At 37.5% G+C, this 56,589-nt stretch carries 55 protein-coding genes (1 of these 55 cut by a window edge); 30 read left to right on the forward strand and 25 right to left on the reverse strand.

Annotated features, from left to right (window positions below; genetic code table 11):
• Positions 1-257 carry the final stretch of a YifB family Mg chelatase-like AAA ATPase gene (locus tag J4050_RS11765; RefSeq protein WP_208154782.1) on the forward strand. 1,282 nt of this gene lie to the left of the window's left edge, so the window shows 257 of its 1,539 coding nt (coding positions 1,283-1,539); its start codon lies beyond the left edge, outside the window; its stop codon occupies positions 255-257.
• Here the strand turns inward: J4050_RS11765 and J4050_RS11770 are convergent.
• A complete protein-coding gene (locus J4050_RS11770; protein WP_208154783.1) occupies positions 254-2,413 on the reverse strand; it encodes a tetratricopeptide repeat protein in 2,160 nt (719 codons plus the stop codon). The two genes, J4050_RS11765 and J4050_RS11770, sit on opposite strands and share 4 nt — an antisense overlap.
• Before the next feature lie 339 nt (positions 2,414-2,752).
• Here J4050_RS11770 and J4050_RS11775 point away from each other — a divergent pair, with 339 nt between their 5' ends.
• Entirely contained in the window at positions 2,753-3,676 is a 924-nt protein-coding gene (locus J4050_RS11775) for a hypothetical protein (RefSeq protein ID WP_208154784.1), read from the forward strand.
• Positions 3,677-3,679: 3 nt separating this feature from the next.
• Positions 3,680-4,585, forward strand: a complete 906-nt coding sequence (locus J4050_RS11780) for a transporter (RefSeq protein ID WP_208154785.1) — start codon at positions 3,680-3,682, stop codon at positions 4,583-4,585.
• A gap of 84 nt (positions 4,586-4,669) precedes the next feature.
• Here J4050_RS11780 and J4050_RS11785 read toward each other — a convergent pair whose 3' ends face one another.
• Entirely contained in the window at positions 4,670-5,464 is a 795-nt protein-coding gene (locus tag J4050_RS11785) for a hypothetical protein (protein WP_208154786.1), read from the reverse strand.
• 111 nt (positions 5,465-5,575) lie between these two features.
• Here J4050_RS11785 and J4050_RS11790 point away from each other — a divergent pair, with 111 nt between their 5' ends.
• The 9 genes from J4050_RS11790 to J4050_RS11830 all read left to right on the forward strand — a co-directional run bounded on the left by J4050_RS11790 (position 5,576) and on the right by J4050_RS11830 (position 16,346).
• The gene (locus J4050_RS11790; RefSeq protein ID WP_208154787.1) at positions 5,576-6,163 is read left to right on the forward strand and encodes a TetR/AcrR family transcriptional regulator; all 588 of its coding nucleotides are present in this window, start codon (positions 5,576-5,578) and stop codon (positions 6,161-6,163) included.
• 184 nt (positions 6,164-6,347) lie between these two features.
• Positions 6,348-8,726, forward strand: a complete 2,379-nt coding sequence (locus J4050_RS11795; RefSeq protein ID WP_208154788.1) for an arylsulfatase — start codon at positions 6,348-6,350, stop codon at positions 8,724-8,726.
• A gap of 177 nt (positions 8,727-8,903) precedes the next feature.
• Positions 8,904-9,356: a hypothetical protein gene (locus tag J4050_RS11800; protein WP_208154789.1), complete on the forward strand. Its 453-nt coding sequence runs from the start codon at positions 8,904-8,906 to the stop codon at positions 9,354-9,356.
• Between the two features lie 148 nt (positions 9,357-9,504).
• Positions 9,505-11,364, forward strand: coding sequence for an alkyl sulfatase dimerization domain-containing protein (locus J4050_RS11805; RefSeq protein WP_243878626.1), 1,860 nt, complete (start codon positions 9,505-9,507; stop codon positions 11,362-11,364).
• Between the two features lie 25 nt (positions 11,365-11,389).
• Positions 11,390-12,538, forward strand: a complete 1,149-nt coding sequence (locus J4050_RS11810) for a DUF1254 domain-containing protein (protein WP_208154790.1) — start codon at positions 11,390-11,392, stop codon at positions 12,536-12,538.
• Complete coding sequence (locus J4050_RS11815; RefSeq protein ID WP_208154791.1) at positions 12,519-12,815, forward strand: DUF1214 domain-containing protein; 297 nt, start codon at positions 12,519-12,521, stop codon at positions 12,813-12,815. The genes J4050_RS11810 and J4050_RS11815 overlap by 20 nt, the downstream gene beginning before the upstream one ends.
• Before the next feature lie 20 nt (positions 12,816-12,835).
• On the forward strand, positions 12,836-14,251 hold the full coding sequence (locus tag J4050_RS11820) for a DUF1254 domain-containing protein (protein ID WP_208154792.1): 1,416 nt from the start codon (positions 12,836-12,838) through the stop codon (positions 14,249-14,251).
• A gap of 32 nt (positions 14,252-14,283) precedes the next feature.
• Positions 14,284-15,324, forward strand: coding sequence for a DUF1214 domain-containing protein (locus J4050_RS11825; protein ID WP_208154793.1), 1,041 nt, complete (start codon positions 14,284-14,286; stop codon positions 15,322-15,324).
• Between the two features lie 179 nt (positions 15,325-15,503).
• The gene (locus J4050_RS11830) at positions 15,504-16,346 is read left to right on the forward strand and encodes a hypothetical protein (protein ID WP_208154794.1); all 843 of its coding nucleotides are present in this window, start codon (positions 15,504-15,506) and stop codon (positions 16,344-16,346) included.
• A 136-nt stretch (positions 16,347-16,482) separates the two neighbouring features.
• Here J4050_RS11830 and J4050_RS11835 read toward each other — a convergent pair whose 3' ends face one another.
• The 18 genes from J4050_RS11835 to J4050_RS11920 form a co-directional block, all read right to left on the reverse strand.
• Positions 16,483-17,157, reverse strand: coding sequence for an outer membrane beta-barrel protein (locus tag J4050_RS11835; protein ID WP_208154795.1), 675 nt, complete (start codon positions 17,155-17,157; stop codon positions 16,483-16,485).
• Positions 17,158-17,390: 233 nt separating this feature from the next.
• On the reverse strand, positions 17,391-18,401 hold the full coding sequence (locus tag J4050_RS11840; protein ID WP_208154796.1) for a DUF481 domain-containing protein: 1,011 nt from the start codon (positions 18,399-18,401) through the stop codon (positions 17,391-17,393).
• Between the two features lie 6 nt (positions 18,402-18,407).
• Positions 18,408-19,136, reverse strand: coding sequence for a DUF3575 domain-containing protein (locus J4050_RS11845; protein ID WP_208154797.1), 729 nt, complete (start codon positions 19,134-19,136; stop codon positions 18,408-18,410).
• A 56-nt stretch (positions 19,137-19,192) separates the two neighbouring features.
• The gene (locus tag J4050_RS11850) at positions 19,193-20,374 is read right to left on the reverse strand and encodes a formylglycine-generating enzyme family protein (protein WP_208154798.1); all 1,182 of its coding nucleotides are present in this window, start codon (positions 20,372-20,374) and stop codon (positions 19,193-19,195) included.
• Between the two features lie 21 nt (positions 20,375-20,395).
• Complete coding sequence (locus J4050_RS11855; RefSeq protein ID WP_208154799.1) at positions 20,396-20,938, reverse strand: hypothetical protein; 543 nt, start codon at positions 20,936-20,938, stop codon at positions 20,396-20,398.
• Positions 20,939-20,943: 5 nt separating this feature from the next.
• Positions 20,944-21,426, reverse strand: a complete 483-nt coding sequence (locus J4050_RS11860; RefSeq protein ID WP_208154800.1) for a DUF4381 family protein — start codon at positions 21,424-21,426, stop codon at positions 20,944-20,946.
• A 3-nt stretch (positions 21,427-21,429) separates the two neighbouring features.
• Positions 21,430-22,692 carry a hypothetical protein gene (locus tag J4050_RS11865; RefSeq protein ID WP_243878627.1) on the reverse strand — a complete coding sequence of 421 codons (1,263 nt, stop codon included), beginning with the start codon at positions 22,690-22,692 and terminating at the stop codon, positions 21,430-21,432.
• A gap of 119 nt (positions 22,693-22,811) precedes the next feature.
• Entirely contained in the window at positions 22,812-24,545 is a 1,734-nt protein-coding gene (locus J4050_RS11870) for a vWA domain-containing protein (protein ID WP_208154802.1), read from the reverse strand.
• The gene (locus tag J4050_RS11875; RefSeq protein WP_208154803.1) at positions 24,538-25,572 is read right to left on the reverse strand and encodes a VWA domain-containing protein; all 1,035 of its coding nucleotides are present in this window, start codon (positions 25,570-25,572) and stop codon (positions 24,538-24,540) included. Before J4050_RS11875 ends, J4050_RS11870 begins: the two co-directional genes overlap by 8 nt.
• Position 25,573: 1 nt before the next feature.
• A complete protein-coding gene (locus tag J4050_RS11880; protein WP_208154804.1) occupies positions 25,574-26,539 on the reverse strand; it encodes a DUF58 domain-containing protein in 966 nt (321 codons plus the stop codon).
• A gap of 3 nt (positions 26,540-26,542) precedes the next feature.
• A complete protein-coding gene (locus J4050_RS11885; protein WP_208154805.1) occupies positions 26,543-27,574 on the reverse strand; it encodes an HAD family hydrolase in 1,032 nt (343 codons plus the stop codon).
• Positions 27,575-27,599: 25 nt separating this feature from the next.
• A complete protein-coding gene (locus tag J4050_RS11890) occupies positions 27,600-28,571 on the reverse strand; it encodes an AAA family ATPase (RefSeq protein ID WP_208154806.1) in 972 nt (323 codons plus the stop codon).
• A gap of 88 nt (positions 28,572-28,659) precedes the next feature.
• Entirely contained in the window at positions 28,660-30,216 is a 1,557-nt protein-coding gene (locus J4050_RS11895) for an arylsulfatase (RefSeq protein ID WP_208154807.1), read from the reverse strand.
• Positions 30,217-30,229: 13 nt separating this feature from the next.
• Positions 30,230-31,735, reverse strand: coding sequence for an arylsulfatase (locus tag J4050_RS11900; protein WP_208154808.1), 1,506 nt, complete (start codon positions 31,733-31,735; stop codon positions 30,230-30,232).
• 131 nt (positions 31,736-31,866) lie between these two features.
• The gene (locus tag J4050_RS11905; RefSeq protein ID WP_208154809.1) at positions 31,867-32,526 is read right to left on the reverse strand and encodes a hypothetical protein; all 660 of its coding nucleotides are present in this window, start codon (positions 32,524-32,526) and stop codon (positions 31,867-31,869) included.
• 21 nt (positions 32,527-32,547) lie between these two features.
• Positions 32,548-33,462 carry a transporter gene (locus J4050_RS11910; protein WP_208154810.1) on the reverse strand — a complete coding sequence of 305 codons (915 nt, stop codon included), beginning with the start codon at positions 33,460-33,462 and terminating at the stop codon, positions 32,548-32,550.
• A gap of 12 nt (positions 33,463-33,474) precedes the next feature.
• Positions 33,475-34,527, reverse strand: a complete 1,053-nt coding sequence (locus J4050_RS11915; RefSeq protein ID WP_208154842.1) for an AI-2E family transporter — start codon at positions 34,525-34,527, stop codon at positions 33,475-33,477.
• Complete coding sequence (locus J4050_RS11920; RefSeq protein ID WP_208154811.1) at positions 34,523-35,185, reverse strand: hypothetical protein; 663 nt, start codon at positions 35,183-35,185, stop codon at positions 34,523-34,525. Before J4050_RS11920 ends, J4050_RS11915 begins: the two co-directional genes overlap by 5 nt.
• A gap of 94 nt (positions 35,186-35,279) precedes the next feature.
• On the opposite strand from J4050_RS11920, the gene J4050_RS11925 reads away from it, so the two are divergent.
• The 7 genes from J4050_RS11925 to J4050_RS11955 all read left to right on the forward strand — a co-directional run bounded on the left by J4050_RS11925 (position 35,280) and on the right by J4050_RS11955 (position 40,905).
• Positions 35,280-36,503, forward strand: a complete 1,224-nt coding sequence (locus J4050_RS11925) for an Nramp family divalent metal transporter (protein WP_208154812.1) — start codon at positions 35,280-35,282, stop codon at positions 36,501-36,503.
• A complete protein-coding gene (gene pxpA / locus J4050_RS11930) occupies positions 36,504-37,244 on the forward strand; it encodes a 5-oxoprolinase subunit PxpA (RefSeq protein ID WP_208154813.1) in 741 nt (246 codons plus the stop codon).
• Positions 37,245-37,249: 5 nt separating this feature from the next.
• Complete coding sequence (pxpB, locus tag J4050_RS11935; RefSeq protein WP_208154814.1) at positions 37,250-37,981, forward strand: 5-oxoprolinase subunit PxpB; 732 nt, start codon at positions 37,250-37,252, stop codon at positions 37,979-37,981.
• Entirely contained in the window at positions 37,974-38,822 is an 849-nt protein-coding gene (locus J4050_RS11940) for a 5-oxoprolinase subunit C family protein (RefSeq protein ID WP_208154815.1), read from the forward strand. The genes pxpB and J4050_RS11940 overlap by 8 nt, the downstream gene beginning before the upstream one ends.
• An 89-nt stretch (positions 38,823-38,911) precedes the next feature.
• On the forward strand, positions 38,912-39,424 hold the full coding sequence (locus J4050_RS11945; protein WP_208154816.1) for a hypothetical protein: 513 nt from the start codon (positions 38,912-38,914) through the stop codon (positions 39,422-39,424).
• A 24-nt stretch (positions 39,425-39,448) separates the two neighbouring features.
• Positions 39,449-40,144: a hypothetical protein gene (locus tag J4050_RS11950; protein ID WP_208154817.1), complete on the forward strand. Its 696-nt coding sequence runs from the start codon at positions 39,449-39,451 to the stop codon at positions 40,142-40,144.
• 5 nt (positions 40,145-40,149) lie between these two features.
• Entirely contained in the window at positions 40,150-40,905 is a 756-nt protein-coding gene (locus J4050_RS11955) for a sensor histidine kinase (protein WP_243878628.1), read from the forward strand.
• On the opposite strand, the gene J4050_RS11960 is transcribed toward J4050_RS11955, so the two are convergent.
• Positions 40,902-41,603, reverse strand: a complete 702-nt coding sequence (locus tag J4050_RS11960; RefSeq protein WP_208154819.1) for an RluA family pseudouridine synthase — start codon at positions 41,601-41,603, stop codon at positions 40,902-40,904. The genes J4050_RS11955 and J4050_RS11960 overlap by 4 nt on opposite strands.
• A gap of 8 nt (positions 41,604-41,611) precedes the next feature.
• Complete coding sequence (gene panB / locus J4050_RS11965; protein ID WP_208154820.1) at positions 41,612-42,430, reverse strand: 3-methyl-2-oxobutanoate hydroxymethyltransferase; 819 nt, start codon at positions 42,428-42,430, stop codon at positions 41,612-41,614.
• 103 nt (positions 42,431-42,533) lie between these two features.
• Between panB and J4050_RS11970 the strand changes: the two genes are divergently transcribed.
• Positions 42,534-42,995, forward strand: coding sequence for a nuclear transport factor 2 family protein (locus J4050_RS11970; protein ID WP_208154821.1), 462 nt, complete (start codon positions 42,534-42,536; stop codon positions 42,993-42,995).
• 54 nt (positions 42,996-43,049) lie between these two features.
• Here the strand turns inward: J4050_RS11970 and J4050_RS11975 are convergent, their stop codons facing one another.
• The gene (locus J4050_RS11975; RefSeq protein WP_208154822.1) at positions 43,050-43,583 is read right to left on the reverse strand and encodes a hypothetical protein; all 534 of its coding nucleotides are present in this window, start codon (positions 43,581-43,583) and stop codon (positions 43,050-43,052) included.
• 174 nt (positions 43,584-43,757) lie between these two features.
• On the opposite strand from J4050_RS11975, the gene dnaK reads away from it, so the two are divergent.
• The 7 genes from dnaK (at position 43,758) to J4050_RS12010 (ending at position 51,488) form a co-directional block, all read left to right on the forward strand.
• Positions 43,758-45,668 carry a molecular chaperone DnaK gene (gene dnaK, locus J4050_RS11980; RefSeq protein WP_208154823.1) on the forward strand — a complete coding sequence of 637 codons (1,911 nt, stop codon included), beginning with the start codon at positions 43,758-43,760 and terminating at the stop codon, positions 45,666-45,668.
• A 170-nt stretch (positions 45,669-45,838) separates the two neighbouring features.
• Positions 45,839-46,705: a beta-keto acid cleavage family enzyme gene (locus J4050_RS11985; protein ID WP_243878629.1), complete on the forward strand. Its 867-nt coding sequence runs from the start codon at positions 45,839-45,841 to the stop codon at positions 46,703-46,705.
• Between the two features lie 6 nt (positions 46,706-46,711).
• Positions 46,712-47,359, forward strand: coding sequence for a GNAT family N-acetyltransferase (locus J4050_RS11990; RefSeq protein ID WP_208154825.1), 648 nt, complete (start codon positions 46,712-46,714; stop codon positions 47,357-47,359).
• Positions 47,359-48,003 carry a hypothetical protein gene (locus J4050_RS11995; RefSeq protein WP_208154826.1) on the forward strand — a complete coding sequence of 215 codons (645 nt, stop codon included), beginning with the start codon at positions 47,359-47,361 and terminating at the stop codon, positions 48,001-48,003. The genes J4050_RS11990 and J4050_RS11995 overlap by 1 nt, the downstream gene beginning before the upstream one ends.
• Before the next feature lie 55 nt (positions 48,004-48,058).
• On the forward strand, positions 48,059-49,156 hold the full coding sequence (locus J4050_RS12000) for a sugar-transfer associated ATP-grasp domain-containing protein (protein ID WP_208154827.1): 1,098 nt from the start codon (positions 48,059-48,061) through the stop codon (positions 49,154-49,156).
• Between the two features lie 87 nt (positions 49,157-49,243).
• A complete protein-coding gene (locus J4050_RS12005) occupies positions 49,244-50,341 on the forward strand; it encodes a sugar-transfer associated ATP-grasp domain-containing protein (protein ID WP_208154828.1) in 1,098 nt (365 codons plus the stop codon).
• 157 nt (positions 50,342-50,498) lie between these two features.
• Positions 50,499-51,488, forward strand: a complete 990-nt coding sequence (locus tag J4050_RS12010; RefSeq protein ID WP_208154829.1) for a sugar-transfer associated ATP-grasp domain-containing protein — start codon at positions 50,499-50,501, stop codon at positions 51,486-51,488.
• On the opposite strand, the gene J4050_RS12015 is transcribed toward J4050_RS12010, so the two are convergent.
• Positions 51,485-52,891 carry a phenylacetate--CoA ligase family protein gene (locus J4050_RS12015; protein WP_208154830.1) on the reverse strand — a complete coding sequence of 469 codons (1,407 nt, stop codon included), beginning with the start codon at positions 52,889-52,891 and terminating at the stop codon, positions 51,485-51,487. The two genes, J4050_RS12010 and J4050_RS12015, sit on opposite strands and share 4 nt — an antisense overlap.
• 158 nt (positions 52,892-53,049) lie before the next feature.
• Between J4050_RS12015 and J4050_RS12020 the strand changes: the two genes are divergently transcribed.
• Together J4050_RS12020 and J4050_RS12025 are read left to right on the forward strand one after the other, a co-directional pair.
• Positions 53,050-54,246 carry a class I SAM-dependent rRNA methyltransferase gene (locus tag J4050_RS12020; RefSeq protein WP_208154831.1) on the forward strand — a complete coding sequence of 399 codons (1,197 nt, stop codon included), beginning with the start codon at positions 53,050-53,052 and terminating at the stop codon, positions 54,244-54,246.
• 82 nt (positions 54,247-54,328) lie between these two features.
• Complete coding sequence (locus tag J4050_RS12025) at positions 54,329-55,276, forward strand: NAD(P)H-dependent flavin oxidoreductase (protein WP_208154832.1); 948 nt, start codon at positions 54,329-54,331, stop codon at positions 55,274-55,276.
• Here the strand turns inward: J4050_RS12025 and J4050_RS12030 are convergent.
• Positions 55,238-55,624, reverse strand: a complete 387-nt coding sequence (locus J4050_RS12030) for a hypothetical protein (protein WP_208154833.1) — start codon at positions 55,622-55,624, stop codon at positions 55,238-55,240. The two genes, J4050_RS12025 and J4050_RS12030, sit on opposite strands and share 39 nt — an antisense overlap.
• A 171-nt stretch (positions 55,625-55,795) precedes the next feature.
• On the opposite strand from J4050_RS12030, the gene J4050_RS12035 reads away from it, so the two are divergent.
• Positions 55,796-56,589 (forward strand): phage tail-like protein (locus tag J4050_RS12035; RefSeq protein ID WP_498370602.1); only part of this gene is annotated, 794 nt, incomplete at its 3' end.

Raw genomic sequence — 56,589 nt, forward strand, 5'->3', positions numbered from 1 at the left:
AGGATTTAGAAAATGTGCATTACAACGCCCAAATGAATACCAAACAGATTAGGTCATACTGCAAATTGGATGACGCATCACTTCAACTTTTAAAATCGGCTATGGAACGCTTGAATTTATCAGCAAGAGCATACGATAGAATCTTAAAAGTTGCCAGAACTATAGCAGATTTAGAAGGTTCGGACTCTGTCAATGGCAATCATATCAGTGAAGCTATACAGTATCGTAGTTTGGATAGAGAAGGGTGGTTGGGTTAATAATCCTCATCTTTTAAGAGGTAATTTTCTTGCTCCAAAAGCTTGTCCCATCTGTTCAACTCATTATTATAAGCATACACCACAGAGGCTAATCTGCCCGACTCATCCTGTTCAAAAGCATACTGTGTACCATATCTTGGAAGGGCAATGTAGCGCTCTTTAGAAATAGGTAATAAATGTAACTTAGGATTCCCGCCTCTCTGATACATAAGCTTACCGTCTTTTACCCAAAATTTACGAGGTCCATATGTACCAGTGATGGTATTCAATTGATTTTTTAGTTCTTCAGTTGTTATGGAATTTAGGTATTCAATATGCTGCAGAGCCAATTTGAGGAAATAATGTTTAGGGTGTCTAGCAATGGCTTTTTTGTATAAAACTTCTGCTTCTTCAAGTTTTCCGTCCATAAGTGAGCGCTCAGCAGTCGTGATACTCTCATCATAAGTCCAGTAATAAAAAGAAGCAGGGTCGTTAAAATTATAGTTGGTGTTTTTTGTACCGTAGATCGTTCCTGTACTATCTTTTAAAAATCTTATATGGGTAAGGCTCCTGTTAATATAGCCGCCAATGACAAGAGCATCATCACCTGCGGGAATAGGCGCATACAATCGTTGGTTGGATACGTAAGTCACCAATCTATTATTCTCAATCCAATGCTCATAAGTTTGCTCTGTTGCTTGATGGCGATACTTACCAACGAATTGTTGATTTTTAATCTTAGAAATTTCAGTTTTGGACAAATAGTTAATAATAGTGTCAAATATTTTAGAGAAATTTTCCCATTCTGGATGCATTAGTTTTACACGTTCCTGAGTTTTTCGGGCAGCCTCAATATTTCCTTTTAACAATTGGGGACGAATCTTGTATGAAAATAAATCAGGATTATTAGGTTGTACCAACTCTAAAGCTCTTATGGCTCTAATGACATCATCGTAACGACCTGCTACTAGGCTTGCATGTAGGAGGTAAGTGCCATTGTCTATACTTTTGTTCTTTTCGTAGCGTTCCTCAGCGTGCTTGAGAAAAGCTTCTGTTTGTTTGGTTTCGCCATATACTGCATAAAGCAACCGATTATAAGTTTCGTTACTAGGGTCAATTTCCAGTTGGAGTTTTAATAGTTTTTCTGCTATATCCCATTCTTCATAAGCAATATGTCTTAGAATTCTAATTTGTAATTGCATCTGAAGAGGCAATTTATTACTGTAACGATAGGCCTTGTCAATAACATTTTTCTCGGACTCAGAACCAAAACTATAGCGTATAAACCTAAAGGCATTTTCAAAATAGGAAATGGAAAATGTAGAATCTAATTCTTGAGCCTTTTTGTAATTACCGTCTAAGTTATATTTAATAGCTTCTAAAGAATTGCTGTAAAACTCACTTAGGTTTAAATCAATATAAAAGTCACGCTGCGTTTCTAGAAGCCCAACATTGTTCTTTACAAAAACGGTAATATCATCTAGAAGGCTCAGTAAATTATCACCTTTAAACACTTGCTCTTTAATTACTTTTCCGTTTTTTGCATTTCGCAGGGTAGGCTTAATTGTATAGACACTGTCAACAACCTTGTAGGTGCCATCTAAATAAAATTCATTGAAAATTCTAGATTCAGCAACTTTGTTAACAGTCCCTTCAGAATCAGATTCATAAGGGGAAATGTGTTTGTCTTGAAGTAAATCTTGATACAATAATTCTTGAATACCGTCTTCAAGCCAAGTATAACTTGTGTCTTGTACTTCTTGCTCAAACTCAAAAATGGGGAGCCCAATTCTAAACTCTTCCTTGGTAATCACTTGGGTCTCCAGACCACCTTCATCGTTGGTATAACTGATTTCCTTAGTTGTTGCACCTAAATCACTATTGCCAAAACCAAAATATAGTACAACACCAAGTAATACGAAGTTTAATGGAATAATAATTTTTTCCCAAAGTTTTATGATGCCACTGTTAATGCGTTCTTGGTTATAGAGGTAAATAATAAGTGATGGGATAATTCCAATAAAAAACCACAGTAAAAAATCTACCCAATTTGGAGAGATCTCATATCGGTTTAAAATCCAATCCACGAATTGTAAAAAGGTCCATGCAGCAACAAGGTAGGCAGCAAAAAACTGCAAGGTTTTAGTCCATTTTCTTTTTTGGTCTAGTTTGGTCATGTCTTATAAATCCTACCGAAATATACTTAATAATTATCGAAGAATTAAATGACATAGATTACAATCCTTCAAGCTAGTGTATTTTTACTCAAACCGATTACAATTATACATGTGTGTCTAGAGCAGCGTCCTCAAAATAACTAACTTTAAGTCATACTTAAGTTTTACAATATGTTCTCTATTTTTCATCTATTTTCTAGGGTGTCAATCACATTTTTTACTTTTATTTTTTTTGTAGCTTTAGGTTGTGACAGTTTATCCGCACAAAATGTTCCTACGGCTCATAGCGAAAAAGATTCTATTTTTTTTAGTGAACCATACCCGTACATTTTACCAATTATGGGTAATAAAGTCCATAAGGCAAAAATTAGACTGCCATATCCAACCGGTGTTATGTTCAACACATTGGTCGGTACACAAGATTTATCCCTAAATGATTTACAATTAGGTTTTGGCCGGTTTTCCGATACTCAGGGGCCCAATATGATAAATTTGGACGAGGTGGTAAGGTTCGATGATATCAGTGCCCAAACCAGTACTTTTAATTTTAGGGTAGATACATGGGTATTACCATTTTTAAATGTCTATGGGATTGTTGGTCAAACCAAAAAGGCAGATATTAGTGTCAGACTTATTGATCCAATTCCATTAGACGTTACCACGGAGGTAAGTGGTACTTATCTCGGATTTGGTCTTATGGCTGCTGGAGCCGTTGGCCCACTTTTTTTCTCACTGGATGCCAATCGCACATGGAATTTTAATGAGCGTTTAGACGATCCCGCTACAGTATTTATTTCTGGTTTAAGGGCAGGACCAGTATTTAGATTTAAGAACAATCCAGATATGAATATTACACTATGGACAGGAGCCATGTATAGTCATTTAGACGGTGAAACGGTTGGTAGTATTTCTGTGCAAGAATTGGCACCAGATGCTCCAGGTGCCGTTGATAATCTTATAGTTGAACTCGATTCTTGGTACAACAATTTAGGCCCAATTGAACAAGTATTATATGAAGGTCTTTATAACAGGCTAAGTGATGGGCTAAACAATCTTTCAAATAGCGTAAACGATGGATATATTAGATATTCGTTTAATAAAGAAATAGGCAACCCTTGGAATATGTTAGTAGGTGCGCAGTGGCAAATTAATTATCGCTGGCAATTTAGGGCAGAAGCGCAATTTCTGGGTGATCGCACAGCAGGTCTTTTTTCCTTAAATTACCGGTTCGGAGTGCGTGGCAAAAATTGGTTATCTGATTAGAAAATGATGTATTCAGTTTTAAAAACAATATTATGCTATGTGATTATTCTACTAGGAGTCTCTAATCTTAGAGCTCAAGATATACAGCCAAGAGTATATGCTCCAGCGCCAGTAGGTACAAATGTAATTACGTTGGGTTACACCTACTCCTATGGTGCCCTGCTTTTTGATAAGACCATTCCAATTACGGATACTGATGCCTCTATTCACGGCATAAATGCTGCCTATTCAAGAGCTACAAAATTTCTTGGTGCAGCAGGGCGGTTTGATGTTGTTTTACCACTTGTTAGAGGCTTCTGGGATGGTCAAGTTTCAGATTTGTCCCAAAGCACCGATCGTTTTGGTATGGCTGATCCCGTGATTAGATATGCGGTTTTTATTAAAGGAGCACCAGCCTTAACAAAAGAAGAGTTTTCAGATTTTGAGCCTGAGACAATTATTGGGCTTACCATGCGAATGCAAGTGCCTTTAGGGCAATATGACCCGGATAGACTCATTAATCTTGGCACTAACCGTTGGACCTTTAGTCCGCAAATAGGCCTTTGGCATGCCTTTAGAAATTTCACGTTCGAAGCCTACGCAGGGTTGTGGTTGTTTACAGATAATACTAATTTTTTGGGGGCTACGCGGTCTCAAAATCCTTTGGCCACCTTGCAAGCTCATGTTTCCTATGCTTTTAATAATGGCTTATGGATAGCCGCCTCTACGCGTCAAAGTTTTGGAGGAGCGGTCACAACAGGGAATGGTGAGAGGCTAGACCCTGAAACAAATAATAGGGTTGGTCTATCGTTGGCGCTACCGCTCTCTAAGAATTATGTCATTAGGCTAAGTGGTACTACGGGCTTAAGCACAACTATTGGGAACGATTACACAACTTTTGGCATTGGTTGTCAGGCGGTGTTTTGGTAGTTTTTATAAATTAAGCCTTATCATTTATTTTGTAAAATCCACTATTACATTACTAATGTAAAGTATTGGTATTTCGTTCAGTCTTTAAATAAAAAACGAAAGGCCCAAAAGCGGACCAATGACATTGACACTGGTATCCACACCATCGTCAGTACGTTGATAGTTAAAATTCCGGAAGCCCGCATTAATAGTCATATAATTCAGGACTTTAAACACATTGAGATAGACAAAATCATAGCTAAAATCTGAGGAGTTTCCAATGCCAAATCCACCAACACTCAGACGCGCACCTAAAAATACTTTATCAGATAAGGAGACATTGGTACGTACTCCAAGCATCAAATCCCACCAGCTCTGATTTTCGTTGGTGCGAATGATAAAATCATTTTCGAGCTGTTCGAGTTCTATTTTAAAATCTATAGTAAGATCATTCACCCAGTTTTTGGCGCCTAAGGTGCCTTCAATTGACCAACCCTTTGCGATATTATCAGTATTATCGATAAAGGTGCTGAAAATTACATAGCCGGCAGAAACATCCATAATACTTTGTTTGACTTCCAAGTCAATACTTGCAGGGCCTTGACGTTCGTTTACGCCTAAAGTGGCAAAGGTACCATCAACACTCAAAGAATAGCGCTGATATCGAAGGCTGGCTACAAATTGAAATCCCGCATTGGTCAGTGAAGCAAGATCATCAAATGATTGTCTAATACTTTCCTCCCCCACATCGGTAGACTGAGCGGCCAATAGGGCGTAAGGCGTAAAACTGAAGCTCCAGTCTTTCTGAGTGTCGTTATCAAAATTAAAAGAGGTGACCTGCCCATTCGTTGCCATACTTAGCCCAATTACCAGCGAGAAAAGGATACGTTTTGCTCTCATCTTACGACTATTTATTTTTAAAAGTACTATTTTTTTAGTATTCAAAAATTGTTCGCTGGGCTTCTATGGGTTTAAAAGAATTACTATCTTTCAACATAAGTTAAGCAATCCATGACCCTAACCATGCAAAACGATAAAAAGTCCAAGTGGCTCAACGAAGGCTATAAACACTTCGCGGAATTTGGCCCAGAACATATCAGTATAAATAAAATAAGTAAGGAAATTGGGGCTGCAAGAGCTTCCTTTTACCATTTTTTTGGGGATATGGATGTCTTTATTGAGGAGCTCTGTGCCCTGCATTGGGATATTGCCGTAGAGTTTAATAAGTCTGGAAAAGATAACATCACACACTTATTTCCCGATTTTTATGATTTTCTGGCTGAGTACAATATGCCACTTCAATTTTCATTACAGTTGTTTCGTAATCGGCATCATCCCACTTACAATTATTTATATCTCAGAACCTATGAATTATCGGCCAATGCTTTTCTACTAAAACTTTTTGCAAAGGAATGTCACTATACTCAAACTGAGCAAGACTTGCTGAAGTTATGGATTACGGTAGGAGAGGCCTGGTATTCGCGCTTAGATCCTGAAGATTTATCGTCAGCCACTCTACAAAAGCATGCCAAGGACATACTTCAAACGGTAATGCAATTCTCTAATTCAAGACTGTACTCCTCATTACGCACTAATTAGAGCCCGTAGGCACTATGGCTTACAAATATACTATACATAGCTGTCTAAAATTTATCTCTCGAATTTACTAACTTGAAAGATTAGAAGAGCAACCTTACAATTGTGCTGCGGTTGTGGCTAGGTGTAGTTGTTTTTTCTTTGTCGAAACAATCAAACTTAATGACTAATCAAATAAGGAATAACCATGGAGAAAATGAAATTATTTAGCCTAATTATAGTAGGTTTACTTGTATTCAGTTGTAATGAAACGGAGAATAACCAAACAACGTATGCGGCACAAGAGGTATTACCGTTTCCATCACCACCCATGGGTGGCGAGGTAGGGCCCACCATGCAGGAATCTGTCCATAAATGGCGAGAGACTCCAAGCTACCTTCCTGAAGATGCACCGAATATCCTCATCATTATGTTAGATGATGCGGGCTTCGGTAATCCCAGCACCTTTGGTGGTGAGATCAAAACACCTACACTTTCGAAGCTGCGGGAAGAGGGCATTGCTTATAACCGCTTTCACACCACAGCCATGTGTTCACCAACGCGGGCGGCACTAATGACGGGTCGGAATCACCATCGTGTAGGTTCAGGAATGATTGCTGAATATGGCAACGACTGGGATGGTTACACGGGTGTTATTCCTAAATCTTCGGCAACCCTTACTGAAGTCCTGGGTCATTATGGTTACTCCTCAGCTGCCTTAGGAAAAGAACACAATACACCGGTCGATCAATTGGCCAATGGCCCTTATGACCGTACCCCAACAGGAAGAGGCTATGATTATTTCTATGGCTTTATGGCCGGAGAAAGCTCGCAGTGGGAACCTGTACTTTGGGAAAATACGACGCCCATTGAAACACCTCATGCTGAAAATTACGAAGATTTTCACCTTACCGAAGCCATGGCCGAAAAAGGCATCACCTGGATACGAAGACATTTGGCTATTAATCCGGATCGTCCCTTTATGATGTATTGGGCCCCTGGAGCCGTTCATGGCCCACATCATGTCGCTAAAGAATGGGCAGATAAGTATAAAGGTCAATTTGATGATGGCTGGGACGCCTATCAAAAGCGAAATTTTGAACGTCAAAAGGCCATGGGCTGGATTCCTGAAGATGCTGTTCTTCCTCCACGCCCGGAAGGTATGCCCGCCTGGGAAGATATTCCGGATGAGGAAAAAGCCTTTCAAGCTCGCCTGATGGAAGTCTATGCTGGCTTCTTAGAGCATACCGATGTGCAAGCCGGCAAACTCATTGATGAACTGGAAGCAAGAGGCATACGAGATAACACCATCGTCATGTATATTCTTTCTGATAATGGCGCCTCTTCCGAAGGTGTGGAGGGCAGTGTTGCAGAGTTGAACTCACAGAATGGCATCCCTTCTACAATAGCAGAACATATCGAAATTGCAGAACAATTGGGCGGCCTCGAAGAGCTCGGAGGACCAAAGATGGACAATATGTATCATGCCGCATGGGCTTGGGCAGGAGATAGCCCCTTCCGCTATACCAAATTGATAGCAGGTGATTTTGGAGGTACACGAACACCTATGGTGATTTCCTGGCCGAAAGAAATTAAACCAGACAATACCCCTCGTTCACAGTTTCTGCATGTCAACGATGTCGTGCCTACCCTTTATGATATTTTGGAAATACCGCATCCAAAAGTTGTGGATGGCCATGAGCAAGATCCAATGGATGGCGTGAGCTTTGCCAGTACCTTTAATGATCCGGATGCCCCGGAATTAAAAAAGACGCAGTATTTCGACATTATGGGCAGCCGTGGGATCTATCATGACGGATGGATGGCCAGTGCTTTTGGTCCGCGTAAACCTTGGGTTGCCGCATTACCAGATGTTTCTAATTGGAATCCCGATGAGGATGAATGGGAGTTGTTTGACCTCAGTAACGACTTCACGCTAATGAACAATTTAGCAGCTGAAAACCCCGAAAAACTGGAGGAAATGAAAAAGCTTTTTATGGAGGAAGCCATAGAAAATAAGGTGTTGCCTATTGGTGGCGCCATGTATACAGCACTCAATCCACAGGATTTTAAGAAGAGTTCCAACACCGAATGGACACTCTTTGAGGGGATGACCCGTATCCCTGAAAGCGAGGCCCCGAATGTGCGTAGCGGCAACATCCGTGTTGAAATTGATGGCGAGGTACCGGCAGGTGTTAATGGGGTGATTTTCGCCATGGGTGGTTACGCCGGTGGGGTAAGCCTTTATGCTATGAATGGGGAGCTTTACTATGAATACAGTTCCTTGCTCCTGAAACGCACCAAAATAAAAGTAGGTGCACTGCCTAAAGGCGAGGTGAACATTACTTACGAAATGAAAACACCCCTGGAGCGCGCAGCACCAGCTGAGTTGAAGTTTTGGATTAACGGAAAGGAAGCTACCACCGGAACAGTGGAACGCACTATTCCTCTAATCTTCACGGCATCTGAAACCTTCGACGTAGGTATGGATCTGAACTCACCAGTAGCTGATGCTTATTTTGATAAGGGATCTTTTGAATTTGAAGGAACTTTAAAGAAGCTGCATTTTAAATACCTGGAAGAATAGAACAACGATTAACCCTTGGACCCAACTTTATATTGGTTCTGAAAATAGCAGTTGCTGCGCATTAGTAAGAACGACTTATTAAAGGTGATCCAAGTCATTTTATGAATCTGAAATCTACTTTAGATTTACAGAATTTCTTAAGAGCAGATACATAACCAACAATGAATAGATAACATTATGAAAAATTATAACAACCACATCGCCCTTTGCCTTATGGCTATAGTCCTTTGCTTTACACAAATGGCAGCCCAGGAATATGGAAATGCCTTAAATACCTTCGTTAAATTTGGAAGTAATTCCAGTATTGCAGCGAATTACGAGATTCAGGTCGCCAAGGATATTACCCTGGCGCCTACGGCCAGGATCTGGTTCAGTGGTGAAAACACCTTTGCAGTAGGGGGTAGAGGAGATTTTTATTTTGACAGACTGTTAGGTCTTGCTGAGCCATGGGATATCTGGGCTGGGGCTGATGCCGGTGCCGTTGTCTCTGGCGATAGCAACAAGGATGATTTTAGTTTAAACCTGCACGCTGGTGTAGAATATAAATTCAGTAATTCATTCGGTATTATTTTCGAATTCGGAGGTGGAAATACCTCTTCTGGAGGGATAGGATTGGCATTTCATTTATAGAAACAAGGTATACGTATAATCCTGAAATTGACAGTTGCTGAGGCTTATTGCAATAAGGCGGCGTTTAAGTTTGAAGGCGCCTTATAGAAGCTGCATTATATAAATCTGAAAAACTCATATGAGTTATAAAAGAAAAAAAACGATTCACATGAAACATATTAAATTATGCATTGCAATCCTATTAGGATTCACTATCATAGGTTGCAAGCAAACCAACAACAAAAGCGAAACAGTTACAACACAGAGTGACTCACCATACATGGGCGGAGAGGTAGAACTCGTAGAAGCCCCCAATGGAGCAATTACCAACAAGCGACTTATTGACGGAATTGATAAAGTAGCCTGGGTTGAGCCTTCTATAGAACAGCCAGCTGAAGGCATTTGGGTGCTTGGTGGCTACGGACTTGCACCTATTTCAATCATTGATACTGAGGAAGGATTAATAGCTTTTGATTGTGGTGACACCAAGCATGACGGCGAAATTCTGCTGGAAGCCATTCGAACTGTTAGCGACAAACCTATTAAAGCCATAATCTATGGACACTCGCATACTGCTTTTGGTGCGGGAGTATTTGCAGAAGGCAATAAAGATATCATGATCATAGGTCATCCCAATCTTAACGCTGTGGTTGAATCGAACATGAAGGCAGCGGGATTTCCAGCCTATTTCCCAGAGATCGGACCCTATCTAACAGCCAGAGGCTTAATCCAGTTTAACGCCTTTATGCCAAAAGAAGGTCCAGATGCCTTTGTCGTAAATACGACGTTTCCTGAAGATTTCACACTAGACTTTTTACCCGTAAATACACCGGTTGAGGATGGTCAGGAAATGACTGTTCTAGGTCAGAAAATGCAGTTTTTCACCAAGTATGGTTCTGATGATAAAGTGCACACAACGGTTTGGCTTCCTGAGCGTAAAATTCTATTTACCACGATGCTGTGGTCGAGTCCACCACAATTGTATTCTGTTCGGGGTGATGTTTTTCGCGATCCACGTCTATGGATCAAGGGATTAAAATTTAATCGTGATTTAGAGCCTGAAGTGCTCATTTCGGCTGCGGCAAAACCAGTGGTTGGAAAAGAAGAAGTCGCAAAACGATTAGAAGGCTATTTAGATGGAGCAAGTTTTGTACTAGACCAAACCTTGAGAGGAATTATTGGCGGAAAAACACCTGATGAACTGCGTCATTTGGTAAAACTTCCGGAGTATTTAAAGGCGGTTCCTAACAATCTTGAAAACTATGGTGAGGTATCTGCTTATCCTCCAGCTATCTATTACCAGTCTGTTGGTTGGTACGATAACGATGCGGCAAATCTTGCACCGGTATCTCCATTAGACGAAGCTAAACGTATTGTACCCTTAATGGGAGGGCGAGATAAGGTACTGGCAGCTGCCAATGAAGCCATGAATAAGAAAGAGTATTCATGGGCAGCACACCTGGTGAATTACCTCTACCAATTGGATCACACAGACGAGGATGCTAGAAAGATAAAAGCCGAAGCCCTTCGGCAGATGGCTTATGTTTCGACAGGATCGAATAATCGTGCGCACCTGATGTCGCAAGCCTTGGCGCTAGAAGGGAAAGTGACCATTCCTACAGTGATTCCTCCTGCGCCAGAAACCATCAAAGCTTTCCCCGGCACCTTTGTCGATTATTTCAGAATTCGGATCAATCCCGCAAAAAGCGGTGAAACCAACGAAATACTGCGATTTGACTTTGATGATGGTACTAGTGCAGGATTGCATGTGAGGCGCGCCGTGGCAGAATATATTGAAGACCTTGAGACCTACCCATCTGAAGCCGACCATGTGCTTAAATTATCCGGGGAAGCCTGGGCAAAGGTATATTTGAGTTCAGGGTCCATTCAAGATTTAATCGATAATGGCGAAATTAAAGTGATGAAAGGAGATGCGAAAGAAGTGGTTCGCGTTCTGGAATTGTTTGACCGTTATGACCCTGAAAGCGCCGTTATTATTCCGTCTACATTAGTTCAAGATCATAAATAAAGTGATATTAAAATAAAACCAAGCCATGAAAAATATTCAATTATTACTGACCATCTTAATAGGATTTTTAATCGTCAGCTGTGGTGAGACTAAAAAACAAACCACCGTTGAAACCGACGAGAATCGCGTTGCCATTTTAAGCGATGAACAAATGGAAGACATTGTAAAACGCTCTTACCAGTATGTGGCCATGTACAACGTCAACCAAAAGTTGGCCTTTGCCGAAGAAGGCTTATCTACCAAAGGCTATAACAAAGGCTTGCAAAACACAGACTTGCTCGATCACACGGCTCGTTTTATTGCTCGTCCAAATAACGATGTGCTCTATCAATTAGCGATGATTGATTTAAGAAAAGATGCCGCAGTATTCGAGTTTCCGGCCTTCGAATCAAAGTACGTTTCGCTCATGACCAGTGGGTATGATCACTATGTTCAGATCCCCTTATCAACGGTTGAAGGCGATTTTCAGGAACCTACCACCATCCTGTTTTATACGGAACGCACGGAAGGTTATAACGGAGAAGACATTGAAGGCATTGATGAAGTGGTGGAGATGACAGGCGATTTTATTTCGGCTACGTTGCGTGTGATGCCTCATGCCAATGAACAGGAACGGTATCAACGTATCATTGATCAGATCAAAGCGATAAAAGGCATGACTTTGGCTGAATACCTGGGCAATGCGCGTATGGAAGCCGATACCGTGGACTTCCCTTCATATGGCAAAACCGATGCTGATATTTTTGAAAACAACCTCCTGGAAGTGATGCAGTTCGTCTTTAATCATACCACCTTCGATCCGAATTTTGAGCTGGATCAAAAAGTACTTGCGGTATATAAACCCCTTGGCATTGTGCCGGGACAGGAATACAATCCTGAAACCGCTGTAAAAATTGATGGGAAGAAATTCAGGGAAGTATCCATTAAGATCAGGGATGAGCAAATCGCCATCATGAATGATCCGGAGAGGATGCCTCCAATGCTCCCACTGATTTTTCAACCCAAAGGCACTATTGGTCTGGAGCCTATGCTGTTTCCTTCCATCGTTGGCCCTATCGGCCAGCCTGCTAAGGAAGCTATGTACCCTGCCATTTCCACTGCAGATGGCACTCCGATGAACGCGATGAACGACTATGTTATTCAAATGAAGGCAGATGAATTACCCCCCGGCTAATGCCTTCTGGTCATTAACCCTTTACGATGAAGTCAATGGCTTCTTTATCCCGAATGAGCAAAAAAAATACAGCGTGGGTGAGAATTCCGGCTTTAAGCTGAATGACGAGGGAGGTATCGAAATCTATATCGCTGCCGAACAGCCCGAAGGCGTGCCTGACGAAAACTGGCTACCGATTCAAAGGGAAGACCTAGGGCTCAATATTATCCTCAGGCTATATGCGCCGGATTTGGAAAAAATGAAAACTTGGAAGGCGCCGAAGGCAGTTAAATTATAACAATTAAAAATTATAGCATTATGAAAAGCTTACATTCAATTAAATTCATTTTAGGAGGGGTGCTCATTACCATATTTGCATTGTTGAGTTCCTGCACCCAAAAAGAAAAAGAAATCACCCCTGAAGAAGCGCGCACCATTGCCAAAGAGGCGTATATCTATGGCAATCCTGCAGTAGATGGCTACCGTATAATGTACAGCTATTTTGTGGATGCCTCCAGTCCCGATTATAAAGCCGGCTGGAATGAAATCAAAAACATACCTAATGTTTACACCCACGAAGATAAGGCGGTACAGACTCCAAACTCTGATACGCCCTATAGTTTTCTTGCCTTAGATTTACGCTCAGAACCCATGGTACTCACAGTACCGCCCATTGAGGAGGATCGTTATTTCAGTATTCAGCTGATCGACCTGTATACTCATAATTTCGAATACCTTGGAAGCCGAACCACAGGCAACGAGGGCGGCCAATTCTTAATAACTGGACCCGGTTGGAATGGGAAAGTACCTGAAGGGATCACGAAACAAATTGAAAGCGAAACAGAACTCATGCTGGCTATTTATAGAACCCAGCTTTACAACCCTGAAGATCTCGACAAGGTAAAAGAGATACAAGCGGGCTATAAAGTTCAATCTCTTTCTACCTTCCTGGGTCAGTCGGCTCCGGCAGCTGCTCCTAAAATTGACTTTATCGCGCCATTATCGCAGGAAGAGATCAGAGAAACGCCTAAGATATTCGAACAATTAAATTTTGTCTTACAGTTTTGCCCTACGCACACTTCAGAAAAGGAACTCATGGAGCGCTTTGGCAAATTAAATATAGGGGCTGGTAAAGCTTTTAACTGGGATAGCTTTTCTCCCGAAATTCAGGAAGCCATTGGTCAGGGAATTGCCGATGCATGGGGAGATTTTGCCTCACTCAAAGCTAAGGCTGACGCAGGAGAGATTGGATCTGGTGAAGTGTTCGGTACAAGAGCATTTCTGAAGAACAATTACCTCTACAGAATGGCTGCTGCTGTTTTGGGTATTTGGGGTAATAGTGAAGCTGAGGCTATTTACCCATCTTATTATGTAGATGCCGATGGCGAAGCATTAAACGGAACTAATACTTACACACTGCGCTTTGGGCCGGGTGAACTGCCTCCGGTCAACTCCTTCTGGTCCTTGACAATGTACGAACTGCCTCCAAGTTTACTCGTGGAGAATTCACTTAACCGTTATTTACTGAATTCGACCATGCTAGACGATTTTGTGCATGATGAGGATGGTGGGATCACCTTATATTTTCAGGAGTCTTCTCCAGGTAAAGATAAGGAACCCAATTGGCTACCGGCACCTGAAGCGCCTTTTAGCGTCATTATGCGCTTATACTGGCCTAAAGAAGAAGCATTAAATGGAGAGTGGGTGAATCCACCAATTTTAAAAGCATACTAAAAGAAAGGTCACATTAATAAAAAAAGAAAATCATGTTAATAAGAATTAAAAAAATCAATCGTCTTGCAGCTCTCATTGCAGGCATATTTTTGACACTTAATCTGTCTGCACAATCAGACGAACCCGTAATTGTAAACGTAGATAATTTTGCACGTGCCGAAACAGCTTTTCAATTCGATAGGGCACTATCACTGGTAGAGGGTGGCGAAGTCAATAAATTCATACATTTTCGTAATCCCACACCTCTAGATAAACAAACTGTTATTAGAATGAATAGAGACACATACTACAGTGCAGCCATTGTTGATATTAGCAAAGGAGCAACACTTAGTATTCCAGAAACAAATGGACGATATGTTTCAGTAATGGTAGTCAATGAAGATCATTACATTAACGAGATATATCATAAAGCGGGCACCTATAAACTCGGCATGAAAAAGTTCGGAACACCCTACGTTATGGTATCCATACGCATCCTTGTAAATTCTTTCGATCCTGAGGATGTTAAGAAGGTATTGGCTATTCAAGATGGGGTTAGCATTAAAGCTAATTCATCAAAACCTTATACTTATCCTAATTATGATAAGGCAAGTTATGAAGCTACTTATAAGCCATTACTTGAATTAAGCAAAGGTATGCCAGAAACCAAGAGAATGTTTGGAAAAAAGGAAGAAGTTGATCAGGTACGTCATTTGCTTGGAACAGCATTTGGATGGGGTGGTTTGCCTGAGTATGAGGCATTTTATCTAACCATTGAACCAAACCTTCCAATAGGCGCTTATGAGCTTACTGTTAAAGATGTGCCAGTAGATGCATTTTGGTCTATAAGTTTATACAATAAGGATGGTTATTTCCAGGAAAATGAATACAAGGCCTATAGCGTCAACAATATTACGGGTACGCCCAATGAAGATGGTTCTTTTACCATTCATTTTGGTGGTGATCCTAACAGCTCTAATTACCTGCATATAACCGAAGGCTGGAATTATACGGTAAGATTATATATGCCGCGCGAAGAAATACTTGACGGCACTTGGGTTTTTCCGGATGTGAAACCTGTAAATAAAGAATAAAGAAGTTAGTTAAGAAACATGGGGTATCGCATAGAAGAATCTAGGACAATTGAATCAATAATGTCAAAAAAAAACAAGGTCTAAAGGGTTGCTGGGAAATTAATGTGCTTAAGCGTTGCGAATGAGTTTATGATGACCGCATGACTCCAATACTATAAAATAACTAAAATAATACCACTATGAATTCATCAGATTATTTAAAACGTATATTCCCCTTCTTATTAATGCTATTGTATTTATCCCCTCTGGTCCTGCTAGCACAGGAGCAAGAGGATGCTGAAGAAAATCTCTCAACTCAGGCCGCCAATCCACTGGCCGACTTGATGAGTTTCCCCTTCCAGAATAACCTAAACATGAACCAGGGTCCTTTTGACCGCAATACCAATGTCCTGAACATTCAACCAGTTATCCCCTTAGCAGGCGGACGCGTCATCACAAGAACCATCATTCCGATTGTTAATATACCAGATTATGGAAGTGAAAGTGGCACCTTTAGTTCAGGACTTAGCGATATTGTATTCACTACTTTTTATGTGCCAGAAAGTTCGGGTATTACTTGGGGAGCGGGTCCAGTAATTGAACTCCCTACGGGTGGGGCTAACCGAGGTACCCAGAAATGGAGTGCGGGACCATCGGCTGTGATGTTAGTCCAACCTGGTGATTGGACCTTTGGGGCTTTGGCCAATAATACCTGGTCTTTTGCAGGCGATGCTAATCGTGAAGAGGTAAACAGAATGCTGCTTAATTTATTTGTGGTAAGACAGTTGGGTGATGGCTGGTATGTGAATAGTGCTCCAATTATAACTGCCGACTGGACAGCAGATTCAGATGAGCGATGGATTATACCAGTTGGTGCAGGTGGAGGAAAGGTGATTATGCTAGGCGGGAAGCTTCCGGTGAACCTGCAAACACAGCTCTATTATAATGCAATTCGTCCCGATTTTGGACCCGAATGGCAATGGCGTTTTCAACTACAAATCTTATTACCAAAAAGTATATTGTCTAAAAAAAAGGCAGAATAAAATAATTAATTCCTAATTGAGTAACTCCTGAGTTTGTTAAAGTTTAGGGCTTGTGCTTATTTTGAAATGAATGAGTTAATGAGTGTTGTTAAGTGAATAAAACTTCAACTAAACTAAGCAGTTAGACAACAGGCGATCAAAATCTGAACCCTAAGTTAAAATAAGCTTGATTTGGATTGAATTTACTACTTAGATTTTCAATATCATTTATAATACCAGTAAAACCATAGTTATAACCAATTTCAACAAAAAAGAAGGCAATGTCAATTCCTATACCGCCTTGACCATAAAACATAATATCCTCGATATCATCTTTTTCTAAACCAGTCCTATCGACGTCCTTGTTCAGGGTAAAGGAGGGTACAGCACCAATAAAAACACGAAGACCTATCAGTCTATCGGCAAAAGAGGTTATGTTAATTCCAGCAGTTAATGGGACATCAAAGGCAGAAACTTTTAAGTCATTAGTCATAATATTTGCTGGGTCATTACTGTCTAGTACTTCAAAAGCCCTTTGGTTATATCTTGCTCCAATTTCATAGTAAAAAAAGCGACCACGCTTATAAGAGATGCCGAGGTTATAGCCTACATCGGTCTTTGACTCTAGGTTATCTGCAGCATCAACACTTAGATTGTTGAAATTGACGCCAGCTGAAATTTTATATGAACTCTTGGCTTTCCTTTCTTTTTTTTGCTGTACCTCATCATTTTGTGAACTGTTATCTTGAGCAAAACTTAAGTTAGAAAATGAAATTAGAACTAAAAAACTAAAACTTAGTTTTAAACCGGTTGCTATAAGAAGATTTTTCATTTTTGATGATATTTGAATTAGTTACTTTTTTCAGCTTTATGAGATCTGAGGGTGTAGTTCTTGTACCTAGGAATGGGTATTAGAACATAAGCTAAGTTAAATATACGTATTATTTTACTAGCAAAAAACTGGACTTGTATCCAATGCGTATGGCAAAGTATATATTAGGCAATTGCTTAATCATCACTACTATGATTATTTTTAGGCAAGGTTAAAAATAAAGGGAGATGAGCTTAGTTAAAACTCCAGCCGATACCGGTAGTTAAAATATAATCAAAATTACTACCGGTAGCAGCGGCCTGATTATCATAATTGAATTGTACATTGGTTTTTAAATAAAAATCGAAAGGCAAGTCCCATTTAATGTCCAGATTATAATCAGCCCTCCAACGGCCACTCTCACTCAAACTCGGAAAAATATCAAGATTGGTATTAAGGCTAAAATCTTTAAAATCGAACATATTAAAATTTGTGCCAATAAAAATCTCAGTAGATTCTCGATCTGGGGTGTCATCAGAAAAATTCTCAAGGTTTAGGTTAAGCCCACCGCTCACCCCCCAAGATAATTTATTGTTTAGTGCTAAAAAACGTCCTGCTCCTGCGCGAATACTATAACGCGAATTCAGGGCTTGTTCCGTATTTGATAGATAACTAATATTCCCTAATAAATACCAGTTTTTTGGCAGGATTCGTTGTAATTGCCCATCAATATCCGTGCGTTTTATATTTTCCGTGTTGTCTTGTCTAGAATCGAGGGAGGTGAATTTAGCGCTAGATAACCAAACAGGACCTCTATAGGACAGTCCTCCACCAAGGGTAAATTGCCTTGCACTGTTTGCCCTTGTGATATTATAACTTAAATCAATGTTACCACTTAATCGTTTCCAGAAGCGTTCATAGAGTTCATCTAATATAATTAACTCACGCATTCTGAAAGATTCAGTCGCTCCGTTAGGATACGTAAATGTAAATTCATTAGGTTTTTGTGATTTGATATAGCCCGTTAATCGTCTGCCGCCCGATAATACAATAAAACACTTACGTTGTATGTTTATGAGCTCAATCTTACTGAAATCAATATTAAAATCTTTGTCGCTATATGGGGTTTCCATGGTTAATACCCCAGATCTCAGTGTTTTGATTTCACCGAATAAAACGTTGCCATTTTTTACACGAATGGTATCATTTTGGGTAAAAGATGTAGCACTTATTGAAACAAAAAGAACAACAAAAAATATCCTCATCAACGATTAAAAATTATACTTTAAACTTATGGCGTACCTAAAGGAAGGTACTGTAAAACTGCTGCGTTGTTTGCTTCTGTCAAATTCAAAATCAGCTTCAATTAAATCGAGTAAACTAATGTTTTCTAAGGCATCATTTAAATCGTCAAAAAATGATTCTGGTAAATCATCCGATTTGTTTTGTATACTAAAACTATAGTTCCCTGCGCCAGGACCAGCAATAAGAAAGTCAATAGCTAAGCGCTTACTTAAGGGTAGCTTGTACCCGACCATAAAACCTGCAGAGACCACATTAATTCCAGCATCAAAATTGACATTAAATTGATCTCCAGCGCTGTCGGTATAAGTTCCAACTAAATCAGAATTAAAATCAGAAAACTTAGTGTAAAAACCAAAGTAAAATCCTATGGCTCGTCCATTTGTGTGTTCGCTGACATAGTAGCGCCCTTCTAAAAGGATTTTGAAACCCGTATAGAATACGTCACCAGTTTGAATGCTAGGGCCATCTATGCCAGAAATATTAACTAAACCTTCTTTAGATTTTGGTCCAGCTCCTATAAGCCCTGACCAATGTTTACCAAATGATCTTTCGTAACTTATCATAGTTTGACCATCAATTAGACCAAGGAATTCAATCCCAACTTCATTGGCGCGTTTTTTTGTGTCTGTATCGGCGTCTTGTCCAAGCGACAATTGGGCAATAATTAATGCTAAAAGCAGTGAAATTTTTTTCATATTGGTTAATTCAAATGGATGTTACAAATTAGTCATTATTTTTTGAACGCCTTTAATTATTTAGAAATATCAGCTACGCATCTAAAGCCCACATGGTTCATAGCCGAGTCTGTTTCTAAAGGCATCTTGGCCGAAACTCTGTAACTAGCACAATAACTATCGTTACATAAAAAGGAGCCCCCTTTAATAACTGTGAATTTGGCATAAGGATTAGCACTATAATAGCTCCGGTCTGACCCTTTTGGGTTTATGTTTGCTGCTGTCGTGGAAAGCATACTGTAGTACTCTTCGTCAAAATTATCTGCTGTAATTTCCCAAACATTACCACCCATATCAAAAAGGCCATAGCCATTTGCGGCAAAACTACCAACAGGTGCTGTAGTAACATAGCCATCTTCTCCTGTATTTGTATTAGGAAAACGGCCTTGGTAGAAATTACATTCATAGGGCAAGGCGTTAACATCTTTGTTTCCCCATGGGTAAATGGGGTCGTCTAATGTGCCATTAGCGGCGTACTCCCATTCTGCTTCGGTAGGTAAGCGTTTACCGGCCCATTTGGCATAGGCTAAGGCGTCAGCGTAGGCAATATGCACCACAGGGTGATTATCTTTTCCTTCTATAGAACTGTCGGGTCCATCAGGATGTTTCCAATCTGTATAATTGGTCCATTGCCACCATTGAAAATAATTACTTAAATCGGTTACTTGCTGCAGTGGTGGTGTAAATACTAAAGAGCCTGGTCTCAACGCTTCCTCAGGAGGTTTAGGGGTTCCAGGTGGGACTTGCTTTTTTAATTCTTCCCAATCAATAGGTCGTTCTGCAATGGTTACATACCCTGTAGCTTCAACAAAGGCCCTGAATTCGGCATTGGTAACCTCATGACTATCCATATAAAAACTATCCACTTTAACAGGATGTCGCGGATATTCCCGTCTCAAAGCTAAATTGCCTTTTGCTCCCATCATAAATTGGCCGCTTGGAATAAGCACCATGCCGTCAGGCGTATCTGTGTAAGAACTATTTGAAGTGTTTATCTCTTTTGAAATAAGAATATCGTTTTTTTGAGTTGCAATACTTTGGTTTGAAGTAGTGTCTAAGGAGGTTAAGATTTGAGAGCGCCCACCAGCGGGATGACAATCTGTTTTTGACTCTACTTTTTCTTGTCCAGTCGTATTTTGCTTCTCATTTTTACAACTAAAAACTAGGATTGAAATAAACATCATTATCAGGGCTCTCATAACCAAATCATTTTTGGAAAATTACTTAAAAATTTTATTGATTCCTAAGCCAAAATTAATACTGTCATATGCATCAATGAGGGCGTCGTAGTTAATTGCGAAAACAACTTCCAATCCTTTTTCATTAAGTTCTAATCCATAGTCAGTTCCAATACGGATTACTCCAAAATTTTCATTTCTTTCCCATTCAATACCTCCTCCAACAGCTATACCCCAAGACTCAGTTATTTTATAGGTGCCAACTATTAAATTTGATATTGGATATTCTCTTTCTAATAAGTCCTCATCCTTACTGGTATCTTCAACAACAAAAGATTCTATAATGATGTCATTATGAAGACCAATGGACCATTTCTCATTGAGTTTAAAATTATAATTAATACCAAATGAAGGAGCGGCTAGCCATTCCCTAGTGCCATCTATTTTTCCTTGACTGATGTAACTATGGCTTATCAAGAAAGACAAACCATGGCGTTCGTTTAAATGTGATATGGTATTTTCTTCTTGGCTATACATAGCGCAGCACAACAAAAATATTCCTAGTATCACGATATTTTTTATCATAAGTTTTAGTGTTTGTATAATTTATGCGTTTTAATCCAGTGTTGACATTGTTCTATTAAATCTGAATAGTCTTCTTTTTTATATTTTAAATCAATTGTATTTTGATAGGGGTTGCTTGATAACAACTCAGCTCGGACCTCACTAAAAATAGCTGATTCTGACGTTCTGTTTAAAAAATCAATCCAATCTTTTCCCGCAAGTCCTGCTACTTGTGCTCTAGGATAGGTTTTTAAAGCACAGGCCTTAAGGAGTTGGTTAATTTCTTGTAATTGTTTGTCAGTTGCTTTTAGATTTGAAATAGTGTCCAGTTTCCTTAAGGCTTCCTTTCTGTAGGCATTACGGTGTTTATGTTTACGAAATCGAAGTATTGCAATACCTATAATAATAAGGATGACACCACCTAGGGCATACCAACCTGGCTGTGGCGGCCAGAATTGCACGTCTTCAGGAGGAATAATCTCTTGTATGTTTGGTGTGTTTTGAGCCACGAGTTAAGAGGGATTAATTTGCATCCATTCTTGCTTAGATTCAATATCTTTTAAATTCTTTATTTTTTGTCTTAAGTGTTTAATACTTTCTTGAAATTTTTTAGAATCTTGGGGTACAGCAGTCAAGTCTTCATTTTTATAATAAGCTTCAGATAATTCTTTTAGTCTATTGGTCAACTCAGTAGCATTAGATTTTTTTAATATATCCGACAGATACGGATTGAACCTGCTACCACGGAATCTATCATACCAATGAAACAGCGCAGTAATCATCTCTTTGGTGGTCCCGTTTTCAATTGAATCTATAAGTTTTTTAAAAAAGTGAGCTTCAGATTCTAAGGCGCGCTTTTTCTTTTTAGCCAAATTAAATTTCAGTTTTGAAATCAAATTGATTAAGAGCTTCATCAACAATATTATACTGGCCATTACCAATACCAACTGCCACCAATTAAGACCAAAAAGGCTAAACGGTGTTTGTGTTTCAGATTCTGTTGTATCGTCCGTAGCAGTTAATTCTGCCTGTAGCTCTTTTTGACGCGTTAAAATAAATTCTAAATCTGGATTTGGAGCTACAGTAAGAGGCTGTTCTTTTATGACAGCCAATTCAGAAGTCTTGGAGCTTAATTTAAACCATTTCACTTTTAGTTCTGGAATTACAAAATCACCATCCTTTTCTAAAAGATAATTAATAATTTCAACTCGTGTCCCACTAAAACTAGACCTATTTTGCCTATTAGAAAGGATTGGTGTTTTTACATAGATACTTCCAAAATCAATACTGTCTAGTTGTAATGGTGGTATGGTGGCAGATAAGGTACCAGAGGCATTAATGGTGATTCTGCGTTCTAAAACATCTCCAGCTTTTAAATTGGTTAGGGGTCTGTTCCATGAATCCCTAACGGTAACATTATAAGCCGCTAACCAGTTTGCGGTATCGACCCCATCCGGTGGTGGCAAAACCTTAAACCTACGTTCTTTGGTTGACACCTTGCGCTCTCTGCCCTTATAATCGCCCTCGGGAGGACATGTGGTGGTTACTGTAAAGGATGGTAATGTATTTTGTCCCAGAACATTTGGATAGACCACAAATTTTTGGCGAATGGCTGGGTATTGTTTGCGACCAATAGTGACTGAAGTCGCAGAATTTCTAGACTCTAGTTTTACCATTAAAGCCCCTTTGACTTGTATTTCTTCAAAAACCGGTGGTTCCGTAAACCAGGTACTCGTATAGACGGTTACTGTGACCACCAGAGGCTCGCCTAACATTACGTTTGATTTATTAAAGGAGGCCGTAGCCCATATTTTCGCAGGCTTTGTTTGGCTAAATATAACAGTGTAGCCCAATAGAAGCGTCAAAAGGGTAATATGTTTAACAAAGGTCTTCACTACCAGTCTTTATCTTGTTTTTTGGGTTTGATTTTTCGATTTTTTATCTGATAGGCAAATTTTCGTCTGAGAAATATAGCCGGATCTTCTTTAACCTGCCTCAACAAGGTTTGTTTGGCAGCGTCTTTGTCAATCACCGCATTTTCATCAAATTCAAACACATCTATGGTGTTTTCATCGACTTCTTTAGTTACCATTTCCTGTATATCTCCTTTACCGTCGTATTTTTTATCACTTTTTTGAGCAGTGTCCTTTTCGTCAGGACTTTCGGTATACTCCTGAAATTTATCTGGGTCATAGGGAGACTCAGTAGCGTTTTCTAGAATCAATCCATTTTCCTTTTGTATAGAATCTATAACGCGAACAACTTTTTCCAGATTGAGCTTTGCAGGACTTAATTGCGGATTGATTTCAAGGGCAGAGTTAAAGGCTTGTTGTGCGCCTTCATAATCTCCTATTTTGTATAATACTACGCCCAAATTGTAAAAGCCATTATCACTAACATCTTCACTGTAGGCTTCTGCGGCTTTTTCAAAATTTCCCATATTATAATACGTATACCCCTTAATATTGCCAGACTTAAACGTTTCTAAGGCCCTTAAGGTATCTCCCTTTTTGAGGAATCGTTGTCCTTGTTGGTCTTTGGTGAAAAACAATTCATCTATGTTTAAGTTTTGCTCCTCATTACAGTTATAGGCTAATAGTAATAGCCACACCCAGTGCACTTTCCAGCCGCGTCTAAAGGAAAATAATGTGAGTAAAAGTAGTGGGAAACATAGCCAATAGCCAAAATCCTTCCATTCTTCTTCGGCATTCTCCAAGTCAATCTCAAACTCTAGGTTTTGACGCACTCTTGCTGCTAAAATTTTTACATCACTATCGTCTAGCGTCACTGTAATAACATTGGCATTTTCAATAGCTTCAATTTGGTTAAGGGTAATTGTATTTAAACTTGAAATCACCGTATTACCGGCTTTGTCCTTAAGGTCTCTTTTACCAACAGGGATAGTAGCACCGCCGGGTGTGCTGATAGCCATAACTTCAATATGCGATTGTACGGCAGTTTGTGCCAAGCGCGGAATATCCATTTCTTCAACGTTGTCGGTAACAATAATGATGGTGCTAGGCGCAATGATTTTAGCCAATAGCGAATCGGCCAAGTCTAAGGCCTCAGACAAATTACTCCCTTGAATAGGCATAATATCTGGTCTTAGGGCTTCCATTTGCCGGTTTATAGTCTTATAATCCTTACTGAATGGCACCACACTATGCACAGATCCTGCATAAGCGACTAAACCCACTTTAGCTTTTGGCTTGGCTTTAAAAAAATCTTCAAGTTTTAGTTTGGCGCGTTCAATTCGGTTGGGCTGAATATCTTCTGCCAGCATGGAACGCGACAGGTCTAATAACACCAACAGTACAGCCTCAGTTTTTTGCCCAGGATTTTCTATTTGTTCCCATGTGGGCCCTGAAGCTGCTATAGTTATTAGGCTTAGAAACAAAATAAGAATAATCTTAGGGATAATAAATTGACGTTTGGTCCCTTTTATAATTAGAAATGGCAGCAAGTCCGCAGAAAAGTTTTTTTTCCAGGATGCTCTCGTATTAAAGGTTAAAAGAAATAACACTATCAATATCCCAATAGGAATGAAGGCGTATAACCAATCTGGTCTCATAAACCAAAGATTATCCCATGCGTAGCTCATATATTCTGAAGTGCTTAAATCATCCATCTTGAGTAAATTTAAGATTTATGATTTTCACCAAGGCGATTAAGGCTAGAATACCATGGTAGAATAAAGCTAATATCAAAGCTAGCATTAGCGGGTAATAGAACAAAAGACGTTTGGGAATGAAATTGTTGTTTTCATATTCAATGGGCTCTAAGGCGTCTAAGGTGGCATAGACATCCTCTAAGCGCTCACGGTCGGCAGCTTCAAAATATTGTCCATTGGTCGCTCTGGCTATCTCTGTGAGCGTATAATCATCAAGTTCATAGGTCTGTTGACCTTTGGTACCAATACCTATTGTATATATGGTAATACTGTCGGTTGCAGCAAGACGCGCAGCTTGAATTGGTTTTAACTCGCTACCACTATCGGCGCCATCAGTCACTAAGACCATGACTTTTTTCTGTATGCTATCGCGTTCAAATAATTCAACAGATTTACCAATTGAGTTTCCTATGGCTGTTTTGGCACCAGCCATACCCACTTCAGATTCATTTAATAAAGTCCTTACGACGTCAAGGTCATCTGTAAAAGGTGTCTGTAGGTATGCTTGAGAACCAAATAAAATAAGGCCCATACGGTCTCCCTGGCGACGGGTTATAAATTCATCCATAACCTCCTTGACGGCTTCCCATCGCGACACAAGTTGTCCATCGCTATTCACCCAATCTCGAGTTTCCATGCTTAAGGAGAGATCGATATTGAGTAAAAAATTTCGAGCTGTTTTAATTTGTTTTTGTGGTTCGCCAACAATCTGTGGAGAACTGGCTGCAACAACTAAACACAACCATATGAGCCATAAAAATAACATGGATAATATATTTCGTTTAGAAATTTGAACACCATGAGCTGGTTGTTCTCCTTTTAAGTCTAGAACCGTTTTAAAACCTGGTGTAAATAAAGCCTCTGTTTTATGACGAATAGGAGGAAGGAGTATAACCAAAACAGGTAGCAAGGCAAGCCAAAGTACCCATGTATGGGCAATTTCAAAATTACCGGAGTCTAGAAGTTCTTGGATTTCGTTGAGCATACTACCGCTTCCTTTTGTTTGAACTTATTAATGCTCTTAACTGATGCGCGGGACTCTCTAAAGTTGAAAATGATAAAAAAGGAATGCCATACTTTTTAAAATCTTCTTGCGTTTTCTGAAGAAGGGCTGCTTGCGCTTTTTTATAATTGTTTTTCAAAGTTTTATCCTTTGCAATAAGTATCTGATATTCTCCATCTGAAAGGGTGATTTTTTTTGCTAGAATTTCTTTTTCTAGTGGATCCCAAACATGTCCAAAAATAACATCATTGTTTTTCTTTAATCGTATCAGTTGCTTGATAACTTGGTCATTAGCATAATTTAAATCAGAAAGAACCACAACCAAGTAGTCGTGCGTTACGACTTCATTGGTTTTCTTTAAGGCTTCTAATAATGGATTATCAAACTTTAAAGTCACCTTATCTGTTGATAAGACTTGATTGAATTCTGATATGCGACTTAAAAAACGTTGTACGGCCTGCCTGTTTCGTTTTGGCATTACAAAATAATCTTTGGTACCATTAAAAACCAAACCTCCAACCCGGTCACCAACCTCTAGCGTTCTCCAGGCGCCCAAGGCTGCCAGGTGGGCAGCGATAACAGATTTGAAATACAATTTACTTCCAAAGAACATATGAGTACCTTGGTCTACCACAAATAGCACGGGGCGTTCTTTTTCTTCGGTGAATTCTTTGGTATGGGTAACCCCAACTCGTGCCGTTACCTTCCAGTCGATATTTCTAATATCGTCTCCAGGAATGTATTTGCGGACTTCATCGAAATCTAAGCCACGTCCTCTTAATTTAGAACGGTGTCGACCAGACAAGATACTTTGAACAGCATATTTCGGTAAAAAGCTAAAGCCTCTGGCTTCAAATTGCAACTTAATAAGGTCCTGAAGGGTAACATAGACTTCCTTAGGACCTTTTCGGTCTTTACTTTTATCCGATGTTATGCGTTCTTTTGGCATGTATTAGTCATTCATTTGAAATGGAAACACAGTTTTCCAGTCATTTTTCATATCAATAACGGTCCAGCCTTTTTCAACAGCCTCATCAAGTCCTTTATCTAATCTTCCGATGGATGAATCTCTGTCATAGGCCCATTCACGTTCTGCATCTGTATGGTGCAGATACAATTGAAAACTAGGATAGGAATTAGAATCTGCCCAGCGCATCATTTGCAAATCACCATCAGAATTACCTGAAGCAAAAACGGGCTTTTTACCAATATATTGATTGATACCTTCTGGTTTACCTTCCTTATCATCGATAAAATTTAATTCTGGCAAACGTCTTATTACAGGGTTTCCGTCATTATAATCATATTTTGTCTTGATACTACTTCCAATAACCTGGTCTTTTGGTATGCCATAAACACCCTCAACCCAAGGGCGCATAAACTCAATACCGCCACCAGAAACTATAAACGTTTTAAAATCATTAGACTTCATATAGTTAATCAATTCTAACATAGGTTTATACACCAAATCCGTATAAGGTCTATCAAATCGCGGATGCTTTGCAGTCGCTAACCAATCTTTTACGATTTGCTCAAATTCTCCAACCGTATTTCCGGCATGTGTTGCCATAACTATTTTTATAAGACCATGCTCTCCGTATGACATGAGTGTTTTCATATCATTTTCTATTACAGATTGATAAGGCTGTGTGGTTTTCCACTCCGGATGCTCTGATACCAATTCTTTAATGCGGTCCATGGCAAAGAATAATTGAAAATAGGCTGGCTGTTCGGCCCATAAATTCCCATCATTGTCAAAGGTGGCGATACGGTCTTCAACGGGAATATAGTCTGGACCTTCAGTGGTTACTTTTGTAACGAAATCTACAATAGCCGTTTTGGTAGCGCCATCATTCCAAGAGGGCAGTGGGTCTGCCATTTCGGTATTCTGGCTTTTGTTATCTTCAGCGGAATTTGTAGCCTTATCATTGCAACTAAATGCAACAAAGGCAAATATTATTGCATAAATTTTAATGTGTTTCATTATTGTTTTGTTTAAATTTTAATGTTTAGGCGACGGCGACTTGTTTTAGCAGCTCATCTATTATTTTGTCTTTTGTAATACCATCGGCATTGGCCTCATAACTTTGTGAAATACGGTGACGAAATATATCGTGTACAACAGCTCTTACATCGTCTGGATTGACAAAATCTCTTTCATTTAACCATGCGTTTACGCGGCTACATTTGTCCAAAGCAATAGAGGCTCTTGGGCTAGCACCATAATCAATCCAAAGCTCTAATTCTTCAGTGTATTTTTCGGGAAAACGGGTGGCATTGACTAAGTCTACAATGTATTTTTTGATACTGTCCGATACATGTACACCATTAATTTCTTTTCTGGCCTCGAATATCACATTTTGGGAAATCGTTTCTTTTTTTGACTTTGGTTTAGGTGCTGCATCTTCTTCACCTCTTACCAAGTCTAGGACTTTCATTTCCGAAGCTGCATCAGGATAATCTACAATAACATGCATAAGAAAACGGTCCATTTGGGCCTCTGGTAAAGGGTATGTACCTTCTTGCTCTATAGGGTTTTGTGTTGCCATGACCATAAATAAGGGGTCTAATTTATGTGTGGTACCAGCCACCGTAACCTGACGTTCTTGCATAGCTTCCAAAAGAGCAGACTGCACTTTAGCAGGCGCTCGATTGATTTCATCCGCCAGAATGAGGTTATTAAAAATGGGACCTTGTTGAAAAATAAAGGTCTCTTCAGATTCTGGTTGGTAGACCTCTGTACCAGTAATGTCTGAAGGCAATAAGTCTGGTGTAAATTGAATACGGCTGAGACCTGCGTCCAAATTTTTAGCGAGACTATTAATGGCTCTCGTTTTTGCTAAACCAGGCAAACCTTCTAAAAGTAAATTGCCATCAGCCAATAATACCATTAAAAGGCGTTCTACAACATGTCCCTGTCCTAGTATGGAAAGATTGATTTGTGATTCAAGGTCGCGAATTGTTTTAAGGTGTTTATTCATATAATACTTTGAAAAATTTCGACATACAAGATAAAAAAAAAGGGACGCAACAACATATGTAGGTCCCTTTTAATAAGTTCAAAATATTTTAGTCTGATTTACCGCCTTCTTTTAATTGGGCCATAACCTTATCTAAAGAAAAACTTGCCGCTTCCTGACGCGGTGGGTAGTCTTTAAAGGTCGCTAAAAACTGCCCAACATATTGCTGAGCCGGCACTAATAAATAGGCTCTATCTAACATCCAATCGTAATAGGTGTTAGAGGTTAACTGAGCACGCTCGTATGGGTCTCGTCGCAAATTAAAAATTAAAGGAATCCTTAAAGGTGTGAACGGGTTCGCCCATAATTTTAAGGTGCCTGTAGCACGTTGCTCCATAAAGACTAGTTTCCAGTCTCCATAGCGCAAAGCACTTAAGTCCCCATCATCTGTAAAGTAGAAAATCTCTTTCCTCGGAGATTCAACTTCTTGGGGATTTTTTAGGTGTTCTAATATATTGTATCCATCAAGATGTAATTTATAGGATCTCCCTAAAGCGTTTGATGTATAACCGTCTAATAAATCTTCTTTAATATCAGTTTTTCCCGCTGCGGCAGCATAAGTTGGCAGCCAATCCATGTGGTGTACCACACCGTTACTCACTGAGCCTGGTTTGATAACACCTGGCCAACGAACCATAGAAGGTACTCTCCAGCCACCTTCCCAGTTGGTGTTTTTCTCACCTCTAAAGGGTGTCATAGCTGCATCAGGCCATGAATTCATATGAGGGCCATTATCTGTAGAGTAATGTACAATTGTATTGTCTGCAATTCCTAATTCATCGAGAACGTCAAGAAATTGACCAATATGCATATCGTGCTCCACCATACCGTCGCCATACTCATCCTGACCAGAAATTCCTCTATTGGACTCTTTTACATGCGTTCTGAAATGCATACGAGTCCCTGACCACCAAACAAACCAAGGTTTGCCGGCTGCTGTTTGTTCTTTTATATATGCAATAGCAGCAGCAGTCGTTTCATCATCAACTGTTTCCATACGTTTTTTAGTCAGTGGACCTGTATCTTGAATACTGCCATCAGCGCTAGACTTTAGAACACCTCTAGGACCATAGTTTTCTCTAAAGGTCTTACCGTTTGGCATGACCATGTCACCAGGGTAATCTTCATTCTCCGGCTCTTCTTCAGCATTTAAGTGGTAAAGATTTCCAAAAAATACATCAAAACCATGATTAGTTGGCAACATTTCATCGCGGTCGCCCAGGTGGTTTTTACCAAATTGTCCTGTTGCATAACCCTGATCTTTTAAAACAGTGGCAATAGTAATGTCTTCGACTTTCATACCTTCTTCGGCACCAGGAAGACCTACTTTGGATAATCCGGTTCTAAAAACACTTTGTCCCATTATATACGAGGAACGACCTGCGGTACAGGATTGTTCTCCATAATAATCTGTAAAAATTAATCCTTCATTGGCAATGCGGTCAATATTTGGGGTTTGGTAGCCCATCATGCCCTTAGTGTAAGCGCTAATATTGGATTGTCCAATATCATCTCCCCAAATAACGAGGATGTTAGGTTTTTTATCTTTTTGAGCATAACCCAGTGTCATGCTTAGCATAAGTAATAACAAACTAATTTTTTTCATATTAATTTCTTGTTTAATTTCTTCTTGGTTGTTTCAATTTGTCTACTACAGCATCTATTCCTAAAGACCCGCCCTCAACTGGTGGAAAGTCTTTAAACGTTGCTAAAAACTCACCAATATAATTTTGGGCAGGAACAAACAACCACATGTTATCGCCATACCATTTTGTATATAATGCAGATTCCCAGGAAACTTCGTAAGGATCTGCCCTTAAATTTATGGCTAATGGCCATGATGGTGTTTTACGGTAGGCTTCATTAATTGAACCTTCCATAATGGTGAAGTGTAATTTCCAATTTTTGTACCTTAAGGCGTTGAGGTTCCCTCCAGCATCAAAATAAAAAATCTCCTTACGTGGTGCTTCATCTACCTCACCTTTAAAATATGGCATTAAATTATACCCGTCTAAATGTTGTTTAAATGTTTTTCCATTCGCCGTATACCCTTTCTTAACTTTTTCTACAATGTCAGGCTCTCCTGCAGCTGCTAGAAGTGTTGGCATCATATCTTCGTGAGAAAAAATATCATTATAAACTGTTCCTGGTTTAATGACACCTGGCCAACGAATAACAGAAGGTACTCTAAAACCCCCTTCCCAAGTGGTCCCTTTTTCTCCGGCAAATGGTGTTGTACCTCCATCAGGCCATGTAAATTTTTCAGCACCGTTATCTGTTGAGTACATGATAATTGTATTGTCAATGATTTTTAAATCCTCCAATACTTTTAAGACCTTCCCTATGTTTTTGTCATGCTCGACCATGCCGTCAGGATATAATCCTATACCCGTCACACCAACACTTTCTTCTTTCAAATGCGTCCAAACGTGCATTCTTGTTGCACTCAACCAAACAAAAAACGGCTTCCCTTGGGCATGTACATTCTTTATAAATGCTATAGCAGCATCAGTGAATTCATCATCTGCTGTTTCCATTCTCTTTTTGGTTAATGGACCTGTATCCTCAATTTTTCCATCTGCGTAAGAACGTAATACTCCTCTTGGCCCAAATTTTTCTCTAAATTCTGGATCTTTTGGATAATAATACGTCTCTGGTTCCTCCTCAGCATTTAAGTGGTACAAGTTGCCAAAAAACTCATCAAATCCATGATTAGTTGGTAAATGTTCGTCTCTGTCTCCAAGGTGATTCTTACCAAATTGCCCGGACACATAACCATGCGGCTTAAGTAATTCTGCAATTGTTGGTTGACTATCTTGTATTCCTTGCTTGGCTCCAGGCATACCAATTGTCAATAAACCTGTTCTGAATGGATGTTGACCTAAAATAAAAGCTGCTCTTCCTGCAGTACAGGATTGTTGTGCATACCAATCTGTAAACATGGCACCTTCTTTAGCCAACCTATCGATATTTGGAGTTTTATACCCCATCATTCCGTGGTTGTATGCGCTCACATTAGACCAACCGATATCATCTCCCCAAATAACGAGGATGTTCGGTTTTTTTTGAGCAAAGCTCGTGCTTGCCATGCTTAAGCATAGAAGCAGTAATAGCATTTTTTTCATGTGTAATAGTTATTGATTAGTAATGTAAAAAAAAAGGATAAAGTATTCGCTTTAGTTAATAGTTTGTAAGATATTATATTTTTTTAATATATGTTAGACTTTAACAATCGTCAAATTTGGGACACTTTAAATTAATCTGCGTCAATTCTAAAGACTAGGCCACCGCTAAAGCCTCCAATGATTTGTGTTGACCCTGTACTGAATCCCGCTCCTCCTGTTCCAACATAAAAACCGCCATAGTTAACTGGAAAGAATAAATTACCTTGTATGTTAAATCCAATGTTGTCTGTAAACATAATATTTGCCCCAGCTTCAAAATTAAAGGCAAAGTAGGTATTACTGCCTAAGCTTGGCGTTATTTCTGTTTGGGGTAGGCATCCTGTACAATTAAGAGTATTTTCGTTTTTTGGGGACACAATAACAAGACCGAGACCACTTCCAACAAAAGGCCTAACTTTCCCAGTATTTAAATACTTTTGAATTCCTAGCAAGAACCAGTCATTTTGTAGATCTGACAGTCTCACTTCTCTATTGTTTTCAATATCTATATCGCGTACTCTAAGCTCTGTGCCCATACTTGTATAGGAAATTTTACCTATTAACCCAGGACGTAGTTCAACGCCTGCGGCAATTCCCCATTGCCCACTTGATTCTGCCTTAACATAGCCTAGACCGTAATTTAAACGTGTTCCAAACTGATACCCATACGATGGTGTGATTTCGATTACTTGTGCTGTTGAGGTTAAACTAATTGTTAAGCATAATAGCAGAAGTGTAATTTGATTTTTCATTTTGTTATTTTTTTTGTGAAATTAGAAAAATATATGCGACCAGCCAACAATAATGCTGTTGGTATTAGAACCTAAATCTTTTAAAGTTGTAGAGTTTAAAAATACAAATTTAAGATTTTGACGTTTTGAGATTTTTAGACCCGTAGAAAGTGCCGATAATAAATTGGTTCTAAGGTCGGCATTGGAAACATTATTAACCACAGATTCTCCACCAATACCATAGCTTGCACTAATCGAAGCCCACAATTTTGAACTAAATCTTTTAATGAGATGGGATTGTAAAGCCAATATAGGGTCTTGTTTTTTTGTTTTGCCACCAAAAAAATTATTATTATTTGTAAAAATGAATATTGACCCTGTTAACTCATAAGACCAAGATTGCCATGTATGTACCATTCCAAATTGAGGTCTAATGACAATTTGATTTTGGCCAATATTAATCAGTTTTTCATCGAAATATTGACCTGTAGGCAAATTAACTGCCAACGAAGCTCCAAATATTGTATTAACAGGATGCTCTGCATTAAACTTTTGAATATCTTTAATCGTACCCGGTGGCGGGCCATTTAGATTCACGGAAAAGCGTATCCTAGAATCGCCAAAGCCGTTACGATATAAACTAGCAGGGTTCCCACTTAAGGTACCTTCAAATCGAATAAAATTATAAGGAACTGTTACATCAATTCTAGCCAATTTGTTACCAAGGCGAAAGGACCTAATATAGGATGTTACTATTGTACTTACATTTACAGAGACATCTTCAGCTTCTAAGAGTGGGTCGAAAAGTACCTCCCCAAATGAATTGGCATAGCCTGCACCAATAATTTGTGAATTTACCGGTAGAATAGACCATCGTCTTGGCTCAACATCTTGAGTGAAGCAAAACGTTGTTTTAATTAGAATAAGCCCAATAAGAATGTATTTATAAAATCTCAAAAAATCTATAGTTTATTTTTTCAGAGTTGAGCCGTCACTATTAACCCAGAACATATAGAGCCTGTGGGCAACTGATAATACTACAGCACCGACAAAAAGTCCAATTATTCCATGTAAAAGCATACCGCCCAAAGTGCCAACTAAAATTATAATCATCGGAGTTTGAAGTCCCTTACCCAATAAGATGGGTTTTAGAAAATTATCTGAGAGCGCAACTGCAATCGCATAGACTGTAAATATTATTGCCGGAGTCGTGTCTGAAGTAGAGAAAGCCAACAGAATTGCTGGAATCATAACTAATAATGCTGGAATCTGCATAATGGCCGCAACTAGAATTAGAAAAGCAAAGAATCCTGCTGCAGGCAGGCCTATGAGTTTAAAACCTATTAATGCCAAAACAGTCTGAATAACTGCCACAAGCAAAATTCCCTTTACAACACTTCTAATAGTATCCCTGCACATGTGGATGATTTCATCAGATTGTAAACCAAATAGTTTCCCGAATAACAATTGACCAGTTTTATAACCAAATTCAGCTTTGTACATTAATACAACCGATATGAGAAAAGAGGCTACAAAAACAAATAAAGTACCAAAAAATCCTGTTAAGCGAGATAACAAGCCAGTACCTTTATCTATGAAAATGTCTTTATGTTCAAGGGCATATGCTTTGGCGTTGGAAGATAAAGCGGACCACTCATTGTACATTTTATCACCTATTAAGGGCCATGACTTGACATCTTCCGATGGGTTTGGTATAAGGTGCTCGTCACTCTTAATCTGTTTTACTATTGATTTGCCACTAACAGAAATCTCTTTAATTAGAATGTATGCAGGTGTGAATAGGATTAATGCAATTAGTGAAGTGAATAAGATTACCCCTAATTTTTTATTACGAAACCGACTGGACCAAGATTCAAAAATTGGAAAAAGAGCAACAGCTAAAATGATAGCCCAAATAAAAATTAAAATAAAAGGCTTTAGGATGAAGAAAGTCCAGGCAATTAAGCCTAACAGTAGAATAAGGCGAATAACCGAGGTGATATTTAAGTTGTTTGGTTTAATTTTTTTCTAAAGCCTTAAAGATTTCTTCAGTGTATTTACTCGATGTCTTAAATGCGTTCTTTGGATCTTCAATAGTAGTCGTAACAACGGCTAAAAGCTGATCGTTTTTATCTGCTTTTAGATTGTAAGCTACAGTTTCTAAATAATATGTTTTTGTAGTGTAGGTTGTTGGTGTTGTATCACCAACATATACGCTGTAAACATAGGGCTGATAATAATAGCCATAAAAATTTCCATAATAACTTGGATAAAAGGAGTTCCAAGGGTCAGAAAAATAGTAATTATTGCCACTTGTAACTGTGCGTTCTCTTATATCCTTGACACTAGTAATAACAACAGCATCAAAACCTTCATAGTTTAATATCTCACGAATCATTTTCATACGTTCTTCATCAAGATCCTTCGCGGCAGCAAGGGGAGGAAATTTACTAAAGCTCGGTGTGGCCTTTATACCTTTAGCGATTAATTTGTCTGTTATGTCCCTTTCAAAGGCTAGTCTGGCGCTTTCATTCGATGTTCTGGCAACTACCAGCACTTTTTTATCTTTAATTACAGAGACTTCAGGAGACTTCCAAGCATCCACAACTTTTATGCCACCGCAATTAAAGAGTGATGTGGTTAATACTGCTAATAGTAAATATTTAATTATTCCTTTCATGTTAATGCGTTATGTTAATGGCTAAAATAAACATTTAAGTTTAGTTTGCTCGTTGTATATTTCAATTTGTTTATTTTAAAGATTTATAAATAAATTGAGAGATTTCTTCAGGAATATTGGTCCTGGCCCATTAATAGCTGCAGCTTTTATTGGCCCTGGAACCGTAACGGTATGTACACTAGCTGGTGTTAAATTTGGATACACCTTGCTCTGGGCAATGGGGCTGTCTATTGTTGCCACTATCTTTCTTCAAGAGATGGCAGCTCGCTTAGGTGTGATTTCACAAAAGGGTTTAGCAGAGCTATTACGAACGGAACTACAACATCCTATACTTAAATTCATTGTTATGTTTTTGGTTTTATCGGCTATTTTAGTTGGAAATGCCGCATACGAAGCTGGGAATATTAGTGGTGGTGTTCTTGGCGTAGAAACATTGTTTGGGTCCAAGTCACTTGTTTTTAATGAGGTTGAGGTTAACGTATATGTCCTAATTCTAGGAGCAATTGCATTTGTAGCTTTATATATAGGAAATTATAGAGTCATTGAGCGGTTTCTGATTTTTCTAGTAATTCTCATGAGTGTAGCTTTTCTATCAACTGCAATTTTAACTAAACCGGATTGGTCCGCTATTTTCTCAGGACTATTTATGCCAGAGCTTCGGAAAAATAGTTTACTCACCGTTATTGCCTTAATAGGCACCACGGTAGTACCATACAATTTGTTTCTGCATACCTCGTTGGCCAAAACAAAATGGACATCAAAGGTTGATGTTAAATTGGCTAAACGCGATACAGTTATTGCAGTAGTTTTAGGTGGGTTTGTAAGTATGTCAATTATTATATCTGCAGCGGGTTTACCCTTAAAAGAGGTTTTGAATGCATCTGATTTAGCAGCGAGTTTGGAGCCTGTATTTGGAGCTAATGCAAAATATTTATTATCAGTGGGTTTGTTTGCCGCAGGTATAACAAGTGCAATTACAGCGCCTTTAGCAGCAGCTTACGTAGCGAGTGGTTGTTTAGGTTGGCCAGCTGATTTAAAATCGAAACGTTTTAGAATTGTTTGGATACTTGTTCTTGGGCTTGGTGTTCTATTTTCAACCTTGGGCTTTAAACCCATAGCTGTGATAAAATTTGCACAAGTAGCTAATGGCTTATTACTACCTATTGTTGCAATATTTCTGCTTTTGGTAATGAATAACTCTAAGATTTTAGGGAAATACGTAAATTCAAAACTTCAGAACGTAATTGTGGTACTAATAATACTATTGACTTTTGTTTTGGGAGTAAAAGGAATTTTAAGTGCGATGGATAGTTTTTAAATGACTTACTTTAATATAGACATAAACGCAGATGTGGGAGAGGGCTTAGGCAACGAGGCCGAGCTGATGCCCTTTTTGTCGTCATGCAGTATTGCTTGTGGTGGGCATGCTGGTGATGAAAACACCATGCGCAGTACAATTAATTTAGCCCAGCAATTTAATGTGAAAATTGGTGCGCATCCATCTTTTCCCGATAAAGACAACTTTGGGCGTATTCCACTAGATATAAGTGATAACGAATTATTATTTAGCCTGAAAGAGCAGCTAAGACTATTTAATAATATGTTGAAGTCTCAAGACGGGAGCCTAAATCATATAAAACCTCATGGCGCTTTATACAATTTAGCAGCTATTGATATGCATATAGCCAAAGTTGTGGTTGATTTGATTAAGCATGAAGCGAAAGGGGCCAAGCTTTATGTGCCTTATGGTTCGGTTATAGCTAGGCTTGCATTGAATTCTGGTATTGAAATAGTATTTGAGGCATTTGCAGATAGAAATTACAATTCCGATTTAACTCTAGTTTCAAGACAATATAACGATGCACTTATAACGGATCCCGAATATGCATTTAATCACTGTAAGACAATAATAAAAGAGGGTAAAGTGAGCTGCATTAATGGCTTGAAACAAAAAATAGAGGCATCAACATTTTGTTTACATGGAGATAATCAAAATGCACTCTCAATTCTAAAGTTTTTTCATAAAAACTTTCCTAAGGAGGGTATCGAAATTTGTTAATTAAAATGTATTACGATTTAAGTTTTTATAGGTACAATGAACGTTCAATATTAATTAGTTGGCCTGAAAAAATCAACGAAAATATCCTAAATGATATATTGAATTTCAAGAAAACAATTTCTGAAAAAAGTATTAAACAAATAGTTGATATAATACATGCATACTCCTCAATATTAATAATATACAAACACACTATTGACAACTTCAATGATGAGTATTTTAAGTTGAAGGAGCTCTACATGGCATCTCAGAGCTCAGTTGTGCTTAAGAAGACAACTTGGGAAATACCAGTGTGTTACGACTTAGAATTTGGAGTTGATTTAAAGTTTATTTGCAACTTAATAAACCTATCGCCATATGATGTGATTAGGATTCATTCAGCCCCAGTTTATACTGTTTATTTTTTGGGTTTTCTTCCTGGGTTTCCCTATTTAGGTGGGTTGGATTCCCGCTTATTTCTGGAACGCAAATCAGAACCCAAGCTAAACGTTGCTAAAGGGTCGGTTGCCATTGGAGCAAATCAAACTGGCATTTATCCACAAGACAGTCCGGGAGGTTGGCACATTATAGGCAAAACACCAATAGACCTCTTTACCCCAAAGCGGAAACCCTTAACTTTTATTGATGCAGGTGATAAAATACGTTTTGTTCCGATTTCAATTAAAGAATTTTATAAAATCGACGCCTTGGTAAAATCCTCAGATTATATTTTAAAACCCATTCAATCTCATGACTGAAGTTATTAAGCCTGGTTTTTATACTACCATTCAGGATTTGGGTCGATTAGGCTATGGAGCTCATGGTGTGCCAGTGTCTGGCAGTATGGACATGTATTCTGCTAAATTCGCAAATTTATTACTTGGTAATACAGAAGAGGCTGCAGTTTTGGAAATCACCATAATTGGTCCAACTTTAAAGTTTCTTTCCCCAACAACCATAGCGATTGTTGGAGCGCCAATGCGCCCTAAATTAAATGGAATCGCAATAAACAACAACCAGCCACTAGCACTTAAGTCAAATGATATCTTAAGTTTTGGACCTTCTGTGAATGGTGCACGTTGTTACATAGCCATAAAAGGTGGTTTTAATACACCATTAGTTTTGGGCAGCCGCAGTTTTTATGAAGGTATCACCGAATTTCCAAAGATAAACAAGGGTGAAATAATACCGTATCTTTCTATAGACAAGGAACTGGCAAAAAAAAATGCGAGTTTAAAATATGACGAAACTGTCTTAACAACTAAGTTTTTGAATGTTTCATTTGGTCCAGAATATCATTTGCTTAGCAGGTCACAACAAGATGAGATTTGGAGCTCTCAGTTTGTTGTTTCAAAATTTAATAATCGAATGGCGTATCAGTTAGAGAATTTAATAGATAACGATGCAAAGAACATTATCACAGCACCTGTTTTACCTGGGACGGTGCAGCTTACACCATCTGGTCAATTAATTGTATTGATGCGAGATGCTCAAACAACAGGTGGTTATCCTAGGATACTACAGTTAACTGATAAATCTATTAATGCTTTAAGTCAAAAAACAGTTGGAAACTACATAAAGTTTAGACGAATTGCCTAATAATGTAAGAAATTAAATCACCATAATTTTTTTTGAGAAAATTATTCTCTACTTTCGGAAAACTATTAATTAACTAAAACTATCTCTTCATGAAAAATTTCTTATCCCTTATCGTAGGTATTATTGTTGGCGGAGCCTTAATGTATTATTTCGGCTCAAAGGATGACATTAAAGAAATGGCCCAAGAAATCAGACCAAATGGTTTAATAAGTCCTGCAGAGGCAAAAGTTCTCGACCAGGCCTATACTATTAAGCATAATATTATCAATGATTCACTATTTAAAAAGAGCACCAACGGTGGAGATAACCGTTCTTCTTGGTTTGCATTAGAGGATGTAGAAGGCTATATACAGTTTGCCAAAAAGGAAGCTGGTACATTGGGCTATACTTTGGATGGCTTGAGAGTCTATTTAGGGTCTTATCCAAACTCTAAGGGAGAGACAGGTTTAACTACCGTATTTTTTATTCCTACAGGAAAGCAAAATGTATCTGACGGAAGTATGTTTACCTTGCCTCAAGGTGGTGGTAGTGATATACCAGGAGGTAGTGGCTTAAATCGAGGATCTAGTGGTCAACCTCCAAGTAATAACTATCCGCAGTAATTATTATCAATTACAATTTACACCATGAATCTAATTCATCATTATGTTGAATTAATTGCCGCTTTATGTGGATCTTTTTATTGGTTTAAAACTAGGGATAGACGTACGCTTCCGTTTATTTGGTACCTGTGGCTTACAGTTACAGTAGAGACCCTAGCGCTATATCCCTACTTTTATGATATTGATAATTGGTTTTTTAATTATTTGGAGAACTCTGTAATGAAAAGAAATACCTGGCTGTATAATTTATATTCTATTTTAGGACTTATTTTAGTTGGTCTTTTTTTCTACAGACATATACACCATAGGTTGTCCAAAAACATCATTGCACTGAGTGTTGCAGTTTCAACAGTATTTACCATAATTTATTTTATTGTTAGTGGTGACTTTTTTAAAATGACCTTACCTTACGATATGGCAGTTCAAACAGTTGCAATTTTTATTATTGTTTTATTCTACTATAGGGAACTACTGCAAAGTGATAAGATACTTGATTTTTACAAATCTCATATTTTCTATATAGGCTCAGCTTTTATGTTGTGGAATATCTGCTTAACACCGCTCTTTATTTTTGATGGGTATTTTAATCCATCTAATTCAGAATTTATTCAATTCAGAATAAACGTTTTACTTGTTTCAAACTTATTATTGTACGTATGCTACTCTTTTGCCTTTTTAAATACCTTATATCACAAAAACAGATTAGTGCTGAGGAAATAGCACTGATGTCTTATGTGATATTTTTCACATTAGCATTGTCAGTTGTTTTTGTTGCATTTTTTATCGCATTTCAAAAACGCAAGAATCAATTGATTCTGGATAAAATAGAACAGCAAAAAGCCTTTGATGAAGAATTAATTAAAACCCAGCAAGAAATTCAAGAAGAAACCTTAGGACATATTGGTAGAGAATTACATGATAATATTGGGCAAATGCTTGTGATGTCTTCGATGCAGATGAATGCAGCCGCTAAAGTTGTAGGTGGTGAAGCAAAGATAAAAGTTGATAATGCGGCAGAAACTCTAAAAATTACTTTAGAGGAAGTGAGAGCCTTGTCAAAGTCATTAAATAGTGATGTGATTTTTAATTTAGGTTTTGATGTGTCCTTAACTAATGAAATAAATAGGATCAATAAATCAGGTTTAATTGATTCTAATATTGCAATATCTGGTGTGAAAGTGAATTTTGAAAACAAAAAAGATGAACTTATTTTATTTAGAATTTTTCAAGAATTTTCTGCAAATACTTTAAAATATTCCGAGGCTAAAAACTTAACTCTATCCTTAAATTACCTTAAAGATCAGCTTGAAATCACAATGAAAAACAACGGGATTGGTTTTGATGTGAATAACATAAGAAAAGGTTCCGGAATACTAAATATGAAAAAAAGAGCAAAATTAATTAATGCTGATTTTCAGTTAGAATCTAAATCTGGGGTAGGGACCACTCTTAAGTTGATATATCCTTACCGAACTATTTAATCAGTACAAGCGCTCCATAAGGGGTCATCAGGCAAAGGAGCTGACAAAGCTATGTCTTCTTTTTTAACAGGATGAATAAATTCTAAAGTTCTTGCATGCAAACTTATGCTCCCGTCTTTATTACTTCGATTAAAACCATATTTTAAGTCCCCTTTAATAGGACAACCAATAGAAGCTAACTGCGTCCTGATTTGATGATGCCTTCCGGTTTCTAAATCTATTTCTAATAAATAGAAGTTATGCAGCGACTTAATTATTTTGTAGTGTAAAATAGCCTTTTTACTTCCGCTTACTTCTTTAGGGAAAGCTGTAGATTTATTGTTTTTAGGATTCTTTCTTAACCAGTGCATTAAAGTGTCTTGCAATTTAGGTGGTGTATTCTTTACAAGTGCCCAATATGTTTTTTTTGCTTTTTTTTCAGAGAATAGTTTGTTAAGCCTTGGCAATGCTTTGCTCGTTTTAGCAAAAAGCACAATTCCAGTGGTGGGTCTATCTAATCTATGTACTACACCCAAATAGACATTCCCAGGCTTATTGTATTTGGCTTTTAAATAGGATTTTACAATTTCGCTTAAGGGTTCATCTCCGGTTTTATCACCTTGGACAATATCTCCAGCTCTTTTGTTAACGACTATAATATGGTTGTCCTCATAAAGAACTTGAAGATTAGATTTAGTAGAATGGATTTTGGAGCTCAACTTCTATTTTAATACTGTTCATTATCGTTGGGAAAATCTAAAGACTTAACATCACTCGCATATTGAGATATGGCATCAGTCATTTCTTCAAAGAGATTCATATACCTACGCAGAAAACGAGGGTTAAACTCATGTGTCATCCCCAACATATCATGTAAAACCAGAACTTGGCCATCCACACCATCACCAGCACCAATTCCTATTACTGGGATAGATACACTCTCAGCGACTTCTTTAGCAAGTGCTGCCGGGATTTTTTCTAATACTATGGCGAAGCATCCAGCTTTTTCTAGCATTAAGGCATCTTCTTTTAGCTGTTTTGCTTCTTCCTCTTCTTTGGCTCTTACGGTATAGGTGCCGAATTTATATATGGATTGAGGCGTTAATCCCAGGTGGCCCATAACAGGAATACCTGCATTAAGGATACGTTTTATGGATTCTTTAATTTCTTTTCCACCTTCTAATTTAACCGCGTGGCCACCGCTCTCCTTCATAATCCTTATGGCTGACCTCAGGGCTTCTTTAGGGTCACTTTGGTAGGTGCCAAAAGGTAAGTCTACAACTACGAGACAACGGTTTATAGCACGCACAACAGATGAAGCGTGATATATCATTTGATCTAAGGTGATAGGTAACGTGGTTTCGTGCCCTGCCATTACATTACTTGCAGAATCTCCAACTAAAATGACATCTATACCTGCGCCATCTACAATTTTTGCCATGGTATAATCATATGCCGTAAGCATTGATATTTTTTCGCCCTTAGATTTCATATCTACGAGGGTTTTTACAGTGATGCGTTTATATTCTTTCTTTGCTATTGACATTTCATTTAAATTAGTAGGGATAAAAATAACGAGTTTTGTTAAACTTTTGTTTAATGCGGCTAAAAAACAACGAAACCATTAATTTCAACACAAATCTTAAATCATGAAATATTTAGTTTTTATACTGCTTACTTTTTATTCAGTGGTGATTTCGGCACAGAATTCGGAATCAAATGAAGTAAAACAAGTCATACTTAATTTTTTTGAAGCGTTTCATCAGCAAGACTCTACAGAATTAAAAAAAATGGTAACTAAAGATATTGTGATGCAAAGTATAGGAAAGGATCAAGCTGGCAAAACAATTTTAAATATTACGGACTTTAATAAGTTCGTGTCTTCAATTGCTAGTATTCCTAAAGAAAATTCGTTTGAAGAAAAGTTATTGGACTTTTCAATACAAATAGATGGCGATATGGCCAATGCTTGGACGCCTTACGAATTTTGGTATAACGGTAGCTTTAGTCATTGTGGTGTTAATTCGTTTCAGTTAATGAGGCTAAATGGAATTTGGAAAATTATTTATCTAGTAGATACGAGACGAAAAACAGATTGTAAAAAGTTTTAAAAAAAAGCCCAATTAGGATTGGGCTTTTTTAATCTTTATAAATGAATCAAAGTTTTACTCCATCCAATTGACATTATCTAAGGCTAATACCGTATTGATATCAGAAACATCGATACCATTTATGGCATCTGCTGGCAAAATAACAAATCGAAACACTTGATCTTGTGTAAATTCTGAACCTAATGTGGAAAGATCAAAATTACCATCTATCAATAATTCGACATCCGCAAATGTGTGGTTAAAAACGTATTGAATAATGTCAGTACCATTTAAGAAAAAGTTTTGAGGTAAAGCAGACCAAGCTTCTGTTGGGATACCATCGATGGTTACAATGGCTTCTAATCGGTACACTAATACTACATCACTATCAAGAATATCAAACGGTAAGTTGACGAACGTTTCTTGTAAACCAGTATCATTGAAATACTGAAAATCTACGGTTCGTTCAAAAGACAGTGCAGCGTATTCGTCCGCATTAAGTCCATCCTGTCCATTAAATCCTGGAGGTCCAGGAATTCCTTGTGGACCTTCACAAGTAAAGAACATTGCAGAGAGGGTTAAAATAATTACATAAGAAATTTTTTTCATAATACTAAGATTTTGATTAGATAAAGCAAATGACGTACCAAAAATCTAGAAATAGAGATTATTTTTAATTTTTTTTATGACATCGTGTCATATTTTTTGTCATGGCATAATCATTGACTTAAACATATCGAATTAAAAAAATAAAACACAACACAATAAAGAATATAAACTATTATGAGTAAAATTATTGGAATTGATTTAGGTACAACAAACTCTTGTGTCTCCGTAATGGAAGGTAACGAGCCAGTTGTAATACCTAACGCAGAAGGAAAAAGAACTACGCCTTCGGTTATAGCATTTGTTGAAGGCGGAGAAATAAAGGTTGGTGATCCGGCAAAAAGACAAGCGGTAACTAACCCAACTAAAACGGTTTATTCTATAAAGCGTTTTATGGGTAACAAATATTCTGAAACCAAAAGTGAAGCAGAGCGCGTTCCTTACAAAGTGGTAAAGGGTGATAATGATACGCCTAGAGTTGATATCGATGGGCGATTATACACACCTCAAGAATTATCGGCAATGATTCTTCAAAAGATGAAGAAAACTGCTGAAGATTATTTAGGTGCTGACGTAACGCGCGCTGTTATAACGGTGCCTGCATATTTTAATGATGCGCAACGTCAAGCTACTAAAGAAGCTGGAGAAATTGCCGGACTAAAGGTTGAGCGTATTATTAATGAGCCTACAGCGGCAGCATTAGCTTACGGATTGGACAAAAAATCTACAGATCAAAAAATCGTGGTATTTGATTTCGGTGGTGGTACACATGATGTATCTATCCTAGAATTAGGGGATGGTGTATTTGAAGTATTATCAACTGACGGAGATACTCACTTAGGTGGTGATGATGTAGATGAAAGAATCATAGATTGGTTGGCAGAAGAGTTTATTGCAGATGAAGATATGGACTTACGTAAAGACCCAATGGCTCTGCAGAGACTTAAAGAAGCGGCAGAAAAAGCTAAGATTGAATTATCTTCTTCATCTCAGACAGAAATCAACTTACCTTATGTTACAGCTACTGCTAGCGGACCAAAACACTTGGTAAGAACATTATCACGTTCTAAGTTTGAGCAGTTAATAGACGACTTGATTAAAAGAACCATAGAGCCTTGTGAGTCTGCGTTAAAAGCGGCTGGTTTATCAAAAGCTGATATCGACGAGATTATTCTTGTTGGTGGTTCAACACGAATTCCTGCAGTCGTTACTGCAGTTGAAAAATTCTTTGGAAAAGCACCAAGCAAAGGTGTAAACCCAGATGAAGTAGTTTCTTTAGGTGCTGGTATTCAGGGTGGAGTATTAACAGGTGATGTTAAAGATGTATTGTTATTAGATGTTACGCCATTATCTCTTGGAATTGAAACCATGGGCAATGTAATGACTAAATTAATTGAGGCCAATACAACCATTCCTACTAAGAAATCTCAAGTATTCTCAACAGCGGCAGACAATCAGCCATCGGTAGAGATTCATGTATTACAGGGTGAACGTCCTATGGCGGCAGATAATAAAACAATTGGTCGTTTCCATTTAGATGGAATTCCACCAGCAAGACGAGGAACACCTCAGATTGAAGTAACGTTTGACATTGATGCTAATGGTATCATTAAAGTATCTGCAGAGGATAAAGCTACTGGTAAGAAGCAAGATATCCGTATTGAGGCATCTTCAGGTTTAACAGAGGATGAAATCCAAAAAATGAAAGCTGAGGCTGAAGCCAATGCAGAGGCAGATGCCAAAGCCAAAGAAACAGCGGAAAAGTTGAATCAAGCCGATGCTATGATTTTTCAAACAGAAAGTCAATTAACTGAATTTGGTGATAAATTATCTGATGATAAGAAAAAACCAATTGAGGATGCACTGGAGGAATTGAAAAAGGCTTATGAGTCTAAGGATATCGCAGTTATAGAGCCAGCCTTAGAGAAAATAAATGAAGCTTGGAAAGTAGCGAGTGAAGAAATGTACAAGGCTCAAGCTGAAGCGCAGCAAGGTGGTGCTCAACCCGGACCAGATGCAAGTCAGAATGGACAACCGTCTGACGAAAGCAGTGATGTTGAGGATGTTGACTTTGAAGAAGTGAAGTAACTCTCTATCTGAAATATATTTAAATGAAGCGCAACCATTAATTTGGTTGCGTTTTTTTTATTACATTTCACGGTTTTACTGTTTGTAGTAAACACTCCACCGTTAATCGGATAATTTAAAAAATGATCAATGAAATCACTAGCTTTAACCACTTAAAAACCTCAAATCTTATGGAAAAATTGATTATCAATTTCACACCAACAGGGATGATTCCTACAAAGGACATGACACCTCATGTACCTGTTACCGTAAATGAAATTGTTGAAGATGTTCACAAGGCCTATGAAATAGGTATTACAATGGTGCATATTCATGCTAGAGATGAAGCTACTGGTGTACCAACCTACAAAAAGGAAGTCTATGCCGATATTATTGCTGGCATACGTAAATATGCTCCAGACTTGGTTATTTGTGCATCTCTTAGTGGACGTAATTTTAATACACTCGATAAACGTTCAGACGTACTTCATTTAGAAGGCGACTTAAAACCAGATATGGGAAGTTTAACCTTGAGCTCTTTAAATTTTAATAAAGTGGCCAGTATGAATGCGCCAGGTATGATAGAGGATTTAGCCAATGTCATGAAGGATAAGGGTATCGTACCAGAGCTCGAAGTTTTTGATGTTGGTATGATAAACTTTGGGAAATATTTAGTTAAGAAAAAAATTATCGAAGCACCATTATATTATAATCTACTATTCGGAAACATTGCCTGCGCCCAATCTAATCTATTGCATACAGGTGTGATGCTCAATGATGTTCAAAATGATGCGTTTGTGAGTATAGCAGGTATTGGAAACAGTCAATTAATGATGAATTCATTAGCAATTGCTATTGGAAAAGGGGTAAGAGTTGGTTTAGAAGATAACATTTGGTTTGATGCTGAGCGTACGCGCTTAGCAACGAATGCAGAACTCATTGAACGTATACATGTTATCGCCAAGGCCAACAACAGGTCAATTATGTCACCAACTGAATTTCGAAAAGAAATGCAGATGGAACCAGGACATGGACGTTACGGACGTGTATACAGCTAGTACATTATGGAAGGCAATAAATCTGGTTTAAAATATCGCATCCAATGGATGACTAATATCATTAAGCATGGTCTGTTTTGGCACGGTGTTAGAAATAATTTAGCTAAAATTGGACTAGACTTCATGCCTTATTATTGGGTGCAAGAGGCAACAGAAGCTTTTACGCCTCCAGAGATTAGAGGTGAGGATAAAGATTTTGAATTATTGGTTTTTGGTGAGGAAGAGATTGCCTTCATCAAAAGTACTATCATTGGGATCGAGGATAAGGACTTATTTTCTAACCTTAAAGATGGTGAACTCTGTATTGGATTAAAGAATAGGGGTAACATAGCAGCTTATATGTTCATAAAACGGAAACCATTTGTTTTTAGGCAGCGCCATTTCAACTTAAAATCTAACGAGAGCTATCTTCATAGTATGTACACTTTTGAAGACTACAGAGGAAAAAATATTGCACCATACTTGCGTTACCACAGTTATAAACATCTTCAAAAAGAGGGTGTTGATACATTCCTTAGTGTAAGCGAGTATTTTAATAAATCAACAATACGGTTTAAGAGTAAATTAAAGTCTAAACCCTTGAAACTATACTTAAGCTTAATGCTTTTTAAGCGATGGACTTTAAATTTTACACTGAAGACCTATAAGCCATAGTGGAGAATAACAGAAAGGGTATTGTCAACCGAATCAAGTGGATTTATAAACTCACTAAGCATGGTTTATTTTGGCATGGCGTTCGTAATAACCTTGCAAGGTTAGGGGTAGATATTATGCCTTATTATTACTTTATTTCCACAAAAGATGCTGCTATACCACAGAAAATTAAAGGGGAGCAATTACACTTAAAGCTAACGATTTTTGATGAATCGGATATGTCCAAAATAAAGTCTGCTATCAGTGGCTTAGGTCAAAAGGATTTTCTTTCAGATTTAAAAAATGGAGATGTTTGTATTGGTTTAAAAGACAACACCGAAATTGTGACTTATTCTTTAGTCAGGCGTAAGTCTTTTGTATTTAGAAAGCGCTATTTTCCTTTAGGTGAAAAAGACATTTACATTCATAGTCTTTATGTTTTTGATAAGTATAGAGGTAAAAATATCGCGGCATATATGAAATACCATAGGTTTGGATTATTTGAGAAAGAAGGGGTGATATATCATCATGCCATTACTGAGTATTTTAATAAATCTGCTTTGAGAATTCAGCATAAACTTAACGCTAAAACCGTTGCGTTATATCTTAGTATTGTTTTATTTAAAACTTGGGCACTGAACTTTACGCTAAGAACATATAAGTAGTTGATTACTTTTTTATCTTAGTCCAATATCTATTTTACCAATAGCCTTAAGTATTATGTCTATTTATATTTCAATTAAGCAAAAACTCATTAATCCTATTTTAGGTATACGCGCAAAATTATTGAGGTTTAATATGGCCGCGAATGCCAAAAATCAAGGAAGAGAATTCGTAAGAAAATTTAATTTTGAAAAACTCAATAAAGAGGAAATTAAAATAGCAAAGGCCTATTGGAAATCCAAGGGTTTTAAACTTGATAATACAATCTGGCATCAATACTACAAAGGTGCGACAGGGAAGTTTGTGAAGGAATACGTTCCGCACGATATTTTCTCTTCGCATATTGCCCCAAGCTTAAATCAAAAAATACAATGGCCAGCATTATTGGATAAAAATTTAAGCTATAATTTATTTAAAGATTTTAAACAACCGAAACTTGTAATTTCTAACATCAATGGGTTTTATTTCCATAACGGAGAAATTGTTAGCGAATTAGAAGCTGTTCAGATTTGTTCTAAATCTAGTAGTAAATTAGTTGTAAAGCCCAGCATAGAATCTGGTGGCGGATTTATGGTAAATGTTTTATCGATTCAAGACATAGTTGAGGAAGAAATAGTAGAGCATATTATCAACATGTTTAAATCCTATAAAAGAGATTTCGTTGTCCAAGAATTTGTGGAACAAAGTCCTGTGATGGCAAAGCTCAATAAATCTTCGTTAAATACTTTACGGATAATGAGTTATTTAAATTATGACGGCGTTCATATTATCTCTTCGGTGGTTCGTGTAGGTAATGCCGGAAAAAGTACTGACAATTTTAAAAGTGGAGGAGTGGCTTGTGGTGTAAAAAATACAGGACGTTTAAAAGAAATTGGATTTATACAAAACGGCACGACACTTACAAAAACCGCCTCTGGCATGGTTTTAAAAGAAGTGCTTATTCCTAATTATAACAATGTATTAAAAATGGTTGAATTACTTCATAAAAGAGTTCCATATTTTAGGATTATTTCATGGGATATTGGCATTGATAAAAATAATGACCCAATTTTGATAGAATATAATACGTATAACCAGAGCACAAAAATCCACCAAATTGTGAATGGTCCGTTATTTGGAGACTTTACCGAAGAAATTTTAAGCTTAAGCTTATAATATTGTATCTTTTTTTAAGACTTCTTTTCTACAGTTATTTATACTGATAAATAAAAGGATATATAATTACTTCTTTAAAAACATAAAATGGATGTTGTTCATTATATAAATAAATCCTTTTCCAGACCTCTTGATCAGCTCAACAGAAAGTTGTGGGAATTTAATCAAAACATGAATTCCAGAAAACGAATTAAGGATTATTTGCGATTCCATAATATTCCAAAACTCACACGACAAGAAGACAAAGAAGTACGTTTATATTTTAAATCCAAAGGTTACACCCTAAAGCACACAGATTGGCATGCCTACTATAAGGCGAGAAGTGGACAATTTTGCTTAGAATATATTCCAAGAGGTTTATTTAAGACAAAAATTTCACCAAAGCTAAATCAGACAATTCAATGGCCAGCATTGCTGGATAAGAATTTGGCGTATCGTATTTTTAGAGGATTTAACCAACCAGAGCGTGTTGTTCAAAACATAAACGGTTTATACTATATCAATGAAAAACAAGTGAGCCATTCAAAAGCGGTTTTAAAAATCAATGAAATCAGCGAATTGCTCATTATTAAGCCAAGTTTAGACTCTGGAGGTGGTAAAATGGTTGCAGCATTTAAAATTCTTGGAGATGTGACTTCATATCAAAACCTATCAGTAGAAGGATTATTTAGGCTTTACAAAAAAGATTTCATTATCCAGAAATTTGTTGACCAGAGCGAGGCGATGCGTAATTTAAATCCATCTAGCCTAAATACATTAAGAGTAGTTTCTTACCTCAATAATGACGGTGTGCATGTCCTTTCGGTTAATGCCAAGATTGGTGGAAAAAATAATTTTACAGATAATTATTCAACAGGAGGGTTTATTTGTGGTATAGACCAAAATGGAAATTTTAAATCAAAAGGATACGCCAAAAATGGAGCGATTTTAGAAGAAACGTTAACTGGGATTAAACTTGCGGGTTATGTTATACCTAATTATAAAGCAATGATTAATATGGTAAAATCAATGCATTTAAGGGTCCCATACTTTAGATTGATTTCATGGGACATCGGAATAAATAGTCTAGACAAACCTATGTTAATAGAGTATAATACGTATAACCAAGGGTTTGAACAACAAATTTGTAATGGTCCTTTATTTGGGACGTTTACTGATGAAATTTTAGCTGAAGCCCGTCAATGATAAAAACAGTAAGCTTAGTGTAAACGTGAGATTAATTTAATATATGCATATATATCACTTACTTAAGAAAATATTTCTGAAACGCCTCCTTAGTTTTCAGAAGTGGTTATGGCAGTTTCGTACCGAAATTAGCACTGTTCGTTATATGAGATCTTTAATGAAGAAAAAGAACCTACCAAAATTAAGTAAACAAGAAATTAAAGAAGCGAAATTGTTTTTTAAAGCTAGAGGATATACCCTTAAAAACACCTATTGGCATAAGTATTATAAAGGATTAAATGGGGAGTTCCATAAAGATTACATACCCTATGATATTTTTAGGCCATACATAGATGGTCAATTAAACCAAAGGAGATTATGGCCAGCTTTACAAGATAAAAATCTGAGCTATAAATTATTTTGGGAGTTTAATCAACCAAAGTCAATAGTTCAGAATATAAATGGATTTTACTTTATAAATGAAGAGTTTGTTGGTCTAAACGAAGCGGTTACAGCATGCGCAGAATTTACAGGTCGACTTATAATTAAACCAACAGTAGAAACTGGAGGGGGTAAAATGGTTAATACCTTTAAAGTTATAGGTTCAAGAACCAACTTTAAAGACTTTAGCCTAGAGGAGCTATTTCAATTTTACGGTAAAGATTTTGTTGTTCAAGAATTTTTAGAACAGAGTCCAATATTAAAAGCGTTGAATCCAACAAGCTTAAACACGCTTAGATTGGTGACATACATAAATGATACTGGAGCACACATATTAGCATCCGTGCTTAGAATAGGAAAAGTAGGTCATTCTACCGATAATTTCTCAACAGGCGGATTTTTTTGTGGTATAACAGAAAAGGGTTTGTTAAAAGGCAAAGGTTATAATCCCAAAGATAAAGTAGTAACAGTAACAGAGACCGGTATTGAATTGAAAGACTATCGAATACCAAACTATGATAAGGTGAAAGACATGGTAACTTCAATGCATCACGTCGTTCCTTATTTTAAGATTATATCATGGGATATAGGAATAAATAAGGATAATTTGCCTTTTTTAATTGAATACAATGCACTTGGGCAAGGGGTAGATTTACAAATAGCAAATGGACCCTTTTTAGGCGATTTTACAGATGAAATTCTAGAATTAAGCCTATCTAATAGCTAATCTTTGTTGTAATTGTTCACAACCTTTCTTCGTTTACCAGAGGATAACGGTGGTATTTCATCCACGTAGGTTATATATACATTAGCATCAGCGCCGAAATCAGATTTTACATCTTCTATAAGTTGTTTTTCATACTCAAATTTATCCCCCTGTATATTCAGTTTGATTTCATATTCTTTTTCGCCCTGTTGAATAAATTGATATTGTTTCAATAACTGATAATACTTGTAGAATTTAGTGTAAACTACAAATGAAGAAATAATATTACCCGAGGAGTCATAGATTAGGTCCATTTTACGCCCTTCAATTTGCTCAAAGGTCATTGCGCCTTCAGGGTTTAAGCTCATTTTAGCGATGTCGCCTGTATCGTACCTAATCATAGGCATCGCATAATTAAATAAATCCGTTACAACAATGCGCCCAAATTCCCCAGGTTTAACAGGGTTGTCACTCTCAAAATCGAGTAGCTCTATTTTGTAACTAGAATGGTTTAAGACAAAATCATTAGGTGATTTTAGAGTTTGCTGAGCAATGATCCCAATTTCCTCACTAGAATATCTAGATAATACTGAAGTATTGAGGCGTTTGCTTAGTGTTGTTTTTGTAAATGGATTTAAGTATTCAGAGTTTGCAATTGCAGACACTATACCAACATTTTTCAATGAAATGTCATTTTTCTCCATAAATTGGGCAATCAGTTCATAGGCGGATGCAAAGCCTAATAGTGATTTTTTATCTTGATTACTAGACTTTAGTAACCCTAAAAATTCTTCAATTCTTTTATCTGTAAGCCTAGAAATATCAAACTGTACAATATTTTGAAGACGAGATTTGAAATTGTTTTTTTTGTTATGACTTCTCCATACTTCAAGTTCATATAGTCTATTTCCTATAATATATCCTGCCTCTTCCGAAAAATAGATGACATCAGCACGGTTGCGGCGACGTTTGCCAAAATCCTGATATAAAAAAAAAGGCACTCCAGTAGAGCCGCTTGTTGATACCTCAAAATTCTTTGCATTTCTATAAGTTTCAGATCTAAATGCTTCAAAGTTATCCTGTATGTCTGTTTTTCTTATTACAGGGAAATCTGATAAATTAGTGTTATTTCTAAACGCTTTATAAAATGGTGTTGAAGCAGTCGTATGTGCAAGCAAGCGTTCTAGATGGTTTTTTTGATTGGTTATAGCCAACTCCGAATTAGGTTTTTCAACACCTAATTTAATCTCCTTATAATTGCGTTTTATTAACCCTCCCTTTAAGCTGTCTAACAGCCAATACGCCTTATTTTTTGCAGAGTTCAATACCATTTTTTTAAGTAGTACGTTTTGTAATGACTTAGGAAAAAAATCATATAGATTAGGGCTTGTAATTTCCGTAAAACCAAAAATGTTTTTATCCATTCTTGTGTCTCAAATATATCATAAATTTTCAAAGCCTCTAATAAAACCTTTAAAAATCCTTGTTACTCTTGGACTAGTGCTTAAAATGGGTTTTAAATGGATTAATTTATATGTTTTAGAATTAAACCTATATTTTCACAAGAATTATTCGAATTCATATGTCAAAGCGTATAGCTGTTAAATTAACTTTCCAAGGAGAAAAATCTGTAAGGCAAGGACATCCTTGGATATTTTCAAACTCTATAGTAAAACTTGGAGAAAATCCAGAGACTGGTGATTTAGCCGTAATTTTTAGCAAATCAAAAAACAAAATTATAGGAATAGGTTTGTATGATGCAGATTCACCAATTAGAATTAAATTACTGCATAGCGGAACAGAAAAAGTGATTGTAAACAATCAGTTTTTTGAAAAGCAAATTAAATTAGCGTTTGATGTGAGGCTACCATTACTTAGAACTAATACCAATGGCTACAGGCTTTTGTTTGGAGAAAATGATGGTTTTCCCGGGTTGATAGCAGATGTCTATAATGACGTTGCAGTTTTAAAACTTTATTCGAGAATTTGGTTACCGTATTTAGATGCAATTGCAAATAATATAATTAATGTGACTAAGTCTAAATGCCTAGTGTTAAGACTTAGTCGTAACCTTCAAAATTATGCTGATTTAGGAATGACGGATGGTGAAGTAATTTATGGCGAATTACAAAATGAAACTGTTGTCTTTATAGAACACCATATTTACTTTTCAGCTAATGTTATCAAAGGACACAAAACAGGTTATTTTTTAGACCATAGAGAGAATAGAAAACTGGTAGGTGCGATGAGTAAGTCAAAGACGGTCTTAGATGTTTTTTCCTATACTGGTGGATTTTCCGTACATGCTTTGGCTAATGGTGCCAATGAGGTTACAAGCATTGATATTAGCCAGAAAGCGCTTGAAGTGGCAAGTCAAAATGCCAAACTCAATAATTATTCAGGTATACATAAAACAATCTGTGGCGACGCGTTTAAAGAATTAAACCAGCTTATAAATAAACATAAAGTATTTGATGTGGTGGTCATTGACCCACCGAGTTTTGCAAAACGACAGTCAGAAATAGAGCTAGCGAAAAAAAAATATAAAGAGCTCGCCATCCTTGGTCTTAATTTAACATCAAAAAACGGTATTCTTGTTTTGGCGTCATGTTCATCAAGGGTGACCTCAAGAAGCTTTTTCGATATTAATAAAGGCGTTTTCGATAAATCTGGTAGATCCTATAATATCATTAATAAAACGAGTCATGATAGTGATCATCCAATAAGTTTCCCAGAAGCTGAATATCTAAAGTGTGGCTATTATAAGTTAAATAGCTAAACTACTATGCACGCATAATAAAATTAAGTATATTTAGCCAACTTTTATAACATTTAATAACAGTCGAAATAAGAATAGTTTAATGAAAACGAAGCTAACTCAATTACTCAATATAAAGTATCCAATTATTCAAGCACCGATGTTTTTGGTGTCAAATGTTGCTATGGTAACAGAGGCTATGAAGGCAGGTATTGCTGGCTGTATACCAGCTTTAAATTATAGGACATTAGACGAGCTTAGGGCTGCCATAAAAATGTTACATAATAATAAGGTCGAAGGAGGCTCTTTTGGGTTTAATCTTATTGTTAACAAATCTAACATAAAGTATAAAGCTCAACTAGAAGTATTATGTGAGGAGGGATGCGATTTTATAATAACTTCTTTGGGAAGTCCAGAAGAAACCATAAAAAAAGCACATCGGGCTGGTATTAAAGTGTTTTGTGACGTTACCGATTTAAAATTTGCTAAGAAAGTTGAAGCACTTGGAGCAGATGCTTTAATAGCCGTAAATAATGAAGCAGGAGGACATAGAGGAAATCTAGATCCAGGAGAATTGATAGAACAGCTTAACTCTAATTGCAATATTCCGGTAATTTCCGCAGGAGGTGTCGGTACTAAAGCTGACTTAGACACGATGTTGACGTATGGCGCTGAGGGTGTTTCTGTAGGAAGTCCATTTATAGCTTCAATAGAAGCAGATGTCACCGAAGATTACAAACAAGCCTGTGTTGATTATGGCGCAGAAGATATTATAATGACAGAACGTATTTCTGGTACACCTTGTACTGTAATAAATACACCATACGTTCAAAAAATCGGAACAAAATCTCCATGGATAGAACGTCTTTTGAATAAGAATAAACGTTTAAAGAAATGGGTTAAAATGATTCGTTTTTCTATAGGAATGAGAGCAACAGAAAAAGCGGCAAAACAAGCTACTTACAAAACAGTTTGGGTTGCTGGTCCTAGCATTGAGCATACTAATTCTATATTATCTACTAAGGATATTGTGAATAGGCTCGTATCGTAATGCCGAAACCTTTTGTTTTTGTTTTTTCTTTTTATTGCCTACAAATAGTTCTAGAGTTACACTAACCACTAAACCTCCTAAAACTGTCGCTGCAAACTCTCTTCCATCAAAGTAACCGTCAAAAGCAGATTCGTCTAAGATCTCTTTAGTCAATCCAGCAAGAGTTGAAACACCTAAACTATACCAAAAGGCTTTGCTCTTATTTTGTGTTTTACCATAAACAAGGGCATAAGTCGCTCCAGAAATTACCGCACCAGTACCAAAATGCAATAGTTCGTCTTCAGTGATAGATTGTGCATGAGAAAAAAGGGATAAGGTAATAAGAAGTAAGCTTATCTTGGTCTTCATGGATTTTACATTTAGATTTAAAATGTCATGATTTACAGGCATGAATCCCAAAATATTCGCTGGCATTGGGATTTATTGGATAAACTGTAAAAAACAATGAACTCATTGTTTTCATTTTGATGACATTTTTTTGTTTTCACGATATAGAGTTAAACCATAAAACCACTTATCATGAAATCCCTAATTTTTCTTTTTGTACTTATTTGTTTTAATTTTTCTTTTTCACAGGTAGGTATTGGTACAACCACTCCAGACGCTTCTTCAATGTTAGATATTGAAAGTACGACATCTGGTATTTTAATTCCCAGAATGACTCAGGCCCAGCGTTTGGCAATTGGTACACCTGCCAATGGCCTTTTAGTGTACCAAACCAATGGCTCATTAGGGTTTTGGTTTTATGATGGCTTAGGTTGGAATCAACTCACCTTCGGGGCATCTGGAGAATTTCAAAGTATTGGTGGTATTGTACAAAATACCACAGATATTTTTAATGATGATTTTGTTTTTGGAGATACCGATTTACAAGGTGGCGCAAGTAAGTTCTTTTTTGATAAAAGTAAAGGGGCCTTTAGAGCCGGACAAGCTTTTGGCAATGAATGGGATGATGCCAGTGTTGGAGATTTCTCCATTGTACTAGGAGCTGGTACTGCCACTGGAAATCTAAGTTTTGCCGCTGGTTTTGGATTAGCCTCTGGAGCAAATGCCTTTGCTTTTAACGGGACTGCTTCAGGAGATAATAGCCTGTCTATTGGGGCCATTGACGCTGGCGGCGAATTTTCAATTGCGCTTCAAGGCGGCAGTACAACTCCTGCAGCTACGAGAGGGCTTGCTTTTGGGAACAACACATTTAGTTCTGCCCTTAATGCCATGGCCATGGGAAATACGGCAGCAGCCAGCGGTAGTGGTTCCGTAGCCATAGGATCTGCTGCCAATGCTTCTGGAGATAACGCTATGGTATTTGGTCC

This window comes from Winogradskyella pelagia (assembly GCF_017581965.1).
Classification (GTDB): Bacteria; Bacteroidota; Bacteroidia; order Flavobacteriales; family Flavobacteriaceae; genus Winogradskyella; species Winogradskyella pelagia.

Excerpts from the sequence above, each read along its gene's own strand:
- J4050_RS11880 (WP_208154804.1), bottom strand. The coding sequence starts at position 26,539 with ATGCCAAAAGAACGCATAACATCGGATAAAAGTAAAGACCGAAAAGGT.
- J4050_RS11775 (WP_208154784.1), top strand. The coding sequence starts at position 2,753 with ATGGGTAATAAAGTCCATAAGGCAAAAATTAGACTGCCATATCCAACC.
- J4050_RS11845 (WP_208154797.1), bottom strand. The coding sequence starts at position 19,136 with ATGAAAAAAATTTCACTGCTTTTAGCATTAATTATTGCCCAATTGTCG.
- J4050_RS12010 (WP_208154829.1), top strand. The coding sequence starts at position 50,499 with ATGAAGAAAAAGAACCTACCAAAATTAAGTAAACAAGAAATTAAAGAA.
- J4050_RS11785 (WP_208154786.1), bottom strand. The coding sequence starts at position 5,464 with ATGAGAGCAAAACGTATCCTTTTCTCGCTGGTAATTGGGCTAAGTATG.
- J4050_RS12000 (WP_208154827.1), top strand. The coding sequence starts at position 48,059 with ATGTCTATTTATATTTCAATTAAGCAAAAACTCATTAATCCTATTTTA.
- J4050_RS11985 (WP_243878629.1), top strand. The coding sequence starts at position 45,839 with ATGGAAAAATTGATTATCAATTTCACACCAACAGGGATGATTCCTACA.
- J4050_RS11890 (WP_208154806.1), bottom strand. The coding sequence starts at position 28,571 with ATGAATAAACACCTTAAAACAATTCGCGACCTTGAATCACAAATCAAT.
- J4050_RS11780 (WP_208154785.1), top strand. The coding sequence starts at position 3,680 with ATGATGTATTCAGTTTTAAAAACAATATTATGCTATGTGATTATTCTA.
- J4050_RS11850 (WP_208154798.1), bottom strand. The coding sequence starts at position 20,374 with ATGAGAGCCCTGATAATGATGTTTATTTCAATCCTAGTTTTTAGTTGT.
- J4050_RS11795 (WP_208154788.1), top strand. The coding sequence starts at position 6,348 with ATGGAGAAAATGAAATTATTTAGCCTAATTATAGTAGGTTTACTTGTA.
- J4050_RS11940 (WP_208154815.1), top strand. The coding sequence starts at position 37,974 with ATGACTGAAGTTATTAAGCCTGGTTTTTATACTACCATTCAGGATTTG.
- J4050_RS11830 (WP_208154794.1), top strand. The coding sequence starts at position 15,504 with ATGAATTCATCAGATTATTTAAAACGTATATTCCCCTTCTTATTAATG.
- J4050_RS11920 (WP_208154811.1), bottom strand. The coding sequence starts at position 35,185 with ATGAAAGGAATAATTAAATATTTACTATTAGCAGTATTAACCACATCA.
- J4050_RS11770 (WP_208154783.1), bottom strand. The coding sequence starts at position 2,413 with ATGACCAAACTAGACCAAAAAAGAAAATGGACTAAAACCTTGCAGTTT.
- J4050_RS12005 (WP_208154828.1), top strand. The coding sequence starts at position 49,244 with ATGGATGTTGTTCATTATATAAATAAATCCTTTTCCAGACCTCTTGAT.
- J4050_RS11905 (WP_208154809.1), bottom strand. The coding sequence starts at position 32,526 with ATGAAAAATCAAATTACACTTCTGCTATTATGCTTAACAATTAGTTTA.
- J4050_RS12015 (WP_208154830.1), bottom strand. The coding sequence starts at position 52,891 with ATGGATAAAAACATTTTTGGTTTTACGGAAATTACAAGCCCTAATCTA.
- J4050_RS11810 (WP_208154790.1), top strand. The coding sequence starts at position 11,390 with ATGAAAAATATTCAATTATTACTGACCATCTTAATAGGATTTTTAATC.
- panB (WP_208154820.1), bottom strand. The coding sequence starts at position 42,430 with ATGTCAATAGCAAAGAAAGAATATAAACGCATCACTGTAAAAACCCTC.
- J4050_RS11815 (WP_208154791.1), top strand. The coding sequence starts at position 12,519 with ATGAATTACCCCCCGGCTAATGCCTTCTGGTCATTAACCCTTTACGAT.
- J4050_RS11990 (WP_208154825.1), top strand. The coding sequence starts at position 46,712 with ATGGAAGGCAATAAATCTGGTTTAAAATATCGCATCCAATGGATGACT.
- pxpA (WP_208154813.1), top strand. The coding sequence starts at position 36,504 with ATGACTTACTTTAATATAGACATAAACGCAGATGTGGGAGAGGGCTTA.
- J4050_RS11870 (WP_208154802.1), bottom strand. The coding sequence starts at position 24,545 with ATGGATGATTTAAGCACTTCAGAATATATGAGCTACGCATGGGATAAT.
- J4050_RS11800 (WP_208154789.1), top strand. The coding sequence starts at position 8,904 with ATGAAAAATTATAACAACCACATCGCCCTTTGCCTTATGGCTATAGTC.
- J4050_RS12025 (WP_208154832.1), top strand. The coding sequence starts at position 54,329 with ATGAAAACGAAGCTAACTCAATTACTCAATATAAAGTATCCAATTATT.
- J4050_RS11895 (WP_208154807.1), bottom strand. The coding sequence starts at position 30,216 with ATGAAAAAAATTAGTTTGTTATTACTTATGCTAAGCATGACACTGGGT.
- J4050_RS11805 (WP_243878626.1), top strand. The coding sequence starts at position 9,505 with ATGAAACATATTAAATTATGCATTGCAATCCTATTAGGATTCACTATC.
- J4050_RS11950 (WP_208154817.1), top strand. The coding sequence starts at position 39,449 with ATGAATCTAATTCATCATTATGTTGAATTAATTGCCGCTTTATGTGGA.
- J4050_RS11840 (WP_208154796.1), bottom strand. The coding sequence starts at position 18,401 with ATGAGGATATTTTTTGTTGTTCTTTTTGTTTCAATAAGTGCTACATCT.
- J4050_RS11885 (WP_208154805.1), bottom strand. The coding sequence starts at position 27,574 with ATGAAACACATTAAAATTTATGCAATAATATTTGCCTTTGTTGCATTT.
- J4050_RS11835 (WP_208154795.1), bottom strand. The coding sequence starts at position 17,157 with ATGAAAAATCTTCTTATAGCAACCGGTTTAAAACTAAGTTTTAGTTTT.
- J4050_RS11820 (WP_208154792.1), top strand. The coding sequence starts at position 12,836 with ATGAAAAGCTTACATTCAATTAAATTCATTTTAGGAGGGGTGCTCATT.
- pxpB (WP_208154814.1), top strand. The coding sequence starts at position 37,250 with ATGTATTACGATTTAAGTTTTTATAGGTACAATGAACGTTCAATATTA.
- J4050_RS11855 (WP_208154799.1), bottom strand. The coding sequence starts at position 20,938 with ATGATAAAAAATATCGTGATACTAGGAATATTTTTGTTGTGCTGCGCT.
- J4050_RS11865 (WP_243878627.1), bottom strand. The coding sequence starts at position 22,692 with ATGTTAGGCGAGCCTCTGGTGGTCACAGTAACCGTCTATACGAGTACC.
- J4050_RS11970 (WP_208154821.1), top strand. The coding sequence starts at position 42,534 with ATGAAATATTTAGTTTTTATACTGCTTACTTTTTATTCAGTGGTGATT.
- J4050_RS11975 (WP_208154822.1), bottom strand. The coding sequence starts at position 43,583 with ATGAAAAAAATTTCTTATGTAATTATTTTAACCCTCTCTGCAATGTTC.
- J4050_RS12030 (WP_208154833.1), bottom strand. The coding sequence starts at position 55,624 with ATGAAGACCAAGATAAGCTTACTTCTTATTACCTTATCCCTTTTTTCT.
- J4050_RS11790 (WP_208154787.1), top strand. The coding sequence starts at position 5,576 with ATGACCCTAACCATGCAAAACGATAAAAAGTCCAAGTGGCTCAACGAA.
- J4050_RS12020 (WP_208154831.1), top strand. The coding sequence starts at position 53,050 with ATGTCAAAGCGTATAGCTGTTAAATTAACTTTCCAAGGAGAAAAATCT.
- dnaK (WP_208154823.1), top strand. The coding sequence starts at position 43,758 with ATGAGTAAAATTATTGGAATTGATTTAGGTACAACAAACTCTTGTGTC.
- J4050_RS11900 (WP_208154808.1), bottom strand. The coding sequence starts at position 31,735 with ATGAAAAAAATGCTATTACTGCTTCTATGCTTAAGCATGGCAAGCACG.
- J4050_RS11875 (WP_208154803.1), bottom strand. The coding sequence starts at position 25,572 with ATGCTCAACGAAATCCAAGAACTTCTAGACTCCGGTAATTTTGAAATT.
- J4050_RS11955 (WP_243878628.1), top strand. The coding sequence starts at position 40,150 with ATGTCTTATGTGATATTTTTCACATTAGCATTGTCAGTTGTTTTTGTT.
- J4050_RS11945 (WP_208154816.1), top strand. The coding sequence starts at position 38,912 with ATGAAAAATTTCTTATCCCTTATCGTAGGTATTATTGTTGGCGGAGCC.
- J4050_RS11825 (WP_208154793.1), top strand. The coding sequence starts at position 14,284 with ATGTTAATAAGAATTAAAAAAATCAATCGTCTTGCAGCTCTCATTGCA.